This is a genomic window from Bacillus sp. D7-8, from assembly GCF_052055895.1.
GTDB lineage: Bacteria > Bacillota > Bacilli > Bacillales > Bacillaceae > Bacillus > Bacillus velezensis.
In genome coordinates this window covers 172,501-230,171 of sequence record NZ_CP179922.1, presented here as the reverse complement: position 1 = coordinate 230,171, position 57,671 = coordinate 172,501, and the positions used below count along the sequence as shown (strand labels likewise).

Annotated in this window: 54 protein-coding genes, 5 tRNA genes and 2 pseudogenes (1 of these 61 running past the window's edge); 20 read left to right on the top strand and 41 right to left on the bottom strand. The window is 44.3% G+C overall.

The window, feature by feature from the left end:
• The first annotated feature begins 251 nt into the window (after positions 1-251).
• A complete protein-coding gene (gene glpT, locus ACKTRM_RS01305; protein WP_003156725.1) occupies positions 252-1,586 on the top strand; it encodes a glycerol-3-phosphate transporter in 1,335 nt (444 codons plus the stop codon).
• 95 nt (positions 1,587-1,681) lie between these two features.
• Positions 1,682-2,569 carry a glycerophosphodiester phosphodiesterase gene (locus ACKTRM_RS01300; protein ID WP_007408993.1) on the top strand — a complete coding sequence of 296 codons (888 nt, stop codon included), beginning with the start codon at positions 1,682-1,684 and terminating at the stop codon, positions 2,567-2,569.
• A gap of 181 nt (positions 2,570-2,750) precedes the next feature.
• Here ACKTRM_RS01300 and ACKTRM_RS01295 read toward each other — a convergent pair whose 3' ends face one another.
• The 3 genes from ACKTRM_RS01295 to ACKTRM_RS01285 form a co-directional block, all read right to left on the bottom strand.
• The gene (locus ACKTRM_RS01295; protein ID WP_041482172.1) at positions 2,751-2,999 is read right to left on the bottom strand and encodes a DUF2651 family protein; all 249 of its coding nucleotides are present in this window, start codon (positions 2,997-2,999) and stop codon (positions 2,751-2,753) included.
• Between the two features lie 74 nt (positions 3,000-3,073).
• Positions 3,074-4,276 carry a hypothetical protein gene (locus ACKTRM_RS01290; RefSeq protein WP_011996247.1) on the bottom strand — a complete coding sequence of 401 codons (1,203 nt, stop codon included), beginning with the start codon at positions 4,274-4,276 and terminating at the stop codon, positions 3,074-3,076.
• A 531-nt stretch (positions 4,277-4,807) separates the two neighbouring features.
• On the bottom strand, positions 4,808-6,427 hold the full coding sequence (locus tag ACKTRM_RS01285) for an APC family permease (RefSeq protein ID WP_015239073.1): 1,620 nt from the start codon (positions 6,425-6,427) through the stop codon (positions 4,808-4,810).
• 185 nt (positions 6,428-6,612) lie between these two features.
• On the opposite strand from ACKTRM_RS01285, the gene ACKTRM_RS01280 reads away from it, so the two are divergent.
• A complete protein-coding gene (locus ACKTRM_RS01280; RefSeq protein ID WP_003156732.1) occupies positions 6,613-6,873 on the top strand; it encodes a hypothetical protein in 261 nt (86 codons plus the stop codon).
• Between the two features lie 45 nt (positions 6,874-6,918).
• Here ACKTRM_RS01280 and ACKTRM_RS01275 read toward each other — a convergent pair whose 3' ends face one another.
• From ACKTRM_RS01275 to ACKTRM_RS01220, 12 genes are all read right to left on the bottom strand, one after another.
• Positions 6,919-7,623, bottom strand: a complete 705-nt coding sequence (locus ACKTRM_RS01275) for a YqeB family protein (protein ID WP_440898458.1) — start codon at positions 7,621-7,623, stop codon at positions 6,919-6,921.
• A 109-nt stretch (positions 7,624-7,732) separates the two neighbouring features.
• On the bottom strand, positions 7,733-7,981 hold the full coding sequence (locus ACKTRM_RS01270) for a sigma-G-dependent sporulation-specific acid-soluble spore protein CsgA (RefSeq protein ID WP_038460644.1): 249 nt from the start codon (positions 7,979-7,981) through the stop codon (positions 7,733-7,735).
• Between the two features lie 80 nt (positions 7,982-8,061).
• On the bottom strand, positions 8,062-8,538 hold the full coding sequence (locus ACKTRM_RS01265) for a DUF4879 domain-containing protein (protein ID WP_011996243.1): 477 nt from the start codon (positions 8,536-8,538) through the stop codon (positions 8,062-8,064).
• Positions 8,539-8,641: 103 nt separating this feature from the next.
• Entirely contained in the window at positions 8,642-8,821 is a 180-nt protein-coding gene (locus ACKTRM_RS01260; protein ID WP_011996242.1) for a hypothetical protein, read from the bottom strand.
• 13 nt (positions 8,822-8,834) lie between these two features.
• Positions 8,835-9,977 carry an ABC transporter permease gene (locus ACKTRM_RS01255; RefSeq protein WP_011996241.1) on the bottom strand — a complete coding sequence of 381 codons (1,143 nt, stop codon included), beginning with the start codon at positions 9,975-9,977 and terminating at the stop codon, positions 8,835-8,837.
• Entirely contained in the window at positions 9,974-11,161 is a 1,188-nt protein-coding gene (locus ACKTRM_RS01250) for an ABC transporter permease (protein ID WP_011996240.1), read from the bottom strand. Before ACKTRM_RS01250 ends, ACKTRM_RS01255 begins: the two co-directional genes overlap by 4 nt.
• 8 nt (positions 11,162-11,169) lie before the next feature.
• Entirely contained in the window at positions 11,170-12,105 is a 936-nt protein-coding gene (locus ACKTRM_RS01245) for an ABC transporter ATP-binding protein (protein WP_011996239.1), read from the bottom strand.
• A gap of 140 nt (positions 12,106-12,245) precedes the next feature.
• Complete coding sequence (locus ACKTRM_RS01240; RefSeq protein ID WP_011996238.1) at positions 12,246-12,890, bottom strand: response regulator; 645 nt, start codon at positions 12,888-12,890, stop codon at positions 12,246-12,248.
• A gap of 4 nt (positions 12,891-12,894) precedes the next feature.
• Positions 12,895-14,025, bottom strand: a complete 1,131-nt coding sequence (locus ACKTRM_RS01235; RefSeq protein ID WP_011996237.1) for a sensor histidine kinase — start codon at positions 14,023-14,025, stop codon at positions 12,895-12,897.
• Positions 14,026-14,035: 10 nt separating this feature from the next.
• Positions 14,036-14,749, bottom strand: a complete 714-nt coding sequence (locus ACKTRM_RS01230) for a YjjG family noncanonical pyrimidine nucleotidase (RefSeq protein ID WP_023356678.1) — start codon at positions 14,747-14,749, stop codon at positions 14,036-14,038.
• Between the two features lie 92 nt (positions 14,750-14,841).
• Positions 14,842-16,227: an amino acid permease gene (locus tag ACKTRM_RS01225; RefSeq protein WP_003156747.1), complete on the bottom strand. Its 1,386-nt coding sequence runs from the start codon at positions 16,225-16,227 to the stop codon at positions 14,842-14,844.
• Positions 16,228-16,651: 424 nt separating this feature from the next.
• Positions 16,652-17,083 carry a MarR family winged helix-turn-helix transcriptional regulator gene (locus ACKTRM_RS01220; protein ID WP_011996235.1) on the bottom strand — a complete coding sequence of 144 codons (432 nt, stop codon included), beginning with the start codon at positions 17,081-17,083 and terminating at the stop codon, positions 16,652-16,654.
• Between the two features lie 196 nt (positions 17,084-17,279).
• Between ACKTRM_RS01220 and ACKTRM_RS01215 the strand changes: the two genes are divergently transcribed.
• The 3 genes from ACKTRM_RS01215 to ACKTRM_RS01205 all read left to right on the top strand — a co-directional run bounded on the left by ACKTRM_RS01215 (position 17,280) and on the right by ACKTRM_RS01205 (position 19,302).
• The gene (locus ACKTRM_RS01215; protein WP_003156751.1) at positions 17,280-17,684 is read left to right on the top strand and encodes a CidA/LrgA family holin-like protein; all 405 of its coding nucleotides are present in this window, start codon (positions 17,280-17,282) and stop codon (positions 17,682-17,684) included.
• Entirely contained in the window at positions 17,654-18,346 is a 693-nt protein-coding gene (locus tag ACKTRM_RS01210; RefSeq protein WP_007408978.1) for an LrgB family protein, read from the top strand. Before ACKTRM_RS01215 ends, ACKTRM_RS01210 begins: the two co-directional genes overlap by 31 nt.
• Before the next feature lie 110 nt (positions 18,347-18,456).
• Positions 18,457-19,302: an aldo/keto reductase gene (locus ACKTRM_RS01205; protein WP_011996234.1), complete on the top strand. Its 846-nt coding sequence runs from the start codon at positions 18,457-18,459 to the stop codon at positions 19,300-19,302.
• 52 nt (positions 19,303-19,354) lie between these two features.
• Here ACKTRM_RS01205 and ACKTRM_RS01200 read toward each other — a convergent pair.
• The 8 genes and pseudogenes from ACKTRM_RS01200 to ACKTRM_RS01165 form a co-directional block, all read right to left on the bottom strand.
• Positions 19,355-19,603 (bottom strand): annotated as a pseudogene (locus ACKTRM_RS01200) (DUF4885 family protein); the annotation flags it as partial.
• Positions 19,604-19,689: 86 nt separating this feature from the next.
• Positions 19,690-19,974, bottom strand: coding sequence for a hypothetical protein (locus tag ACKTRM_RS01195; RefSeq protein ID WP_032872656.1), 285 nt, complete (start codon positions 19,972-19,974; stop codon positions 19,690-19,692).
• 51 nt (positions 19,975-20,025) lie between these two features.
• Positions 20,026-21,954 (bottom strand): FtsX-like permease family protein, encoded by a 1,929-nt coding sequence (locus ACKTRM_RS01190; RefSeq protein ID WP_011996232.1) that lies wholly within the window; start codon positions 21,952-21,954, stop codon positions 20,026-20,028.
• A complete protein-coding gene (locus ACKTRM_RS01185) occupies positions 21,941-22,705 on the bottom strand; it encodes an ABC transporter ATP-binding protein (protein WP_011996231.1) in 765 nt (254 codons plus the stop codon). The genes ACKTRM_RS01190 and ACKTRM_RS01185 overlap by 14 nt, the downstream gene beginning before the upstream one ends.
• Before the next feature lie 752 nt (positions 22,706-23,457).
• Positions 23,458-23,709 carry a thioesterase domain-containing protein gene (locus ACKTRM_RS01180; RefSeq protein ID WP_041482171.1) on the bottom strand — a complete coding sequence of 84 codons (252 nt, stop codon included), beginning with the start codon at positions 23,707-23,709 and terminating at the stop codon, positions 23,458-23,460.
• A 186-nt stretch (positions 23,710-23,895) separates the two neighbouring features.
• Positions 23,896-24,918 (bottom strand): ATP-binding protein, encoded by a 1,023-nt coding sequence (locus tag ACKTRM_RS01175; RefSeq protein WP_011996230.1) that lies wholly within the window; start codon positions 24,916-24,918, stop codon positions 23,896-23,898.
• A complete protein-coding gene (locus ACKTRM_RS01170) occupies positions 24,915-25,598 on the bottom strand; it encodes a response regulator transcription factor (protein WP_011996229.1) in 684 nt (227 codons plus the stop codon). The genes ACKTRM_RS01175 and ACKTRM_RS01170 overlap by 4 nt, the downstream gene beginning before the upstream one ends.
• A gap of 99 nt (positions 25,599-25,697) precedes the next feature.
• A complete protein-coding gene (locus ACKTRM_RS01165; protein ID WP_023356676.1) occupies positions 25,698-25,976 on the bottom strand; it encodes a hypothetical protein in 279 nt (92 codons plus the stop codon).
• 139 nt (positions 25,977-26,115) lie between these two features.
• On the opposite strand from ACKTRM_RS01165, the pseudogene ACKTRM_RS01160 reads away from it, so the two are divergent.
• A pseudogene (locus ACKTRM_RS01160) lies at positions 26,116-26,514 on the top strand (hypothetical protein); the annotation flags it as partial.
• 102 nt (positions 26,515-26,616) lie between these two features.
• Here ACKTRM_RS01160 and ACKTRM_RS01155 read toward each other — a convergent pair.
• From ACKTRM_RS01155 to ACKTRM_RS01095, 13 genes are all read right to left on the bottom strand, one after another.
• On the bottom strand, positions 26,617-27,270 hold the full coding sequence (locus tag ACKTRM_RS01155; RefSeq protein ID WP_011996225.1) for an ABC-2 transporter permease: 654 nt from the start codon (positions 27,268-27,270) through the stop codon (positions 26,617-26,619).
• Complete coding sequence (locus ACKTRM_RS01150) at positions 27,248-28,120, bottom strand: ABC transporter ATP-binding protein (protein WP_011996224.1); 873 nt, start codon at positions 28,118-28,120, stop codon at positions 27,248-27,250. Before ACKTRM_RS01150 ends, ACKTRM_RS01155 begins: the two co-directional genes overlap by 23 nt.
• A gap of 644 nt (positions 28,121-28,764) precedes the next feature.
• Positions 28,765-30,567 (bottom strand): glutamine--fructose-6-phosphate transaminase (isomerizing), encoded by a 1,803-nt coding sequence (gene glmS, locus ACKTRM_RS01145; RefSeq protein ID WP_011996223.1) that lies wholly within the window; start codon positions 30,565-30,567, stop codon positions 28,765-28,767.
• A gap of 431 nt (positions 30,568-30,998) precedes the next feature.
• On the bottom strand, positions 30,999-32,345 hold the full coding sequence (gene glmM / locus ACKTRM_RS01140) for a phosphoglucosamine mutase (RefSeq protein WP_007408011.1): 1,347 nt from the start codon (positions 32,343-32,345) through the stop codon (positions 30,999-31,001).
• Between the two features lie 17 nt (positions 32,346-32,362).
• Positions 32,363-33,802: a CdaR family protein gene (locus ACKTRM_RS01135; protein ID WP_011996221.1), complete on the bottom strand. Its 1,440-nt coding sequence runs from the start codon at positions 33,800-33,802 to the stop codon at positions 32,363-32,365.
• A complete protein-coding gene (cdaA, locus tag ACKTRM_RS01130) occupies positions 33,795-34,616 on the bottom strand; it encodes a diadenylate cyclase CdaA (protein ID WP_003156763.1) in 822 nt (273 codons plus the stop codon). The genes ACKTRM_RS01135 and cdaA overlap by 8 nt, the downstream gene beginning before the upstream one ends.
• A gap of 165 nt (positions 34,617-34,781) precedes the next feature.
• A complete protein-coding gene (gene rsiW / locus ACKTRM_RS01125) occupies positions 34,782-35,408 on the bottom strand; it encodes an anti-sigma-W factor RsiW (protein ID WP_011996220.1) in 627 nt (208 codons plus the stop codon).
• A gap of 13 nt (positions 35,409-35,421) precedes the next feature.
• Positions 35,422-35,985, bottom strand: coding sequence for an RNA polymerase sigma factor SigW (gene sigW, locus ACKTRM_RS01120; protein ID WP_003156766.1), 564 nt, complete (start codon positions 35,983-35,985; stop codon positions 35,422-35,424).
• A gap of 230 nt (positions 35,986-36,215) precedes the next feature.
• Positions 36,216-36,287, bottom strand: a tRNA-Gln gene (locus ACKTRM_RS01115).
• 4 nt (positions 36,288-36,291) lie between these two features.
• Positions 36,292-36,376 (bottom strand) — tRNA-Tyr (locus ACKTRM_RS01110).
• A 19-nt stretch (positions 36,377-36,395) separates the two neighbouring features.
• Positions 36,396-36,468, bottom strand: a tRNA-Thr gene (locus tag ACKTRM_RS01105).
• 5 nt (positions 36,469-36,473) lie between these two features.
• Positions 36,474-36,549, bottom strand: a tRNA-Val gene (locus ACKTRM_RS01100).
• Positions 36,550-36,552: 3 nt separating this feature from the next.
• A tRNA-Glu gene (locus ACKTRM_RS01095) sits at positions 36,553-36,624 on the bottom strand.
• A gap of 180 nt (positions 36,625-36,804) precedes the next feature.
• On the opposite strand from ACKTRM_RS01095, the gene ACKTRM_RS01090 reads away from it, so the two are divergent.
• The 12 genes from ACKTRM_RS01090 to ACKTRM_RS01035 all read left to right on the top strand — a co-directional run bounded on the left by ACKTRM_RS01090 (position 36,805) and on the right by ACKTRM_RS01035 (position 50,364).
• Complete coding sequence (locus ACKTRM_RS01090; protein WP_007408014.1) at positions 36,805-37,257, top strand: DUF523 domain-containing protein; 453 nt, start codon at positions 36,805-36,807, stop codon at positions 37,255-37,257.
• Between the two features lie 18 nt (positions 37,258-37,275).
• Positions 37,276-37,752 (top strand): GNAT family N-acetyltransferase, encoded by a 477-nt coding sequence (locus ACKTRM_RS01085; RefSeq protein ID WP_011996219.1) that lies wholly within the window; start codon positions 37,276-37,278, stop codon positions 37,750-37,752.
• A gap of 99 nt (positions 37,753-37,851) precedes the next feature.
• Positions 37,852-38,781, top strand: a complete 930-nt coding sequence (gene murQ / locus ACKTRM_RS01080) for an N-acetylmuramic acid 6-phosphate etherase (RefSeq protein ID WP_011996218.1) — start codon at positions 37,852-37,854, stop codon at positions 38,779-38,781.
• A 128-nt stretch (positions 38,782-38,909) separates the two neighbouring features.
• A complete protein-coding gene (locus ACKTRM_RS01075) occupies positions 38,910-40,277 on the top strand; it encodes a PTS transporter subunit EIIC (RefSeq protein WP_011996217.1) in 1,368 nt (455 codons plus the stop codon).
• 18 nt (positions 40,278-40,295) lie between these two features.
• The gene (gene pbp4b, locus ACKTRM_RS01070) at positions 40,296-41,579 is read left to right on the top strand and encodes a penicillin binding protein PBP4B (RefSeq protein ID WP_011996216.1); all 1,284 of its coding nucleotides are present in this window, start codon (positions 40,296-40,298) and stop codon (positions 41,577-41,579) included.
• A 46-nt stretch (positions 41,580-41,625) separates the two neighbouring features.
• Complete coding sequence (locus ACKTRM_RS01065; RefSeq protein WP_011996215.1) at positions 41,626-43,539, top strand: glycoside hydrolase family 3 protein; 1,914 nt, start codon at positions 41,626-41,628, stop codon at positions 43,537-43,539.
• A gap of 15 nt (positions 43,540-43,554) precedes the next feature.
• Positions 43,555-44,799, top strand: a complete 1,245-nt coding sequence (locus ACKTRM_RS01060) for an exo-beta-N-acetylmuramidase NamZ family protein (protein ID WP_011996214.1) — start codon at positions 43,555-43,557, stop codon at positions 44,797-44,799.
• Positions 44,800-44,936: 137 nt separating this feature from the next.
• Complete coding sequence (gene btr / locus ACKTRM_RS01055; protein WP_011996213.1) at positions 44,937-46,532, top strand: bacillibactin transport transcriptional regulator Btr; 1,596 nt, start codon at positions 44,937-44,939, stop codon at positions 46,530-46,532.
• A gap of 87 nt (positions 46,533-46,619) precedes the next feature.
• Entirely contained in the window at positions 46,620-47,576 is a 957-nt protein-coding gene (locus ACKTRM_RS01050) for an ABC transporter substrate-binding protein (protein WP_003156778.1), read from the top strand.
• 19 nt (positions 47,577-47,595) lie between these two features.
• Positions 47,596-48,603, top strand: a complete 1,008-nt coding sequence (locus ACKTRM_RS01045; protein ID WP_007408022.1) for a FecCD family ABC transporter permease — start codon at positions 47,596-47,598, stop codon at positions 48,601-48,603.
• Position 48,604: 1 nt separating this feature from the next.
• On the top strand, positions 48,605-49,615 hold the full coding sequence (gene feuC, locus ACKTRM_RS01040; RefSeq protein WP_041482236.1) for an iron ABC transporter permease FeuC: 1,011 nt from the start codon (positions 48,605-48,607) through the stop codon (positions 49,613-49,615).
• Complete coding sequence (locus tag ACKTRM_RS01035) at positions 49,612-50,364, top strand: alpha/beta hydrolase (protein ID WP_041482170.1); 753 nt, start codon at positions 49,612-49,614, stop codon at positions 50,362-50,364. The genes feuC and ACKTRM_RS01035 overlap by 4 nt, the downstream gene beginning before the upstream one ends.
• Here the strand turns inward: ACKTRM_RS01035 and ACKTRM_RS01030 are convergent.
• The 5 genes from ACKTRM_RS01030 to ACKTRM_RS01010 all read right to left on the bottom strand — a co-directional run bounded on the left by ACKTRM_RS01030 (position 50,353) and on the right by ACKTRM_RS01010 (position 56,346).
• Positions 50,353-51,294: a bile acid:sodium symporter family protein gene (locus ACKTRM_RS01030; RefSeq protein ID WP_099567254.1), complete on the bottom strand. Its 942-nt coding sequence runs from the start codon at positions 51,292-51,294 to the stop codon at positions 50,353-50,355. The genes ACKTRM_RS01035 and ACKTRM_RS01030 overlap by 12 nt on opposite strands.
• A gap of 150 nt (positions 51,295-51,444) precedes the next feature.
• Complete coding sequence (locus tag ACKTRM_RS01025) at positions 51,445-52,878, bottom strand: SulP family inorganic anion transporter (protein ID WP_023356673.1); 1,434 nt, start codon at positions 52,876-52,878, stop codon at positions 51,445-51,447.
• 231 nt (positions 52,879-53,109) lie between these two features.
• Positions 53,110-54,156: a zinc-dependent alcohol dehydrogenase gene (locus tag ACKTRM_RS01020; RefSeq protein WP_011996208.1), complete on the bottom strand. Its 1,047-nt coding sequence runs from the start codon at positions 54,154-54,156 to the stop codon at positions 53,110-53,112.
• Positions 54,131-55,081, bottom strand: a complete 951-nt coding sequence (locus tag ACKTRM_RS01015; protein WP_011996207.1) for an inositol monophosphatase family protein — start codon at positions 55,079-55,081, stop codon at positions 54,131-54,133. The genes ACKTRM_RS01020 and ACKTRM_RS01015 overlap by 26 nt, the downstream gene beginning before the upstream one ends.
• Complete coding sequence (locus ACKTRM_RS01010; RefSeq protein WP_007408029.1) at positions 55,078-56,346, bottom strand: aspartate aminotransferase family protein; 1,269 nt, start codon at positions 56,344-56,346, stop codon at positions 55,078-55,080. The genes ACKTRM_RS01015 and ACKTRM_RS01010 overlap by 4 nt, the downstream gene beginning before the upstream one ends.
• A gap of 228 nt (positions 56,347-56,574) precedes the next feature.
• On the opposite strand from ACKTRM_RS01010, the gene ACKTRM_RS01005 reads away from it, so the two are divergent.
• On the top strand, positions 56,575-57,671 hold the 5' portion of the coding sequence (locus tag ACKTRM_RS01005) for an MFS transporter (RefSeq protein WP_173602744.1). The gene runs 115 nt beyond the window's last position; only the first 1,097 of its 1,212 coding nucleotides appear in the window; its start codon is at positions 56,575-56,577; the stop codon falls past the right edge of the window.

Sequence of the window (57,671 nt, the reverse complement as noted above, 5' to 3'; positions counted from 1 at the left end):
GCTCCGGCTGATTTTCCCTCCGGTTATTTATTCAAAAAAATGAAAACTTTCCTTAAAGCGTTTACATTCACGTCAGACTGTGATAATTTAAGAAAGCGCTATCATACACAAGTTAATGATTTTTGGATGGAGATGAGGAGAACCAGGAAACCCCGCCCTTTCACAAGGGTGATTTCTGGTTCTTTTTGTCATTTTCAAGGAAAGGAGTCATACATACATCATGATAGACGTTCAGCAAAGGGGAGGATATGATGTTTCAATTGTTTAAGCCGGCTCCGCATATTGAGAGATTGGATGATTCAAAGACGGATGCGGCCTATAAACGGCTCAGGCTGCAAGTATTTTTGGGGATTTTCATCGGGTATGCCGGGTATTATTTGCTTCGCAAAAACTTTGCCTTCGCTATCCCTTATTTTCAGGAACAAGGTTTTTCAAAAGGGGAACTTGGCTTGGTGCTTGCGGCCGTATCAATCGCTTACGGCTTCAGTAAATTTATTATGGGGATGGTGTCTGACCGCTGCAACCCGAGGTATTTCCTTGCGACGGGTCTGTTTTTGTCAGGTGTCGTAAACATTTTATTTGTTTCCATGCCGTGGGTCACGTCAAGCGTGACGATTATGTTTATTTTTATGTTTATTAACGGATGGTTTCAAGGAATGGGCTGGCCGCCTTGCGGACGGACGATGGCTCATTGGTTTTCCATCAGTGAACGCGGTACGAAAATGTCGATATGGAATGTCGCCCATAACATAGGCGGAGGTATTCTCGCCCCGCTCGTGACTCTCGGCATCGCCATGTTTGTTACTTGGAAAAGCGTGTTTTTCTTTCCGGCGATTATCGCCATCGTCATTTCATTTGTGATTGTTCTTCTCGTACGGGACACGCCGCAATCCTGCGGGCTTCCGCCGATTGAAGAATACCGGAATGACTATCCGAAACATGCGTTCAAAGACCAGGAAAAAGAGATGACGACCAAAGAAATTCTTTTCAAATACGTGCTGAATAATAAGTTTCTGTGGTATATCGCATTTGCCAATGTGTTTGTTTATTTTGTGCGGTACGGTGTCGTTGACTGGGCGCCGACTTATTTGACGGAAGCGAAAGGGTTCTCTCCTGAAGATTCCAGATGGTCTTATTTCCTTTATGAATATGCGGGAATTCCGGGAACGATTTTGTGCGGCTGGATCAGCGACCGGTTTTTCAAAAGCCGCCGCGCGCCGGCAGGCGTACTGTTCATGGCCGGCGTATTTATCGCTGTATTGGTCTACTGGCTTAACCCTGCCGGTCATCCGCTCATCGATAATATCGCGCTGATCAGCATCGGCTTCTTAATCTATGGACCTGTCATGCTGATCGGGCTTCAGGCCATTGACCTTGCGCCTAAAAAAGCGGCGGGAACGGCAGCCGGCTTAACCGGGTTTTTCGGCTACATCGGAGGCTCTGCTTTCGCCAACGCCATCATGGGTTATGTCGTAGACCGCTTTGACTGGAACGGCGGCTTTATCATGCTTATCTCCTCATGCGTGCTGTCCATCGTCTTCTTGGCTATGACGTGGAATACGGGCAAGCGGGCGGAGCATGTGTAAGAAAACAACATAAAAGATTAATATTTTTGCAGTACAGCATTTACAACGATTTTCTACACTAGAGACAGATATTGATTTTTAAGGGGGAAGAAAACATGCGGAAACATAAATTGTTTGCTTTGGTATTGCTTTCATTCGGTTTATTGTCATTCATCGTCACGCCTGTATCGGCAGCGGGAAAAGGAAACCTCTTGTCTCCTGACAGAATTTTGACCATTGCCCATCGCGGTGCTTCGGGGTATGTCCCGGAGCACACGATCCTTTCTTATGAAACTGCGCAAAAAATGAAGGCTGACTATATTGAGCTGGATTTACAAATGACAAAAGACGGCAAGCTGATCGTCATGCATGATGAAAAACTGGACCGCACCACAAACGGACAAGGCTGGGTGAAGGATCATACATTAGCCGAGATTCAAAAGCTCGACGCCGGCTCTTGGTTCAATAAGGCCTATCCGGAAAAAGCAAAACCGCAATACGCCGGACTTCGCGTTCCCACACTTGATGACGTGTTAAAACGGTTCGGCAGACATGCAAACTATTATATTGAAACAAAGGCGCCCGAAACATATCCGGGTATGGAAGAAAAACTGATCGCTTCACTGAAAAAATACAAATTGGCAGGTAAGCATGCGAAACTTGGACAAGTTATCATTCAGTCTTTCAGCAGGGACAGCCTTCTGAAAATCAAACAGCTCGATCCGAAACTTCCCGCCGTCCAATTGCTTGAAGCGGAACAGATGACGTCAATGACTGACGCAGATTTAACGGACATTAAAACATATGCCGTCGGAATCGGACCGGATTACAAAGCGCTGAACGCTCAAAATGTCCGAAACATTCGCAGCCACGGCCTTCTGCTTCATCCTTACACCGTAAACAGCGAGGCGGACATGCGCCGTCTGCTGAATTGGGGCGTAACCGGTGTGTTTACCAACTATGCGGATATATTCCAAAAGGTTAAAAAAGAATACAAATCATAAAGCCAGCATGGGTTCGGGGATGATGCCGAACCCATTTTTTTTGCCCAATAATGCAAACGCCATCATGGGTTATGTAGCGGGCGGAGCATATTATTAAAAGGCTGAGACTCACCTTAATTATAAAAAGGTATCACTGTAATGATGAATTACTTGTGATACCTTTTTAAACAAAGGAATATAATTATTTATTTCTATTATCTAGTTTCTTTCTTATACTATTTGTAATAGACGATAATACAAGTGATACTAAACCATAGACAACCACCCATCCCCAGAAGGATAGATTAAAAACAGTGAACATTAATATGACTGAAACAACTATACTGACAAGCGGCATTATATAGACTTTTTTGAAAATATAAGTGAATATAATCGATAAGACGATAATAGAAAGTGGTAAAATACCAAAAGCAAGATCTAGCTCATCCATTATTATTCTCCTTTGTGAATTTAATTTCCCTTTAAATATACTCACTCAGCTGTCTAGCGATTTAAAAAATGTATCTAATCACTCCAAACTTCTTTGTTTTTCTTAATCATAAAAAAGTCATATTCAGAAACATGGGTATTGTTAATAATTTTTTCAAGTCCTCTGATAGGAGTAGATTTTAATTTTTTTCCGTTTTTATAAGAGTAAGAATTAATCACATATTTCCCACCCTTGCTTATTTCTAACAAGAAAATTTTAGACTCGTCAAAATAAGTGAATTTTGCTTGGTTTTCAAATTTTGTCGACCTATTTAACGGGATTTTTTTTCCCGGCTTCATACTTTTCAGATCGAAAGTATAAAGTATTGAATTAGCTGCCAAATGATATAAAGTGTCATTTTTCACAAAAAAGTTATTAGTGGAAAGAGGAATTGCCAGTTGAGAAATTTCATCAGGGATATGATAACTGCCTAAAGGATATGCCCCTTTAAACTTTTTATGCTTTAAATCAATTTCTGCTACTTTGAATTGTACTTTGTTTGATTTATCCGTTTGGTTATATAGTATAAAAAAGGCTGAGCTTTTTTTAACTATTATTTGTGAATAAACACTCCAATTTTCTTCATTTAATATAGGAATTGTTGTTCCTTTCCCTACTGTAACTTTATCTTTATCTATTTTAACACCCTGAAAAGTCGGTGTTTTGATTGAAGAATCTTCATTTATCACGTAAATATATTCACCGTCATTACCAGTACTTGTATAGAAACCCGGAATAATCTTCTCATGAAATCCACTGCCGTTACCCCATCTAATTAAACTATTATAATGGTTTTCACCGACTCCTTGATTATTCAAAAAATAAAAGATATTTTCTTTTATTAAATGGCCTGATGATTGCCCATAACTTGTATGTACTTGATGTTGCATCGGGAATTTTTTAAAGTTATCGCCTATCATATAAACTTCTTTTTTGTCCTGTCTAACTATGTTTTTTTCATCTTGTGCAATGGTTCCAACCTCAATAGCATCTCCTTTTACAGCTGTTGCTGCTCCTTTTTCATCAATGTATACAGTATAACTCCCATCTTTAGGATAATCTATTGTAGCTGAATAATATATAGCTGCAATTTTATCATTCAAGAAATACTTTTCCTTTTCTTTTTCAGTTTGTTTAACATTAGAAACTGAATTAGTATATTTAAAAGTTCCAATACATATAAATATACCTATTAATACTATGACCGCAATTATAATAAGCCACTTAATCTTGTTCAAATATAATCTCTCTCCTTAAAATAATATGACTCCCTAAATAAACTTAGGGAGTGAAATAATTCATCTAAATGTTTTAATAGTTTTTGTATAATTGGAATCTCTGATGTCTCTTGGATAGACGCCCAGTCATAATTTTCGCGTTTTCATACTTATTACCTCCTGCTATTTATTTATTCTCCTATATTTTAATTTATTATACAATTATTGTAATCTCAACTTACGTACTGTATTTATTCTATGGTTAATTATTTGTTTTGTCTCTAAAACTTTGACTTTGGAGTACAGGAAAAAGATGAAGCATGAAGAAGAAGAAACATAAAAGATTAATAGTTGCCCAACATATCTTTTACATTCATTGTTTAATATGGAAGACAGTTATTGATAAGGCGGAGAAATCATGAGAAAAAAGAATACTGTCCTTGGTTGCCTGTCGTTAGGCTTTCTCATTCATCGTCACGTCTGTATCGAACCCATTTTTTTGCCCGATCAAAAAACCTTGCGGGAACGTTACCGCAAGGTTTTTATCAATCATTATTCTTTTCCGGCAGCGGCTTCCGCCTGTCCGCCTTTTAATTGATCATTGATTGCTTTGGCGTCTTTCAAATACTCAGTCTTGAATCCGCTCTTCAGCGCCCACGCATAGAAGGCAAGGGCAACGATTGCGATCAGCCCCATATCCCAGCCGTACGGAATGATGTTCAGACCGCCGAATTTTTCACTTCCGAGCCATGAAATGACCATCATGCTGAGCAGATAGACAACCATCCAGACGCCGCCTTTAAAGTTTCTGCGGAATCCTTTCCACTTCGCTTTCGCTTGGTAGTAGAAATAAATCGGAAGGCCGATCAAAATGATAAACAGCACCTGCCCTGTTAACGGCCAGCGCGCCCAATACAGCACGAGAGACGCGAACACGAAGCCGAGCGGTGCAACCACGCTGAGGCCTTTCAGACGGAGAGGCCGGTACAAATCCGCCGCCGTCCGCCGCAGCGTCATCACCGTCACGGGACCCGTGATATAAGAAATCAGCGTCGCAACGGAAATGATTTCAGCAAGCACGCCCCATCCTCTGAATAAAAACAGAAAGATAAACGATACGATCAGGTTGAAAATCATCGCTTGGCGCGGCACGCCGTACAGCGGATGAAGCTTTCCGAAAATGCTCGGCATATATTTATTTTTTTCCATGCCGTAAATCATGCGTGACGTCGTAGCGGTATAAGTGATACCCGTTCCCGACGGAGATACGAACGCATCCGCATAAAGAATAATGACAAGCCAGTTGATATTCAATGCGATCGCCAAATCGGCAAATGGAGAGTTGAAGTTCAGGTGACTCCAGCCGTGAACGATCATGGAAGGTTCAACCGCACCGATAAATGCGATTTGCAATAGGACGTAAATGACGGTTGCGACCAGCAGCGAACCGACAACCGCAATCGGAATCGATTTGCCGGGATTTTTTGCTTCTCCGGCCATGTTAATCGGGCTTTGAAACCCGTTAAACGCAAATACGATACCTGATGTGGCCACCGCCGTCAGCACGCTTGCCCAGCCGTTCGGCGCAATACTTGAACCGGATGTGAAGTTTCCGCCATGAAAACCGGTAAACAGCAGCGCTCCGATTGTCAGCCCCGGAATAATGATTTTAAAGATGGTAATCAATGAATTCGCTTTTGAAAATAAGTTAACTGTCCAATAATTCAGTAAAAAGTAAATAATCAGTAATACGGATGCGAAGCCGAGCCCCTCTCCCGTAAGAGTGCCGTTGTGAACGAGATTGCTTGTCCATTTTGCCCATTCCCACGGCCATGAGCTCATGTATTGAACAGACGCAACCGCTTCCACCGGAATAACGGAAACAATCGCAATCCAGTTTGCCCATCCTGCGATAAATCCAATAAATGATCCATGAGAATATTGAGTATATTTTACCATTCCCCCGGCTTCCGGGAACATTGAACCCAATTCACTGTAAGAAAGTGCGATAAACAAAATAACGATCATACCGATAATCCAGGAAATAATTGCGGCAGGTCCCGCAATCTGAGCCGCCCGCCACGCCCCGAATAACCAGCCGGAGCCAATCATCGACCCAAGTCCGACCATCATGAGTGCAAACGTTCCCATTCTGCGATGTAATTGATTCATAAAGTTAACACCTTTCAATTAAAATATGACTCCAGCGCTATCATATATTTATAATATTATTCTGAAAATAGTTTTGTCAATCTTTATCGCATTAAAGCGGAAAGCCAAAATTACCCTTCAGATGTTTAAACAGCCGTTAAGCGGGAATAACTACTGCAAGCCAGAAATAGAAAGGAGTTTTTATCGTGAAACAAAAACTGCTCATTTCAGGACTTGCCGTGTCGACTGTCGGAGTGACTTCCTACCTGCTCAAAGATAAATCAAACCGCCAAAAGGTGATGAACTTTATCCGCAATATGAAAACATCGCTCTCCGGGAAGCAGGATATTGAATCATTCCCCGTCAACAAAGCAGGCAACCCGCATCCCGAAGATATTGAAGATAATAAAATGGTATCCGAAGGCTCCATGTACCCGGTTCAATATTATGATGACAAGAAGAAATAATCTGTTCCCGGGCTGCCCGGCCGTATCAAACGGCGGCAGCTTTTTTTATGCAGACGGCGTTTGATAGATCCGCCAATATTGGCGCGATCCTTTCTCCCGCACGGTAATGCCCAGTTTGGATATTTCCGCTTTCAGCTCTTTCGCATCAGCCTTTTCCTCCTCTTTCAGCGCCTTTTCTCTCGCTTTTAAAAGAGCATTTGCCCCAGGCTCCAAATCCGGCGTGTCCGGCACCCACCGTTTGTATTCTTCTTTAAAAGGATCTTCCGTCCCCAGCCAGACATACCCATGCGCGCGAAACGCATCAGCCGCTTTTTCAACCGCGGGCTCAAGCTTCTCCCGAAAAAGCTCCTGCCCTTCAGTCCCCAATAAGACAAGATGCTTTTCATCCGTAAACACACCGGAAATGCTGTCTTTCGAAAACACGCTTTCTTCATTATATATGGTTAAGGACACCTCGCTGTCCGTCACGACTGCCACAAGAGTTTCTTTAAAAGCTGCCCGCGTCAGCCACACTCCCCCGATTAAGCCGATAACGGCGGTTGCAGCCGCAGCCTTCCATCCGTGAAAAGAAGCGATCATTTCCAGCGGCCCGATAACAGGCAGCCAATCCAATGTTACGGCCCATTTCGCAATGACCGGCAGAAACCATCCGATGACCAGCCCCAATATTGGCGGCACCAGAAAAACCAAAGCTTTTTCAACCGATGATAACTCAAGAACCGTCTGTTTTTTTATTTTTATTTCGTTCATGTTTCTCCTCCGTCTGTGTTTTTCACAACTATCCATTATACAAAGGGTTGGATGATTATGTAAACTGTTTCCGAAACAATAAAAAGCCTCCCGACCGCCGGGAGGCTTTTTAAAACAGGAGCTCATATACTTCATTCAATTCCATCGTGCGCTTCTCATCCTGCTCGTTCTCAGCATATTTGATTTCCTTTTCAAGCACCTGATTCAGCGCATCCATTTCCAAATCATTTAGATCTTTCACAAACTCGCCCTCATTTGCATAATGCTTCGCCTGAAGCTTTTTATAAATCCCTCGGCACACGTCATGCTCCAAGTGGTTCGAAAGCGACTCGCGCAAATATCCGAGTGTCCTGTCCATCATGTAAGCCCTCCCTTTTCTTTAGGAATAGCTTCCCGGAAAGAGAGAAAAACTATACATGAAAGCACCGGGCGGCTGTTTTAACTCTGTACCTGAATGGAGAAAAATCCGCTGCTTAACGGCGTGTACGGCCCGTTCAGCCCCGTTGCGGAGAAAGAGAACGTTCCTGAACTGACATAAGAAAGAGGAACACTGTAATATTTAATATAGCCTGTAACGATATTGCCGTTTTTCGTATATTCATCTTCCAGCGCTTTTGACGTAAGATTTGTAATATTCGTTCCGTTGTTAAACGCCTGGATCGTGTTATTGTTCGGATACCCCTGGAAATATACGGCTAAATAACCCGTTGTACCCTTCATCGGTTTTGATGCGCTGATTTGGTTCGGTCCGATATTTTCCCATTGGTAATTCTGACCGTCAGACGTCACACCGATAATACGGATTTGTGTTAAAGCAGGAGCCGGCGCCGCAGACGCAGACGGAACCCACAACCCGCTCACAAGCAACAAAACAGCGGCGGCCGCCGCGAATAGCATAACGAGTCTCTTTTTCATGTTTCTTCCCCCTCTTATTCTTTTCGTAGAATCCTATACTATTTTACATGATTTACAAGGAAAAAGATTACATTTTATAAAAGAGTCCGGAACACTTTGTGAACTAGATATGAAACGCTCTTGAAACACCGTTGATCATGAGAAAGATGCCGCAGATTCTTAACACGACTCTCGAACTTCTGTCATCTTTACCGAAAAAGGTTTTTCCGAGCCTCCCGATCCATACGTTCATTGCGGCTCCCGCGAGCAATTCTATGATTCCGATCATTTCTGCCATATACAAAGCAGCCACCCTTCTAACCGTTTTTTTTCATATGACGATTTATCATATAAAGTGATAAGACCAATGACGCTGCACCGGCAGCAAGAAACAGGCTCAGCGGCACTATCTGCATGCTGCCTCCGCCATTGTTTTGAAACGCGCCGATCGCCCATATTTCAGGAGTAAACAACGACAGCATCTGCATGTACTCTGGAGCCGCGTCTAATGTGAAGAAAGCCTCTCCCAATAAACCCGTGACAGCTATAAAAACCGAAGCAAGCGACGTGAATTGCTTTTGGCTCTTCATGAACGGTATCACGGCCATCGTTACAGCAGTCAGCGCAAACGAGCAGGCCGCAAGCACCGCTCCCGCAGCAAAAACATGATCAGCAAAACGGATATGCAGCATGAATGTTCCGGCAGCGAGGATCACGATAATATGGAGAAGACCGAAAAGATACGCCGCCGCAAACTTAGAGATTGCATATGCCGTATAGGAAACGGGCGTGCTCAGCAATCTGTCATATGTATGATTTTCTTGTTCATCTATAAATGATCGCAGGCTTTGGACTGCAACGAACCAGATAAACATCACTAAAAACCCGATAAGTCTGTCGGCTGCCTGTCCGCCTTCATAAACGTGATGGCGGTCAACATTGACGGCGGAATGACCCTGAATATCCTTCAAGAGATCAGCTGCCGCCTGCTTCCCGTCGGTGTGCAGCGTGCGGGATATCACTTTTGCATCGCGGACTATTTTTTTCAGCGCGCCCGCCTGCTGCGCAATCAGCTGCTCTGTCAAAACAGCATCACCCTTTTCTTCATTCTGAATAAATGAAACGTTCAATTCATCTCCGGAAAATAATGTCTCTTCAAAATGAGAGCCGATCAGCAATCCAAAGGATATATCCTGATGATGAACCTTTGTTTTTAATACGTCCTCCGTGACCTTCGTGACTTTTATATGGCCGGCTTTCTGAATCATTTTCATAAATTGCGCTGAATAGGCGCTCTGATCCTCATCAGCTACATATACTTCCTTCTGCTGACTGCCATCCGCAGAAAAGGAAAAGAAATATGTGAGAAGGAGCGGGGCGGAAATCGTCGCAAAGATGGCAGCCCGATTTTGCAGCATCAGTTTCAGCTGATGTCTGATCATGAATAACAGCTGCGTCATGAAACAGCCTCCTTCCGTTTAAACACCCAGATGGTCAAACATAAAAACACGGCGCCGATGGCGGCAAGCTCTGCCAAATCCGTCGAAATACCGCTCAGACCGGCATGCTGCGTGACACTGACATAGCTGTTGATCGCTTTGCCGTTCGGTATCAGTTCCTGGACAATTTTCAAACTGTCAGGCAAGCCGTCTTTTGCGATAAAGCTTCCGCCTAAAAAACTGAATCCGTATAAAATGGGAGCCGCCATGCTTGAGACGGTCTCGTGGTTTTTTGCAGTAAACCCCCAAAGAAGCACGATACTGCCGATCGCAAATGAATAAACAATCGTAACCAGTAATATTTCAAACAAATTGCCCCATTTTACCTGATACAAGATGCTGCTTGCGATGATGACGGCAGCCATTTGCATAAGGATGGCAAGCATGATTCCCAAAAGCTTACCCGCCACGTACTGGATACGTAAAACAGGCATTGATTTGATTCTGAATAACGTGTGCTGCTGTCTCTCTTCCACTATCCCGTGAATGAGCGCAAACGCGGTCATAATGGAGAACATGACGACCATTGCGATTGAATAATACTGCATCGCATCAATCGGGGCCGCGTGATTGCCGGCCGACTGTTTCGGAATGGTGACAGCCTGTTCACGTTCACCCGAAAGGCCGCTGATGATTTTGCTGGCATCTCCCTTTGACAGATGTCCCGACTGCTTCAGCACCGCTTTCTCTTCACTGATCTCCGCTTTTACTCTGGTGACAAACGAATCGGCCATCATTTCCACAATGTCTCCGTTTACAGAGCCTTGTTGGTCCGAGATGACTTTGATACTTGTTTTTTCATTGTGTTCTGCCGCTTTTGCAAAGCCTTTCGGCACGTATACAAAAACGGAGACTTTGCCGCTTTTGACAAGCTGTTTCCCTTCTTGGTAACTGCCTATGTCTTTTACACGGATGAGATCAGTTTGTTTCAGCACGTCATTCTTTAATACGTCGCCCAAAGAACTCTCCGCGTGATCCGCATTATAAAACGCGGTCTGAAATGGCTTTACTTTCGAATCGCCGTGAAAAACCGTTCCTAAAATAAAAATCATCAGTGCCGGAAACAGAATCAGTTTTATATAGAAAGACTTTGCTCCGGCCAATAACCGAAAATCTAATAAGATCAGCCTGAATAATATTTTCATGACGCCCCCTATGAATCCCGCAGCGTTTTGCCGGTAAGCCGGAGGAAAATGCTTTCCAGATTGGCTTCCTCGAAATGAATGCCTTTAATGGTGATACCGGTTTTCCTAATATCATCCGCAATATCAAGGATATTGCGATCTGCCGCAGAGACGAGCATCGTAATGGTCTGCTGGCTGACAGCAGCCTCGGCAACACCGGAAATGCGGCGGATTTTTTTAACGGCGTCATGATTCAGCCCCTCTGCATTCACGATCAGGGTATCAGAGGCTTTGGCTGACTGCTTCAATTCGTCTTTCGTCCCGCAGGCAATGATTGAGCCGTGATCCATGATCGCCGCTTTTTCACAGAGGTATTCGACCTCTTCCATGTAATGACTCGTATAGATGACGGTCATCCCTTTTTCTTGATTTAACGTCTTCACGGTTTCAAGAATATGGTGTCTGGATTGCGGATCAATTCCGACGGTCGGTTCATCTAAAATGAATAGTTTAGGTTCATTCATTAGCGCGGCCCCGATATTCACCCGTCTTTTCATGCCGCCTGAAAACTCAGATACCCTTTGATGTCGCTGTTCCTGTAATTCGATGATGTCCAGCACTTCATCAACCCGTTTACAAAGTTCCTTACCGGAAAGTCCGTACAGACCCCCGAAAAAAGCCAAATTATCCTTTGCGCTTAACGCTTGATATAAAGCGATTTCCTGCGGGACGACTCCCATCACTTTTTTTATGGCCGCAGGCTGCTCCTGTAATGAGGTTCCGTCAATGCAGATTGTTCCGCCCGTTGGCGGGAGCACGGTGCTGATCATCGACACCGTTGTTGATTTACCGGCGCCGTTTGGTCCCAGCAGACCGAATATCTCGCCTTTTTCGACGCGCAGTGATATATGATTGACAGCGGTAAAATCGCCGTACTTCTTTGTCAAATCCGTTAATTCGAGCATTCGTGCAGCACTCCTTGTGTCATGTCTGCACTTATTCTACTCTTGGCAATCCTTGTTTTCTATTCACTTTCGTACTCGATATGGGTATTACTTTCGTCATATGTTTAGTGATAAAAAGGGAGAGAGGAGGTGAAGCGGGGTTATAGCAATTTTTGCAAATATAAGGTAAGCTCAGTTCTGTTTGACACTTCTAGTTTATCGAGGATTCTGGATACATAGTTTTTCACAGTGCCTTCAGTCAGAAATAAGTCTGCGGCAATGCGTTTATTGCTTTTGCCTTCCATAATGTGTTTCGCCACATCAAGCTCTCTCGGCGTGAGAATCTCCTTCAGCTTTGTCCGCGGCTCTTTCTGCACCGCAGGGATCTCCATATTGTTCAGCGCTTTTACGACGGAAACCGTGATTTTGGGATTCAGCATCATCTTCCCTTCGTAAACGGCTTGAAGGGAGGCGATCATTTCATCTGAATCAGCATCCTTCAAGAGATAGCCGTCGGCTCCGCTTTTCAGCCCGGCAAAAATATAGTGATCATCCTCAAACGTTGTCAGAATGATGACTTTTACGGACGGATATCGCGCTTTAACCGCTTTTGTCGTTTCGATTCCGTCCATACCGGGCATTCTGATATCCATCAAAATCACATCGGTTTCGGTTTGAGAAAGCAGCCGGAGAACCTCTTCGCCGCAAGAAGCCTCTCCCGATATTTGAATTCCTTCGTGAAGACTCAGAATCATTTTCAGCCCCTCTCTCACAATGGACTGGTCGTCTGCAACCATGACATTCACTTGATTATTCCTCCTTGCATGGAATCCTTATTTTCACGTCAAAACCCGTTTCCTTCCCAGACGAGAAAACAGCCTCTCCGCCAAGTGCGGCTGCTCTTTTCTCAATTCCTTTCAGACCATTTGATTTTATGATCGTTCCGCAGGCTGAGCCGTTATTATGAATATGCGCCAATATCATGTTTCGGTTTTTTTGAATCCGGACAGAAACATATGAAGCATGTCCATGCTTTATCGCATTCGTAATCGTTTCCTGAACGGATTGATAAAGACAATGCTTCACATCCGGCTGTTCCGCTTCTATGGCCGCGTCCATCTCCAGCTCGAAGCGTATGCCTCCCGCCTCTTGAAAATGGCTGAAAATGTCACGGAGCTCTTGCTCAAATCCCCGCCCCGGCAAAGAGCCCTGCAGCAGCATAACGGCCTGGCGAAGCTTTAAAATGGATTCTTTCGTAAGATCATGCGCCTTATGAATGATCTGCTTCACTTTGTCCGGCTGATGCCCGGCTGTCTTCCCGGCAAATTCCAAATTCATTTTCAGAGCAGCCAGATAATGACCGAGAGAATCATGGAGCTCCTGCGCAATTCTAGTTCTTTCTTTCGTAACGGCCAGTTCCTCAATCCGGTCTGAATATTCCTTCAGTGTGTCATTAGCGATCTTCAGCTCTCGGTTCAGCAATTCAACCTTCGACTTCTCCTGCAGGTTTCTCCGATATAAATAAATCACCGCAAACATGATGAAGTATGGCGGCACGATATCACTGACACCCGCTCCGCCGGCGTATAAAGCTGCGGCAAATGCGGCGGCATTCATCGTTAACAAAACAGCCGAAATCTGCTTATCAGTAATAAGCACCTCCGCCAATAAAAGCACCATTACGGCCTGTGTCCCCACACTATAGACATTGTACAAAAGAACTCCCGCGATAACGTTGCTCAGGAGAAAAGAGACTTGATATACAGCCGGCCTTCTCTTCATATATAGCGGCCGCAGGCAGTCATTAGCCGTCAGCATCATCACGAGCACAGACAAAAAAACCTTCAGCTCCCCCCGGCCGGGAGGAAGCTGAAGAATCGCATGAAAGATTGATAGTAATGCAAAACCCCTGATCAGTAACTTCGTATGTGCAATCTTCATCGTATTCTCCTTACAAATGAGCGGCGGCTTTCCGCTCCACGTTCAGCACATCATACAGCTCATCAAGCGAATGAATTTCATACGTCGGGATGATTCCGGACTCATTTGCTTTCTTTCCGGGATTAAACCAGCACGTATCCATTCCCGCCATCTGACCGCCTTTTATGTCCGCGCTCAGTGAATCGCCGATAATAAGTCCGCCCTCGGCAGAAAAACCGGGAATTCTCGCAAACACGTAATCAAAGTATTCCTTCATCGGCTTTTGAAAACCCGTGTCCTCAGATACAAACACATCTTTAAAGAACGGATACAGACCGGAGTCGCCCAGCCGCTTATATTGTGATCTTGAGACGCCGTTCGTCACGATGTATAAATCAAATAAAGGACTCAGCCGTTCAATCAGCTCATAAGCTCCGTCTATCACCTGGTGCCCTTCTTCTAAGTATTGGCGGTACGCCTGATTCATCAGCACGCCGTCGGCTTCGAGGCCGTATTCTTTAAACAAAAGGGCAAACCGTGTATTCACCACTTCATCGCGGGTCATTTCCCCCTCTTCAAACGCCTTCCACAGCCCTTGATTTAACGCTTTATAACGGGCTTCCACCTCTGCCGTCAGCTCCAGCTTTGAACCTTGAAACAATTTTTGAAGAGCATCGGTTTCTGAAGCGGTAAAATCCAGCAGCGTATTGTCTATATCAAATAATAACGTACGGTAATGACTCATCGATGTTTCCCCCGGTTCTGCTTTTTTTAACCAGTATACCACTCGCGGACAAGCCGAAAAAGACACCCCTGTAAGAGAGGTGTCTTTTTGAATTATACAGCGTCTTCTATTTTCGATTTTTCACCAGGCATGCGCTTGCCGATACCGAACGCATAATAGCTGACCGTCACAATCGCCAGGAAAATCACCCCGACAACCAACGAAATCCGCGTATCTTTGTTAAACCACATGCCGATCAATACCATGAGTAAGAAAGCGATCGTCAAATAGTTTGTAAACGGCGCAAAAGGCATTTTAAACGGATGCTTATCAAGCTCAGCGCCCTTCGCTCTTCTGAAACCGAGATGGCTGATTAAAATGACGAACCACGGAATCATTCCCGGCAGCACACTCGCGCTGTACACATAGACAAAGATTTTCGGAGGCGCGATGTAGTTCAGCACGACACCGATCACAAGTCCGATTAATACCGCAAGCGTACCGAATATCGGCACACCGCTCGAAGAAACTTTCTTAAAGAATTTCGGGGCCTGTCCGTTCACGCCCAATGTGTAAAGCATGCGTCCCGCACTGAATATCCCGCTGTTGCATCCGGACATCGCAGCGGTAATCACAACAAAGTTAATCAAACCGGCCGCCGCCGTAATCCCGACTTTCGCAAATGTCGAAACAAACGGACTGCCGAGTGAGTGAAGCTCATTCCACGGATATACGGTAACGATTACGAAAATCGCACCGATGTAGAAAATTAAAATCCGCCAAATAATACTCTGAATCGCGCTTCGCAGCGTTTTTTGCGGATCCTTCGCTTCCCCTGCCGTAATCCCGATCAGCTCGACCCCTTGATAGGCCGCAACAACCAAAGACAAGGCAAAGAAAAATCCTGAAAAACCATTCGTAAAGAAACCGCCGTGCGACCATAAATTAGATAATCCGATCGCATGCCCTCCGTTACCGAAACCGAAGAAAATAATTCCGATTCCGGCCACAATCATCAGAATAATGGTGACAATTTTGATCATGGCAAACCAAAATTCAAACTCACCGAAAGATTTTACCGAAATTAAATTCGCCGCACCGAGAATGGCCATGGCGATAATGCCGGGAATCCATGCCGGCAGATCAGGAAACCAATATTTCATATACGAACCGACGGCGATAATTTCAGACATCCCGACGATCACCCATTGAAACCAGTTGCTCCACGCCGTCATATAGCCGGCTAACGGATGTATATACTTATGGCCGAATGTCGCAAACGACCCTGTACTCGGCTCTACATAGAGCATTTCGCCCATCGCACGCATGATAAAAAAGATAAAGATACCCGAGATCGCATAAGCCAGCAGGACAGACGGCCCGGTCCATCCGATCGTGCTGGATGACCCCATGAATAAACCGACACCGATCGTGCCGCCCAGCGCAATCATCTGTATATGACGCGCGCCTAAGCCTCTCTTTAATTCTTTGTTTGCCACTTCGCTTCCTCCTCTTAACAGCTCTGATATATGTGAAATAATGAAGCAGAAGGTGCACCTGTTGAACCTAACTCACTCTTCATTTCCCGCAATATTAGAAATATTCTATCTTTCTATTGTTATATAATCTCCAATTTCCTTATTCCATCATAATAAATTTCCGTGGAAAATACAATTGTTTTTTTCAGGTAAACACCTTGCACCCTAAACCAACAAACTAAAAATAAAGCGCTTTCATTTTTATTGAATTATGAATATTAAGATAATAAATGCTGCAGCCTCCGAGAAACAGGATGTCCCTGGAGAAACATGTTCCGCCCCCTATTCAATATTATTTTTGCTAAGCAGAATGGCGTAAAGTCTTACTCTCTTCCATTCTCCCTTGTATACGCCATAATCCTGCTTAACCGGCAAAAATCATGCATTAATCGATAAATGCCTCATTCAGCCGCAGCAAAAGCCGGCCGAACTTTTCTTTTTCATCGCCTGACCAATCGTCAAGCATATGTCGGTATCGATCAAGACGCATCTTTTTATCAGCTTTTAACCTCTGTTTGCCAAGCTTCGTAATCGCAAACAGACTGACCCGCCCGTCAGAAGGATCGGAAAAACGCTGGATCAGCTCTTTCGACTCCAAGGCCGCGGCCTGGCGTGACAATGTGGAAATATCCAGCTTAAAAGATTCGGCTAATTCCTTTACACGCGCCGGTCCGAATTCATCCAGCTGCCGTAATAACAAATACGCAGCCCTTTCCAGATGTCCGATTTTACGATCGGAGTTATCAAGATAAACAGCTCTCCTGATAAAAGTGGTGAGCTCATATTCAATTAATTCAATCGGATCTTGTTTTGACAAACAGCCTCACTCCTTACAATTGACAACAGCAATATTAGTTGTATAATACAAACATATGCACATTTACTCAGAAAACATATAGAAAGATTTTGCATACATATATTTGTATAGTACAAATATATGCGCAAAAAGTAAAGAAACATATCGAAGCATCAAGAAAGGGGGAAGCTGCTCTTCTCCAAAGAACAGCATTGTCGTGAAAGTCATACGCATCATCTTGCAAATCATTATTTTATTCGCATTTTCCTTTATCGGGGGAGCCGTTCAGCAGTTCTTTCACCTGCCCATTCCCGGAAGTATCATCGGTTTGATCCTGCTGATCATATGTTTATCGGTTAAGATCATTCCCGTCAAAATGATTGAAGACGGAGCCGGATTTTTGCTGTCTTTTCTTCCGCTGTTATTCATTCCGGCCATGACGGGCGTCATCAATTACCCGTCACTGTTTTCCGCCAGCGGGGCTGCTCTGTTTCTGATCATCGTGCTGAGCACCATCGTCACAATGATCGCCGCAGGGTACGCCAGCCAGCTGTTAGAGCACAAAGCCAATCAGAGAAAGGAGAAAAAGAAGTGCAGCAAGCATGTATCGCAATCCTTATAATTTTGTTCACGGCCGCCGCCTATCTGGCTATGGTGAAATTATATGTGCGCTTTCCATATCCCTTTCTCATACCGGTTTTGACGACTACGATTTTCATTATCGCCGTGCTGCTTGTTTTTCATATTTCGTATAAAGACTATATGATCGGCGGCCAATGGATCAATTCACTGCTCGGACCCGCCGTGGTGGCTTTGGCATACCCGCTTTATAAGCAGCGCCGGGTGTTAATCAAGTATATGTTTCCGATCATCGGCGGCGTGTTGGCCGGTTTATTCTCCGGAATGGTCAGCGGCCTGCTATTTGCAGAGCTGTTCGGCATCAGCCGGAGTTTGATTTTGTCAATTATCCCAAAATCAATTACGACGCCTGTCGCGATACAGATTGCGTCCGGTATCGGCGGTGTCCCTTCCATGACAGTCGTGTTCGTCATGATCGCAGGGTTTTCCGGCGTTATCTTAGGACCGCTGCTTCTCAAGTGGATCCGCATCCGCAGCTCACTCGGGAAAGGAATTGCATTCGGGAGCGCTTCCCATGCGCTCGGCACCTCAAAAGCAATGGAGTACGGAGAATTAACAGTCTCCATGAGTTCTGTTTCCATGACGCTCTGCGCCGTGTTAGGGTCGGTCTTCGGCCCCGTCGTAGCATGGATGTTTCAAATTTAAAGCTGACGGTTCTCCGTCAGCTTTTTTCATGTGCGGATCATCTCATTTCCTTCCATTATTATGTTTCATTTGTAAGAATAATGGTAAAGTAGAAAACAAGGAGGGATTTAATGATGACTGGAGCAATTCCGCAAAAGAAACTGCTGGATGGGACAAGCATTCCCGCGATCGGCTTCGGTACATACGCTCTTAACGGAAACAACGGCGTTCATGCCATTACCAGCGCCATTGATATCGGCTACCGTCTGATTGACACCGCTTATAACTATGAAAATGAAGGGACGGTCGGAGAAGCCATCAAGAGAAGCTCTGTTCCGAGAGAACAGCTATACGTGACGTCCAAGCTGCCCGGACGCTACCATGACTATGACAAAGCTGTACAAACCATACAAGAATCTTTATACCGCGCCGGTCTGGACTACTATGACCTGTATCTCGTCCATTGGCCGAACCCGAAACAAGACCGCTACACGGAAGCATGGCAGGCACTGATTGATGCGAAAAAATGGGGTCTGATCCGATCCATCGGCGTCTGCAATTTCCTGCCTGAGCATATCGAACGGCTCGAACGTGAAACCGGCGTAAAGCCAGGCATCAACCAAATTGAACTGCATCCCGCTTTTAATCAGCAGCAGCAGCGCCAATGGCACGAAGAACAGGGCATCGTGACAGAATCATGGAGTCCGTTATCCCGCGCCGGCGAAGTATTGAACGATCAAAAACTCGGACGGATTGCGGACAAATACGGCAAAACCATTTCCCAAGTCATTTTACGCTGGCATATCCAGCTGGGCGCCATCCCGATTCCAAAATCAGCATCGCCCGAGCGCCAGCTTGAAAACATCTCCGTTTTTGATTTCTCTCTTGATGAAAACGACATGAGCATTATCGACTCGCTTACCCGCCCCGACGGACGCATAAACGGCCAAGACCCGGCGGAGTATGAGGAGTTTTAAGTAAACGCATAAAGAAAAGCTGACGGCATCATTTGTCAGCTTTTTTCTCATTTTATATACGCACACCCAGCTCCCGTTTCCATTCAGAAAGCCAATCTGTATCCCCAAATCCGTATTGCCTGCTTTGGCCGACATCACGCAGAGATCCGTTTTTATACTCAATGGACAGAACCAAATCAGGAATTGCATCATAACCCGTTCTCGCAAGCTTCGTGAGCCCCTGTCCGTAATGGGCGGCCGCTTCTGCCGCCGTATGTCTCAACAAAGGATCTTGCTGCAGCGCTTCTTTATAGACGTCTAACTAAATAACCAGCCGCCGGTCATATCACCGACAGCTGACTTCGAAAAGTGTTCTGTTCCCTGTCCCAAAAACATCAATAAATTTATTTAAATTGTTATATCATCTTTCAATGTTTTTTCACGCCTTTGCATTTTTGATTTTTTAAAATTAAATATTTCATATACGCATGGTATCACTATTAAGGTAAGCATGGTTGCTACTGCCAAACCTCCAATCACAACAACTGCTAAGCTTTGTGAGACAAGATTGACCGACTCTGATTTCTTCACTAATATACGAAGATAACTGACTACTCCCCAGGCTATTATAATAATGGATGTTAACGTAATAGCAGCTTTATTAGCAAAGGACCATTTAGTTAACCATGACATATGAAATCTTCTCTCTCTTTATAAATTTACTGGACAATCCTTCTCATTTTTTTACTGCTCTTCATATACCAATTTGGTATAGTTTTTACAGAGTCCTATATAAAAAGCAACCATTATAAAAACAAATAATCCGATGCCGCATAGAATTGGAATGGTGAATTTTACATTCATAATCTGTTCCAGCATATTCATTGCTACAATGCTATGAAGGGCCCCCACAATCACAGGCAGTAAAAATGCAATTCCAACTTGCAGATAGACAGACCTCTGCACTTCCTTTTTACTCATACCAATTTTTTTCAACATTGAATATTGTTCCCTATCAGTGAATGCATCACTTAAAATTTTAAAGTAAATTGTACTAAAGGTCGCTAGTATGAATACTAGGGACATAATCAGGCCTAAAAAGAAAAATTGACCTAAAGCATAATACTCCCATGTAAAGCTTTGATTCTTTCCATTTACATTCGTATCTCCACCTGGTACAACTTCCTTGATTCTATTAACCACTTCCCTACTTTCTTTTTCATCTGTAATTCGCACACCATTTAATACAATCTCTTGGTTTTTCTTTCTTAATTCTTTATAATCATTGTCATTTAAAACATAAATGTTTTTGTCACCATATTTTTTAATTTTCCCTGTAAAAGGGAGCTGTGTATGTTTAGAAACTAGAAAATTATTATTATTAATGCTCACTTTATTACCATCAACATAAATAGGTGAAGCTATCGAATCAGCATTTAGAATAAAAGAAATTTCATGAATTTCTGGTTTAATTTGATTCAAAATACTTGATTTGTTACTATAATCCAAAAATATTAATGTTTTCTTTATTTGTGAGTAACTAGTGATAATACCTTTGTTATTCGGATCAATATTTTGCTTATTATCGTCGTATTGGACATTACCAATAAAAAAGTGAATCTTATTGATTCCGATTAAGTCATGCTTTGACTCTCGGATCACTTCTTTGACTTTATCTTTGACATCTTCAGAATTGCTTTCAAAACTTAAACTGTATGGGGAGGCTGTGATGTCATAATTTGCTTCAAACTGTTTGAACGAAATGCTTACATTGAATGCAGTTACGGTAGCTGCTGTTAAAATAGCCGTCATCGCTAAACTTCTATAATTAACTTTTTGTCTAAAGAATGTATTGCTTATACTGACTAACCTTACATCTTTATAAATAATTTTTTTTGAATTTGTTAACTTCCCTAAAATTATAGTCAGAGAACTTCCAAAAAACAGATAAGTCCCCGTGCTGACCAAGATCAAGATTCCCATCGCAGAAAGCAATAAATCCAAATCCCATTGCTTAAAGTTTAGTGCAACTATATAGCCTGCAGCAATTAATACTAAACCTGTAAAACCCTTTATATAATTATATTTTGGAGGTGAGGGCTTTGCTTTCGAAGCATTCAACATATTAATTAGTTGTGTTTTTTTCACAACTCTATAGTTTTTCATTCCCAGCATTACAAAGATGATCCCGAACACAATAATAAGCTGAATGATGGCTTGTGCAGATATACTAAAAGGAATTTCACCACCCAGTGTCATGGACTTACTTAATAACATTAAGAACAATTTCGAGAATAATATCCCGATCAATAAACCCATTAATAGAGACAAACTGCCTATTAGAATACTTTCAATTGCGAATACTCTTCCAATTTTAGACGTACTTATTCCCATTAGCATGTATAACCCGGTTTCTTTTTGACGTTGCTTTAAAAAGAATCCATTGGCATGCCACATAAAAAAGACCACTGTGCAAATTAGAACAAAGCCAGATGTTGCACTTGCCACTACAGCTGATTGAAATCTTTCAGTTAATTGGACAAACACTTCATTGTACTGTATAGCAGTAAAATTGTAGTAAGTTGCCACAGTTACAACTAAAACCACAAAATATAATCCATATATTTTTAAATTGTTCTTCAAAAGCTTAAACGCAATTTTAAAGGAGTTCATTTTCCGATCCTCCCATTACGGCAAGCATGTTTAACACTTTCTTAAATAATTCCTTTTTATCTCCGCTGCTGTCTAGTCTTCCGTGTAATTTACCGTCCTTTAAGAACATAACCCTATTACAATAACTTGCTGCGTTTGCATCATGGGTTACCATAATGATGGTTGTTCCTATGGTTTTGTTAATATTTTTAAAACATTCTAGAACCTCTGAGGATGACTTAGAGTCAAGGGCCCCTGTTGGTTCGTCTGCAAAAATAACCTTTGGAGAGGTAATTAACGCACGACAAATAGCTACTCTTTGCTTTTGACCGCCTGACAATTCATATGGATACTTATCTAACTGATTTGAAATTCCTAAGAGCTCAGTTAGTTCATCAATTTTTTTTAGGATGATTTTGTGTTTTACATTGTTTAGTGCAAGAGGCAGAGCAATGTTATCTCTAATTGTCATATTGTCTAATAAATTAAAAGCTTGGAAGACAAATCCGATTGTGTCTCTCCTGAATTTTGCAAGGTCCTCATCCTTGTAATCATCTATTCTTTTACCATCGATTAAAACTTCTCCTAAAGTAGCTTTGTCAATAGTGGACATAATATTTAACAATGTTGTCTTACCTGAGCCTGAAGGGCCCATTATCCCAACAAATTCACCTTTGTTGATATTTAAGCTTACCTCTTTAAGCGCTCGAAAGGTACTGCCAATTTCACCATACTCCTTTATTACATTTGATACCTCTACGATCTTATTCATCTATAAACCCCCATAAAATCTGATCATGTGTAGGACATTGATTCTTATAGTTGTATTATAATTTAGAGCAAAAAACGCTGCTATCGATTTAGGTTACATTTCTAAAAGTGAATGTGACATTCATGTTAGGTTGGGGTGATGGGTTAGAGGACTTTTGTACATAATCAGCATGTGAGGTTTTTAAGGAAATATAAGGAGCGGCACCGCTCCTTATATAACAAGGCGGATTTTTTTCACCTTGTATTACCAATCGAATTTACTTACTGAGTGATTAGTCTGTTTGTTCCTATTTTTCAAAATATACTGATAAAAATGCAGACAGAATTATACCCAACGAATTGACGACTTTAACCATTTCCAAAGTAAACATGAACTATGTTTCCAAGGTAAAATAAATTAGAGGAACCCATAGGTCATAAACCTTTCTTAATCAATTCATAATAACTAAACACTGTTACTTTCTGATTCATTATTTTTTAATGTATTTAACGTCTCATTCATTTTTTTACTACTTGTTCGGTATATTTATTTATAAGAAATATCATCTTATTAAGGCGAAAATTTAACATCTCTTTCGAGTTACTTTTCTCCAAAAAGATAATTCTTCAAAATCAACAGTCTTATCGTCTACTCCATAAAAAACAGAAAAATTGGAGTCCAGTAAATTGTTTTTAGGATTAAATTCATAGGTTTCTATTGACTTAAATTCAGTTCTCAAAATCGGCAAGAAAATATCTTCTAACTCCTTGTTCTTAAAATAAATTACCTGTACCATCTAATTTTAAAATATCAGAAATAAATTCATGTTTTAGGAAGATGTGTATTAGTCGTTTTCTTCCCTTTAATTGAGGAGCTTTTCTACGGAGACAAATATGCACGAGGGCAGGATTTCCTTCATTTTGAAATTTGTGACAAAGCTCATATGTAAGCAGTCCACCCATACTATGTTCGAAAATAGCAAAAGGTTCAGTTATATTATTCTTAATAATTATATATATCCTCAACCATTTCTTCCATATTGTCTATTGAGAGCCATTCAATCTTCTTCCCCTGCCAGCCAACTCTACTTCATTTACCTCCAAGTGGATCCATGAATTTTTTCCACTTAGAATAAACTATCGATGACCCACTGCAAATGGAATACAAAATATTTTAGCTTTTCTTCTCATTAGATTACCTCCTGTTTTTAACTAATTATTTATTGCCTCATTTTCCACTTTATAGTAATCGGATAGTTTATAAAATATAATGTGAAATTCAGTATATTCACCCTCTACGCTGTCTACCTCAATTCCTATACTTAGTTTATCAGCCATTTTTTTAGCATAATATAAACCCATCCCTGTAGATTTCGTTCCTATCTTACCATTTTTACCTGTAAAGCCTTTATTGAATATCCTAGATAAATCCTCTTTTGAAATGCCAATTCCATTATCTTTAATCATTATATAATAGGCTTGTTTCTCTTCTTTAGTTGTAATAGTCAGCGTTCCCCCCTCAGGTGTATATTTACTGCTATTATTAAGAATTTGACCAAAAATATAATAGATCCAACGTTCATCACTGATAACACTAAATGGTTTTAAATTAGTCTCAATCTCAATGTTTTTATTAATAAAAAAAAGAGCATTTTCTTTTATTGCACTTCTTAAAATATGACATACATCTACTACTCCCGCTAAAATGTCTTGATCGTAGTGATTAGCTCTTGTCACATGTAAAATGTGATTAATCCTAAATTTAATTTGTTCAATTTGATTACGCAGCTCTCTGCTGCTTTCTGAGTTGATCTCATCCAGTAGCAGTTCACACACAGCTATATTAACTTTTATGTCATGAACCCATTGAGTAGTATAGTCTTGAATTTCGTTAATACCGTTTTTATAATCTTCTTCTGCTTTCAAAAATTTATTTTGTTGCTTTTTGGAGACTTTTATAAGCATATCTATAAAATAATCATTTCTAACTTTGTTTTTTTCTAAAGTTTCGATAGAACTATTAAACACAACTTCGTATTTCTTTTTTGCCTTGACGAATCCATAGAAAATGTTGATCAGTAGAATAAAGACAATCAACAAATCCATATAAAAAATGTCTATATAACTTTGATGTATAGAGGTACTCGCAAACAAAATCCCATTGATTACAACCAGAATAAGTGCACTGCATAAAATCCATAATATATGGTTTTTCACATAATCAATTAATTTCATTGAATTATATATCCCATTCCTTTTTTTGTTAAAATGAAGTCATCAACATTAATCCCCTCTAATCTATTCCTTAATCTATTTATATTTACTGTCAACGTATTTTCATTTACGTAAATATCATCATTCCAAAGCTGTCTCATTAAATTATCCCGTGAAACAACTTTTCCCTTGTTTTCCATTAACGTTTTTAGAATTTTAAATTCATTCTTTGTAAGCTCTAAACTCTGGTCTTGGAAATATATTTTTGCATCGTTAAGGTTTAATATCACATTATTAGATTCGATTAGATGAGATTCTGCTGTTATGTACTCATAAGTTCTTCTTATAATTGCTTGTAATTTCGCCACCAATACATGGCTGTCAAATGGTTTTTGAATATAATCATCCCCGCCATTGTTAATAGCCATGACAATATCCATATTACTGTTTCTAGAAGAGCAAAAAATAATTGGGGCACTTGAAACTTCTCTTATTTTCTTACACCAATAAAAACCATCAAATGAAGGAATATTAATGTCCAATAATATGATGTGAGGCTCTTCTTTTTCATATATTGACAAAATATTATCAAAATCTCCGCATATAACGGTCTCAAAATTCCATTTAACAAGTAAATTTTGTAACGCCTTAGCCATATCCTTATCGTCTTCTATAATCAGCAATTTATATATATTATCCATTTTCTCACCTTCTTATAAAAATAGCTCACCATTCTCTCAAGGATTATTTAAAAATAAAACAGGAAGGAAGAAAAAATCAATTCCCTCCTGTGTTAAATGTTACATTCCTTTATAAGGTAATGAATGTTCTTCTGTTTTTTTTAATATATCAGTAATTAATGCCGTATTTCCTGATAAATAACCCTTTGAAAGCATTTCACCATGTTCCCCGAATCCATTATAATAATGCACTGCTCTCTCAGTAAAGTCTTCCCAATTATATAAAAGGAATTGATCATTATCTTTTTTCTCTTTATTTCCTGCTGCCTTAATAAGATGAAGATTTGCAGCAATTTTGTGTTTATGTGTAATGCTGTTTAAAAATCGAGTATCGATCAATTACTTTTTCTCTAAAGTACTCAGTTTCAAGATAGGCTTGGAACATTGGTTCCTTTTTTGCTCCTTCGACTATATTTTTATACAAATTGTCTGAATAAGTTGACTGACTCTGTTTATTTTCAACCTTATAACTATCTAATCCGGCAGTGAGACCTTCTCATTCAGCGGTACAGCTGAAAATAAAGGGAACACAAGCCTCAGTCCGAATGGATCAGATTCAACTGTTCTTAGACTCGACTTAACCAAACAGACAAGCATTCCAAGAGACGCCACAGTGAAAAGAATCAGCACCACCGCAACCCAAACACCAAGCCAAGGAAATACAAGCCACTACATCATGTCGGAAGAAAATAAAGTGTGGCACCGTGCACTTGCAAACAGCTCCACTCAAGGGAATTACGGTATTACACTGGATGATAACCTCTCAGCGGCAAGCATCTGGAATTTTAAATACAACACACTTGCAACAGCTAAATCGACTATGAAAAATGTAAAATTGAAGATTGATTATGAGTACGATGTGACAACGCAGTTTTAATTAGAAGAACAGCCGCCCATTGGGCGGGCGGCTGTCTGCTTGGAGTTAAAGTGAATTTATGAGCCCGTGCCATGTCTTATCCTGTTATAACTTGATCAGTTGCTAAAATTCTTTTTTATGATATATAGCTGCGGCAATGAAAAATGAAATGATATATAAGATAACGCCTATCATGAGATATATAATCGGAACATATAAAGAAGGGTTTATGTGCAAAAATGACAGCGGTACTTGTTCTGCTACATACCCAACGACACTTTGCAATCCAAAGGTAGCAAAAAGCCCCCCCATTGCACCTCCAATCACGATAGCATCGGATTTTTCCGGGCCTACCATGTAGAGAAGAGGATAAACGATTGCACCGGCAAAGAGAACGATGAACGTTCCAAAAGAGACAATATTAAATATGCTGTCAATCGGTTCATCTGATCCCAGGCTGTATACAAAGAAAACACCATAAGATAGTACAGCTCCGATCACAACAACCAAAAGATAGAAGACATAGTGGCTTTGAACAATATTTGTTCTGCTGACCGGTAAAGTCAGGACATACCTGTCATAGCCAGACTTGCTCTCATACTTTATAACCTCAAGTGCGGGCATGACGACAAACAAAATAATCAGCATAGCAACAAAACGATGCATTGAAGCATCCCCAAAATAAAAAATGACTGCTGATACCAATATGGCCAACCCCGTGTATGTAAAGAAACTTCGATAAACCAAGTAATAGTTAGTCAGTAACAGACCTCTCAATGTCTTCACTCCTCGTTAAAAAGACGCTGATTTCTTCTATGGAAATGGTGTTGGCCGTTACGCCATTCGGCAATTTCTGTTGATCCGATACAAGCACACTCCAATAAACTCCATGTTTCCTTTTTGCTAGAACGATATCTTCGTCAAGCTCAGCCAATTGGCCTTCATCAACGTCTATAACAGTATAGCTTTCAAGAACCTTATCTTTCTCTTCATTTAATAAAATTTCGCCATCTTTCATAATAATGATATGGCTGGCTATCTTCTCGACATCAGTCATAATGTGCGATGAAAGTAAAATACCGCCGTTGCTTTTACTCACAAAGCTTTTTAATTCATTTAACAGGTCATCTCTTGAAGAGGGATCAAGCCCTCCCGTTGCTTCATCCAAGAGTAATAATTTTGCATTATGCGACAAAGCAACAGCTACGGATAACTTCATTGACATGCCTCGCGAGAATGTATTCACTTTTTTGTCCATAGGTAAAGAGAAAGAATGAACCAACCGGTAAAAATGATCTTGGTCCCAAGCGTCGAATAGTTTCTTAAATACATGATTCAGCTGCTTTATCGTAAGGTGCGCAGGAAGATTCATCGCATCAAATACGACCCCAATATCTTCTTTGAACTTTATATGTTTATCCAGATTCTCTTTACCAAAAATTTTCACTTTACCTCTATCCTGAGAGATTAATCCTAATATCGTTTTAAATGTTGTTGACTTGCCTGCGCCGTTATCACCGATAAAACCGACAATTGATCCGGCAGGCACATTGAATGTAACATCCTTTAAAACAGCTTTATGGCCAAAAGATTTGCTGATGTTTCTGATTTCTAAAAGGTTTGACATCATTCCACTCCTATCATTGTTGTCAGGACTTTTTTTGAGAATTGAACCGGATTATTGCAAAAATGTTGTTATTTTCATATCTAGTCGAGGTATTCATAATGGATCAGGAGTCGGCAAATACAAAAGGGATTTTAAGGTCCTAAGCATAATGTGGATGTGTAATCGATTGATTACGTTTATATAATGGAATATTCATGATGAAAATTGCTGGAGGGGACTTACTTGTTGGAAAAGAAAATGTGCATTCTATAAAGTATATATGTATTCATGAGATAACAGATTTAATCATGACTGTCTAATTGTCTAATTGAGGAGCCCCTTCAAGAATGAAGTATGCCCTATAAAAGAATGAGCAATGGGAATAAAACACCAAACAAATACTTATTCAAAAATCAATAATTGATCGCTACCGTTCTTTACTAATGGTTACATTTATGGGTTTAAAATGGAATATATTTATATTATAAAATAGGTGTTACTTCTTTTCAATATATATACGGAGATTTCTTTATAAATATAAAAATCTCCAGTTAATCAATAGGCGAACACTTCTTATTTTTATACTAAAAACCCCTCTGGTTTATCTAGAACCAGAGGGGTCAAACTTTCCGACTATATTTAAGTTTACCGTGAATTATTTATTCCTATTCCACAGTCACACTCTTCGCAAGGTTGCGCGGTTTATCAACGTCACAGCCGCGGTGCAGTGCAGCGTAGTAAGCGATCAGCTGCAATGGCACAACAGATACCAGCGGAGCAAGCGCAGGGTTGACTTCCGGCAGGATGAATCTGTCGTCTGCGTCTTCTAAGCCTTTCAGCGAGATGATGCAAGTGTTGGCGCCGCGGGCTGCGACTTCCTTCACGTTTCCGCGGATGCTCAGGTTGACGTGTTCTTGTGTCGCCAGCGCAAAGACCGGTGTTCCTTCTTCAATCAGAGCGATTGTTCCATGCTTCAGCTCGCCGCCGGCGAAGCCTTCCGCCTGGATGTAAGAAATCTCTTTCAGCTTCAGGGCGCCTTCGACACATACGAAGTAGTCAAGGCCGCGGCCGATGAAGAAAGCGTTTCTTGAAACAGTCAGGTACTCACGCGCGATCATTTCCATTTCGTCCTTCTGGTCGCAGAGGGCTTCCATGGCGTTTGCCGCAATACCTAATTCTTTGACTAAATCAAAACCGATATCAACGCCGTTGCGTTCTGCTGCAACGGACGCAAGGATCGCGAGGACGGCAATCTGAGCCGTATACGCTTTTGTTGATGCAACAGCGATCTCAGGGCCTGCGTGCAGAAGCAATGTGTAATCCGCTTCACGGGAAAGCGTTGATCCCGGAACGTTTGTAATTGTCAGCGCTTTGTGACCCAGCGCTTTGACTTGAACAAGCACGGCGCGGCTGTCCGCTGTTTCTCCGCTTTGAGAAAGGAAGATAAAGAGCGGCTTCTTAGACAGAAGCGGCATGTTGTAAGAGAATTCACTCGCTACATGCACTTCAACCGGTACGTTTGCCCACATTTCAATATATTGTTTCCCGACAAGACCAGCGTGGTAGCTCGTTCCGCAAGCCACGATATAAATGCGGTCCGCTTCCGCCACGGCGTCAGCGACATCGCCGGCCACGGCCAGTCTGCCGTTTTCGTCCTGATACGTTTGGATGATTTTGCGCATAACAAGCGGCTGCTCATCCGTTTCTTTTAACATGTAGTGAGGGTATGTGCCTTTTTCGATATCACTGGCGTCAAGCTCAGCGATATAAGACGCACGTGTCATGACTTCACCGTCAAGGTTTTTAATCACGGCTTCGTCTTTTGTCACGATCACCATTTCTTTGTCCAAAAGCTCAACGTATTCATTCGTTACTTGAAGCATAGCCATCGCGTCAGACGCCACGACGTTAAACGTATCTCCAAGGCCGATTAACAGAGGGCTTTTGTTTTTTGCAACGTAAATGGTGTCTGTGTTTTCACCGTCAAATAATGCAATTGCGTAAGAGCCTTTTAACAGAGTCAGTGTTTTGCGGAACGCTTCTTCTGTGCTAAGACCTCCCGCCACAAATTGCTCGATCATTTGAACGACTACTTCAGTGTCCGTATCGCTTTTCAGTTCAACGTTTTCAAGATATTCGCGCTTCAGCTGAACATAGTTCTCGATCACACCGTTGTGAACAAGTGTAAAGCGGCCGAGTGCGCTTTGATGCGGGTGAGCGTTCAGGAAGCTTGGTTCGCCGTGAGTCGCCCAGCGTGTATGGCCGATTCCCGCTTGAGATTCAACCGAGTGATCCACCACTTCACGAAGGTCGGCGATGCGGCCTTTTTCTTTGTACACATGCACGCCCTGCTCATTCGCCACAGCGATACCTGCAGAGTCATAGCCGCGGTACTCAAGCTTCTCTAATCCTTTTAACAAAATCTCTTTCGCATCAAGCTGACCGATATAACCTACAATTCCACACATTTTTTCTTCCTCCTAAAGGTGCAAAAGGAGACGAAGAAAGTCAAATTACAAGGGGACTTTCAATCGTCCCCTCCCACATGTTTTTTTGGAAGATCATGTGATTTCTCTTTGTTCGGAGAGTCGCCCCTCCGGTTTGAAGAAATCCTTACGGCTGTGATCTAAATGAATCAGCCGGGAGGCATCCGCCGAAAATTCGATAACCTCCATCCTCGTCAACTAAGCCGTTTTTCGGGCGCTTAGTTCGGGCGCTGTAATTATAAAAGATGCAAACAATCCCGCCTTTCCTGCAAGTGAAAAACAAAGGCTGAACAAGCTTGATTTTACAGCATGTGCCAAGGACGGTCAATTATTTTTTGCCGCCCCGGCATCATGTTTACTATCATATTATGCTGATCGCACTTGTCTTGTTCGCTCTCTGCTTATAAACTTCGCTACTCCGCTCCCATTTCTGTCCGCACGACATCCACGATTTTTGTGACATATTCGTCACAAAGCTCTTTTGTTCTCGCTTCGGCCATCACGCGGACGAGCGGTTCGGTGCCTGACGGACGCACTAAAATCCGGCCGTCTCCGTTCATTTCTTTTTCCACTTCAGAAATAACGGCCTTCACCTTAGCGTTTTCTTCTACCTTATATTTATCCGTCACTTTCACGTTCACTAAGAGCTGCGGGAATTTTTTCATTTCATCCGCAAGTTCTGAAAGGGTTTTGCCGGACGCCTTCAGCGTATTCACAAGCATGATCGCGGACAAAAGACCGTCGCCGGTAGTGTTGTAATCAAGGAAAATAAGGTGCCCTGACTGCTCGCCGCCGACATTATAGCCGTCTTTTTTCATCGCTTCTACGACATAGCGGTCGCCGACTGCCGTTTGAACGCTTTTGATTTCTTCTTTTTCAAGCGCTTTGTAGAAACCGAGGTTGCTCATCACAGTCGATACGACGGTATCATCCTTCAGACGACCCTCTGATTTCAAATACTTCGCGCATATGTACATAATCTGATCACCGTCGACGATGTTTCCTTTTTCATCAACAGCAATGAGGCGGTCGCCGTCTCCGTCAAACGCAAGGCCGATATCGGCGTTTTTTTCTTTGACGAAAGCACTCAGCGCTTCCGGGTGTGTAGACCCGACGCCATCATTAATGTTTAATCCGTTCGGAGACGTCCCCATTGTAGATACGTCAGCATCGAGATCGGCAAAAAGGTGCGTCGCAATGGATGATGTCGCACCATGGGCGCAGTCAAGCGCTACATGAATGCCTGTGAAATCTTCGTCCGCCGTCTGCTTTAAAAATTGCAGATACTTTTGAACGCCTTCAAAATAATCGTTTACAAGCCCGAGGTCCGCGCCTGTCGGTCTCGGCAGCTTATCTTCTGGTTCATCCATGAGACGTTCAATCTCGGCCTCCTGCTCATCAGAAAGCTTAAAGCCGTCCCCTCCGAAAAATTTAATTCCGTTATCCTGTACGGGGTTGTGAGAAGCGGAGATCATGACGCCCGCCTCAGCATCCATGGCTTTCGTTAAATAGGATACCCCCGGCGTAGAAATAACGCCGAGGCGCATCACTTCAGCTCCGATCGATAAAAGTCCGGCGACAAGGGCTCCCTCCAGCATATGTCCGGAGATACGTGTATCACGGCCGATCAGCACTTTCGGGCGCTGCTTATCTTTGGTCAGGACATAACCGCCAAAACGCCCAACTTTAAAGGCCAGCTCTGGCGTAAGCTCGCTGTTGGCAACACCTCTTACACCATCTGTTCCAAAATACTTGCCCATTTTGTATCGCTCCTTTTTCATTCTGTTGAAGAAGAATCAGCGCTTGATCCGTCTTCATCCTGGTCTTGATTTTGATCCTGGTTTTGACTTTTATTCTGATCGCTGTCAGTGTCGTCTTCCCGGTTCTTGTTCTTGTCTTTGTCTGCGTCTCCGCTTGTGCCGTTCTTATTGCCGGAATCAGCGGAGCCGCCGTCATTTTTATTTGAACTTGTGTTTTTCTTAGAAGTCAGCTTGATCTTAACCGTGTCTTTTGACAGGGCCCATGTGACGTTTTGCGGGCCGTTTACTTCAAGCTTTACAGAGTGCTCTCCGTCATCCAAGTCCGAGACATTGGCATACAGTTCAATGTCCGACTTTTTCAGCGCCTTAATGTTGGCGGGGGAGCCTTTGGCCGTAATATTTATCGCCTGCGATTCAGGATCGAGAAACTCAATCTGCTGTGAGCCTCCCAGTCCGACCGTCTTGATTCCGACATTGTCAAAATCCTTTTTGTCTTCACTGTCCACTTTAACATGAAGCGTGATTTTTTCCGGTGATACCTTGGTGACACCCTTAGGAAGCGGGATATCGGCATTGATATCGGTATCTTTATCAATTTTGCCTAAATCAAGAGATACGCCGTCAATAAATTCAAGTGAATCCAGCACATCCTGCGGGCCGTAAACCGTCACCTCACTCGGATTCGAGTCAATGCTCGCAACGCTCACCCCGTCCGGAAGACTTCCCTTCCTTTCGATTTTGAAAGGAAGCTTTTTGCTCGGACTGGCTACGGGAACCGTCACTTTAATGACTGACGGTTCAACATCAACAGGAAGTGCGTTGCCGTCTTTGTCATAGACGGTCACCTTCACTTCCTTTTCAATGGTCTCATTTGCATTTTCTAGGTTCACGGATGCTTTGACAAGTGAAATGTTATCAATCACATTTTTCGAACCTGTAATCTGCACGTTTTTCGGGCTGATAATCGGCTGCTGAGGGGTGTATCCCTTTTTCATTTTGCTTTTATTGTAGTATTCAACTTCCACGGGAAAACTCTCAGCCGTTTTTTCCTGAATCGTAACCGTCGTGACTGACGGGTTAATGGAGATTGTCAGTCCGTCCGATACGTTTTTCGCCTTCAATTCGACCTTATGAGTCCCGGTCTTCAGCTTATTCATATCGGCGTATATCTCAAAATTCTTCGTCTGTCTCGCCTTTTTCACCGCGCTTGTCGAGCCTTTAATCGTGACATTTACGGTCTGGGGCACGCCGGTGACAACATAGTTCGCTTCATCATAGTATGCTTTTACAGGAATATCAGTAAGCGTAGCCTCGTCAGTCGTTGATGTCGGAAAAAAGGATTCCCCCGGCTTTTTCGGAGTCGGCGCCTGGTTGTTGTTAACCGCAACGTAAAGCAGCAGCGCAAAGAGCAATGCAATGATCTTTACAGCCCAGCGGTTGTTTAAGAATTTATCCATTTTTCTTGCCCCTCCAGTACCAGCGGTTAGAAGAAGTATCTCTGGCGTTTTTCTTAAACTCAGCTTCAAGCATTTCTTTCAGTGCTTCTTCCGTCAATTCTCTGTGAAGGTCTCCGTTTTTGGCCACGCTGATGGCGCCCGTCTCTTCAGATACGATAATGGTTAAGCTGTCCGTCACTTCACTGATGCCGACAGCCGCTCTGTGCCGCGTCCCCAGCTCCTTTGAAATAAACGGGCTTTCAGAAAGCGGCAGATAACAGGCAGCCGCCGCAATCTCGTTATTTTTCATAATGACCGCTCCATCATGCAGCGGTGTATTCGGGATGAAGATATTAATCAAAAGCTCCGAGCTGACCTGCGCATTAAGCGGGATGCCCGTCTCAATATAATCGCCCATTCCCGTATCGCGCTCAATCGCGATGAGTGCGCCGATGCGGCGTTTCGCCATGTAGCTGATCGATTTTGTAATCGCTTCAATTGTCTTATGCTGCGCTTCCTCCACGGGGGTTCCGCTCCTGGAAAAGAACCGGCCCCGTCCGAGCTGTTCAAGCGCCCGTCTCAGCTCAGGCTGGAATATAATGATGATCGCTAAAAATCCCCATGTTATCGCTTGGTCCATCAGCCACTGAAGCGTGCTGAGTCCCAAATATGAACTGGCCATCCGAACCAATACGATGACGACGATTCCTTTTAAAAGCTGAACCGCCTTCGTCCCGCGTATGACCATAATTAATTTATATATCACATACCAAACAAGGAGAATATCAACGGCATTGCCGAGGTATTGCAAAAATGGGATGTCCTCAAAAGCCATTTCCTCGTCCTCCAAGAATTCAGTCATTTCGTTTTTCTGTTATGAATTGTGCTGCATGAGCAATATGTACATCATATAGCGTGCTCATTATACCACATTTTGATTTCTCAAGTGAAATGAGCCAGAACGGCGATGCACAAAAAAAGAGTAAAGCGATTATACGCTTTACTCATCTTCACTCGGGTCCAAAGCGCTCACGACGCCCTGGCCCGCCGATTTCAGTTCGTACCAGACCCAGTCAAACAATTGGTTAATCTCTTCAATCTGCCCGGTGACTTGTCCGGCTGAGGCCATGTATTTTTCTCCGTTGACGACGGTCACATTGCCGTCGACTTTTCCTTCAATGAACAGCTTGCCGTTTTTTACTGTGACATCGCCCTTTACGGTCTCGCCTTCTGGGACGGTGACCGTGTGATTCTGCACGACAAGGTTCGGCTGTTTGGACACACTGAAATTGTGGTCATTATGCCAGCTGTTGAAAAAACCGCCGCCCATTAAAATCACAAAAACCGCTGCGGCTGCAATCATCGGATGAGTTTTGATCCATCGTTTTACAGAAGCGCGTTTTTTCTCTTTTGGAAGATTCGCCATAACTTTGGCAGTAAAATCAGCAGGGGCCGTGACATGCGATGTGCTTCGGACGAGTGCTACGGATTTCTCCATTTCATGAAAATGCCGTTTGCAATTCCCGCATGACTGCAAATGTTGTTTTAATACGTTTTCATCTTCAGGAAGGATATCTCCATCAAGATGCTTATGCATAAGCTGCACGATCTGTTCAGGACAGCTCATTTCATCACCCCACTTAAAGATCCCTCAATTGTTTTCTAAGAGCCTCTCTGCCTCTGTGTATCCTTGTCTTGACGGTGCCGACAGGGATATTCAGAATCTCCCCGATTTCAATTAAAGAGAGTTCGTCAATATACTTTAATACAATAACCGTTCTGTACTTGTCAGGCAGCTTTAAAATCTTTTTCTGAATTGTGTCCGACAGCTCCAATGACAATACGGCGTCTTCAGGGAGAACCCCGTCCGCGGCGATCTGCGAATACATCGTCAGCCCTTCTGCTCCCGCTACTTCTGCGTCCAGATAGTAATCAGGCTTTTTCTTGCGGATGCGGTCAATGGTCAGGTTGGTCGCAATTCTGTAAAGCCACGTTGAAAACTTTCTGTTGATATCGAAACTGTCGATATTGACATACGCTCTGATAAAAGCTTCCTGCGCAATATCTTCCGCTTCGTGAACATTGCCGAGCATGCGGTAGCAAAGCTGGTAAATCTTATCTTTATAAAGGTCAACGATTTCTGCAAACGCATTTTGATCGCCTTTTTTGACTTGCTTGATTCTTTTTTTAATCAGGTTTTCCATGTTTTATCTTACCTCTGCCCTTCACCGGTCTGTATCTATACGTTGATTGTTTTAAAAGGTTTCATTTTTTTATTACATTTATTTTACCAAATTTCAGGCAGGGTGTAGATGGAAAATACAGAATATACTGCCTTAACAGCAGCTTAAAAATAGTATATCTGATGAACAATCAGAAATCGAAACAAAATGCTGATAAAAAAAAGACACCTTTATGCAAAAGGTGTCTGAGACTGGGCTAGCTGGATTCGAACCAACGCATGACGGAGTCAAAGTCCGTTGCCTTACCGCTTGGCTATAGCCCAAAAATGGTGGAGGGGGGCAGATTCGAACTGCCGAACCCTGAGGGAGCGGATTTACAGTCCGCCGCGTTTAGCCACTTCGCTACCCCTCCGTATTTTTTTGAAAAACAGTGCCGGCCAGAGGACTTGAACCCCCAACCTACTGATTACAAGTCAGTTGCTCTACCAATTGAGCTAGGCCGGCAAATATGGTGGAGGATGACGGGCTCGAACCGCCGACCCTCTGCTTGTAAGGCAGATGCTCTCCCAGCTGAGCTAATCCTCCATATGACCCGTACGGGATTCGAACCCGTGTTACCGCCGTGAAAGGGCGGTGTCTTAACCGCTTGACCAACGGGCCTTTGTGTCCGCGTCGAGCTGACAAAAGTTATTATATACAGGTTGTACCCCATTTGTAAAGAGAAAAATTATTTTTTTTATTTTCAAACTTTTTTACCCGTTTTTTAACTGAAAAACTCATCCCTCCTCTCTTATTTCATTTATGATGAAAGTATCAAAATATTGAAGGGAATGGACACAGATGATCTTAGTCAGCTCTTGTCTCGGCGGTATCGAATGCAGGTATAACGGCTCTCACGCCGCTTCGGAAAAAATCCGCAGACTCGTAGAAGAAAAGAAAGCTGTTATGGTCTGCCCCGAACTTTTGGGCGGCTTCACCACTCCCCGCGAACCGGCGGAAATCATCGGCGGCACGGGCGAAGACGTGCTGAACGGAACGGCAAGAATCGTAACGGCATCCGGCGAAGACGTTACGGCTTTATATATGGACGGCGCGGAAAAAACGTTAGCATACGCAAAAGAAATAGGCGCCGCAACGGTCATCCTTAAAGAAAACAGTCCGTCCTGCGGCAGCAGCTTTATCTATGACGGCACTTTCTCAGGAAAAAAAATAATCGGAGACGGCATCACTTCCGCTCTTTTAAAACGGGCAGGCTGCCGTGTTCTATCAGAAGATGAATTGGATCAATTATAAAAAAGGAGAGTAGATATCATGGATGTAGCCCTGTCCTTTTATAAACCGGAGCATGCAGACGGGCTGAACGGGTTTGTGCTGAGTGAAGAAGATAAAAAGTTCACAGCTCTCCCGAAGGATGTACTGCCGCAGGCTCTTGTCATCCGGGATCGCTACCCGACAGTCATTTTAAAAGAAGACCGCCCCGTCGGTTTTTTTATTTTACATACCTCAAAAGAAACCATTGCCCCATATTCGAACAATGTGTCTGCCATTTTGCTGAGTGCGCTGTCCTTACATGCGCCATATCAGGGAAAAGGTTATGCCAAACAAGCGATGCTGCAGCTCCCCGCTTTTGTCGCAAATTACTTTCCTTGGTGTGATGAAATCGTGCTTGCTGTAAACCATCGCAATCATCGTGCAAAGAACCTGTACCGGTCTTCCGGTTTTATTGATAAAGGTCGTCGCAGGATCGGCCCCATCGGCGAACAGCACATTCTGCATCATTTTTTGTGAAAGCGCTTGATTATTCATCTCATCCCTGCCGATTTTTCTTGAAACATCTATTCAGAAGCCCATATACTTCAAGTATTAACGACTTGGGAGGGTACAATCATGACAGACCGGCTTAACATTCACAGATTGACCACAGAAACCAGAAATCCGCAGACCGCTTCAATCCATCAAGCAGACACGATGGAAATTCTCCGCATCATTAACCAAGAGGATTTCAAAGTGGCTGAAGCCGTTCAGCAGGTGCTGCCCGATATTCAGATTGCCGTTCAATTCGCCCATCAGTCCTTACGGCGAAACGGCAGGCTGATTTATGCGGGAGCGGGCACAAGCGGCAGACTCGGTGTACTGGATGCGGTTGAATGCCCGCCTACATACAGCGTAAGTCCCGACACTGTCATCGGTCTGATGGCCGGAGGAGCAGACGCCTTTTTGCAAGCGGCTGAAGGTATTGAAGACAGCGAGGAAACCGGCGCTCTCGATCTCAAAACGATCGGGCTTACCGCAGAAGACACCGTGATCGCCATCGCGGCAAGCGGGCGCACGCCGTATGCGGCCGGTGCGCTGAAATACGCAAAAACAATCGGCGCCAAAACTGTCGCGCTCACATGCAATAAACACTCATTGATCAGCACTTATGCCGATCACAGCATTGAAGTCGTCGTCGGCCCCGAAGTGATTACAGGGTCAACACGAATGAAAGCGGCGACGGCACATAAAATGATTCTGAACATGATTTCCACGGCCGTGATGATCAAAAGCGGCAAAGTGTACGAAAATTTAATGGTGGACGTTCATGTGAGCAACGAAAAATTGAAAGAACGCGCAATCGGCATTATCCAAAGCATCACGGGCGTTCCGTACGACAAGGCAAAAGAAACGCTTGAGGCCGCAGGCAGCCATGTCAAAACGGCAATCGTCATGCTGAAGACGAATTCAGACGAAACACACGCGAAGGCACTGCTCAAAGAAGCGGAAGGCTTCATTGACAAAGCCATTGAACAGCACGTTTCAAAAGAAAAAGAACGCTGATCGTTCTTTGGTGAAAAATAATGTGCTTTTACGAGCCCGCGCCGTTTTCATGATCGGCGCAGGCGCTTTTAGGACGCGTTTCAGGCACAGCTCCCCGGGAAAAATCGTACGGACAAAGGAGGATCTCCATGAGCAAAGAGGCATTTTATCAGTCACTGGCCAAAGATATCCTGGACAATTGCGGCGGTTCATCGAATATTTCAGGCTTTACCCACTGTATGACACGCCTGAGGATTACACCTTTAGATCAGGACAAAACGGATATTGAAGCGCTGAAACGGCTTGACGGGGTAATAGGCGTCGTCGAAGCCGAAACACTGCAGATCATTCTCGGCACGGGTGTCGTCAATCATGTCGCCGACGCTTTCGCAAAACTTATGCCATCCGGAAAAAACATTGATTTAAAAGAAGCCGCCTCACGGAAAAAAGCCGATCTCAACAGAAAAAACACCACACCCATCAGACTGTTTCTGAGAAAAATATCAAGCATCTTCATTCCCCTTATTCCCGCACTCATTGCATCAGGTTTAATCACCGGTATTACGAAAGCCGTCATTCAGGCCGGCTGGCTCCCGAAAGAATCCCAAATCGCACTTATTTTAACGGTTATCGGTTCAGGCTTATTCGCTTACCTCGGCGTCCTTGTCGGCATCAATGCGGCGAAGGAATTCGGCGGGACACCCGCGATGGGCGGCCTTGCGGGCATATTGATCCTTAACCCTGAGATCGCCAATATCAGTTTGTTCGGAGAGAATCTGCTCCCTGGCAGGGGAGGATTAATCGGCGTTCTTTTCGCTGCGGTTTTTATCGCTTATACCGAACGGTTTATCAGAAAGTACGTCCATCAATCCATCGACATTATCGTCACGCCTACATTGTCTTTACTTATCACCGGGCTGGTGACATATGTCGTTTTTATCCCTGCGGGCGGTTTTATTTCTGATCTGATTACATCAGGTTTATTGTCGCTGCTGAATGTCGGGGGAGTGCTCTCAGGGTTTGTACTGGGAGCCGCCTTCCTGCCGCTTGTCGTCACCGGCCTGCATCAGGGCTTGACTCCCGTACATTTGGAATTAATCCGATCAATCGGAGATGACCCGCTCCTTCCGATTCTCGCGATGGGAGGCGCGGGTCAGGTAGGGGCGGCCTTCGCCATCTTTATGAAAACAAAAAAAGCCTCATTGAAAAGAGCAATCGGCGGCGGACTTCCATCCGGTCTGCTCGGAATCGGAGAGCCGCTCATCTTCGGCGTCACGCTCCCGCTCGGCCGGCCGTTTTTGACGGCGTGTTTAGGGGCGGGAATCGGCGGCGCCTTTCAAGCCCATTTTCAGGTGGCTACTTTTTCAATCGGTGTCTCCGGCCTTCCGCTCTCGTTTCTCGTACAGCCTGCTCAAATCGTTTTGTATATCATCGGTCTCTTCATCTCTTACGCGGCGGGCTTTGTCTTCACTTATGCGTTCGGATTTAAGGATGACATGGCTGCTGAATTTGAATAAACCGGGAGGGATCAGAATATGAAAACACTGACAGCCGCCATACTCACAATGGTCATCAGCCTCTCTTTTCTGCCGCAGCACAAAGCCGAAGCCCAATCCAAATTATACGACGCAGCAAAGCTCAGAAAGGTTGATCAAATGATTGAAAAAGACATCGCAGCAGGATTCCCCGGAGCCGTCCTCGTCGTCGTAAAGGACGGACGGGTGATCAAAAAGAAAGCATACGGCTACAGCAAAAAATATGACGGGAACACCCTTTTATCCCGTCCGAAAAAAATGAAAACATCAACCATGTTTGATCTAGCTTCCAATACAAAAATGTACGCGGCGAATTTTGCATTACAGCGACTCGTCAGCCAGGGAAAGCTTGATGTGTATCAAAAAGTCTCGGCTTACCTTCCTGATTTCAAAGACAGAAAAAGCGATCCGATTCAAGAAAAAGACCGCATTCGCGTCATCGATGTGCTCCAGCATCAATCCGGTCTGCCGGCAAGCTTTTATTTCTATCAGCCGGACACCGCAGGCCCTTTGTATTCACAAGAACGGGATAAAACGATCCGTTTTCTCACTCAAATCCCGCTTGCATACAAACCGGGAACAAAACACGTATACAGCGATATCGGTTACATGCTTCTCGGCTGCATCATTGAAAACATAACCGGAAAAACCCTTGATGCCTATGCGGAACAAGAACTGTACAAACCGCTGAAACTGACGCACACACTGTTCAATCCGCTGCAAAAAGGTTTTAAAGAAAAAGCATTCGCAGCTACTGAACGTTTAGGCAACACACGTGACGGAGTCATCCATTTTCCTCACATCAGGACGTATACGCTGCAGGGGGAAGTTCACGATGAAAAAGCATTTTACTCAATGGGAGGGGTGTCCGGTCACGCCGGGCTGTTTTCCAGAGCTGATGACATGGCCGTCCTTCTTCAAGTCATGCTGAACGGAGGCAGTTATAAACACGTTTCTCTCTTCAATAAAAGGACGGCCGATTTGTTCACAACGGCGGCATCCTCTGATCCGACTTTCGCTCTCGGCTGGCGGAAAAACGGCAGCCCGGATATGGAGTGGATGTTCGGCCCTTATGCAAGCTGGCAGGCATATGGCCATACAGGATGGACCGGCACCATCACGATTATTGATCCCGCTTATAAGCTGGGGATCGCACTTTTGACCAATAAAAAGCATTCCCCCGTCGTCAGTCCCGGTGAAAACCCGAATGTTTTTGAAGGGGATCTTTTTCCGACCGGAAGCTACGGCCGCGTCATAAAAACGATTTATGAAGCCATTGAATGACAACCCATGTCTTTTGTCCAAACTATGACGGCAGGAGGGCACCATCATGAAACTTGTCATCTCAGCTGTATTACTGTTGTTCATTGTTTTCGGCACGCATCATGTATCGACAAAACCGGACATTCCGTCACAGGCGGAACAAGCGGTATCCCGTATGACATTAGATGAAAAATTAGGGCAGATGCTCATGCCTGATTTTCGCAATTGGCAAAAAAAGGGGCAGTCATCACCTGAGGCTCTTACCCAAATGAATAAAGAAGTCGCAGGGCTTATTCAAAAGTACCGGTTCGGCGGCGTTATCTTATTTGCAGAAAATGTAAAAAACACTGAGCAAACGGTACGCCTGACAGATGCCTTTCAAAAGGCGAGCCCTGACATTCCGCTATTATTAAGCATTGATCAGGAGGGCGGCATCGTAACTAGACTTGGTGAGGGCACTCATTTCCCAGGCAATATGGCGCTCGGAGCCGCTAGAAAAACAGCCTACGCGTCCCAGACCGGCGCCATTATCGGGAAAGAACTGAAAGCACTCGGCATTAATACGAACTTCGCTCCCGTTCTCGATATCAATAATAATCCCGGAAACCCTGTCATCGGCGTCAGGTCGTTCAGTTCAGACCGAGATCTGACAGCTTCACTCGGTCTTGCCTCAATGAAGGCTCAGCAAAAGCAGGATGTCGCTGCCGCCGTCAAACATTTCCCGGGACACGGCGACACGGATGTCGACAGCCACTACGGTCTTCCGCTTGTCACCCACAATCAAGAAAGGCTGCGTCAGATTGAACTTTATCCGTTCCGGAAGGCCATTCAGGCCGGAGCTGATATGATCATGACAGCCCATGTGCAATTTCCCGCGTTTGACGATACAACCTATAAAAGCAAGCTGGACGGTTCAGACATCCTCGTACCCGCCACACTCTCGAAAAAAGTGATGACTCATCTTCTCCGTGGAGAAATGGGATTTAACGGCGTCATCGTTACGGATGCATTAAATATGAAAGCCATTGCCGATCATTTCGGCCAGGAAGAGGCGGTCGTCATGGCCGTAAAAGCAGGAGTCGATATTGCCCTGATGCCGGCCCAAGTGACATCGCTGCAAACGGAAAACCGCTTTGCCCGGGTTCATTCCGCTTTAAAAAAGGCGGTACAAAAAGGGGAAATTCCGCTGCAGCAAATTAACAAATCAGCGGAACGCATCATTTCCCTGAAAATAAAACGAGGGATATATCCCGCCCCGAAAAAGACAAATCTGAAAAAGAAGATTGCAAAAGCAAAGAAAACCGTCGGCAGCAAAAATCATCTGAAAGCTGAAAAACAAATCGCGGAAAGGTCCGTCACCGTCTTACAAAACAAAAACCGCACGCTCCCATTCAAACCGAAAAAGAACAGCCGCGTTCTCATTGCCGCTCCATATGAAGATCAAACAGCGTCAATGGAACAAACCATTCGGCAGCTCATCAAGAAGAAAAAAATCCGGCCGGTAACCATCAGTAAAATGAACTTCGCCGAGCGCACATTTCATGATGAACACAAAAAGCAGATATCTGACGCTGATTACGTGATTACAGGCTCATATGTTGTGAAAAATGATCCTGTCGTAAACGACGGCGTGATTGACGATTCCGTCACAGATCCCGGCAAGTGGACGACTGCATTTCCGCGGGCCGTCATGAAAGCCGCACAATCGAACCAAAAACCCTTTGTGCTGATGAGCCTGCGTAATCCATATGACGCTGCGAACTTTGAAGAAGCTGAAGCCCTTATCGCAGTCTACGGCTTTAAAGGATATACAGACGGACAATTTCTCCAGCCAAACATTCCGGCAGGCGTTGAAGCGATATTCGGACAGACAAAACCGCAAGGCAGGCTGCCCGCTGACATTCCTTCCGTCACGCATCCGGGAACGACACTGTATCCTTATGGTTTCGGTATCAATCTGAAGACCGGAAAACCGCTTTAAACAGGAGGACTGATCATGAAAACACAAACGGCTGCGCTTCTTGCCGGATTAGTCGTCATCAGTGCTATGACGGCAGTCTCGGCTGCTTCTGACAGAAACCTTCATACCGCCAAGAAACCAAGCATCCAAACAGGCATCGACCGCCTGCTGAAAGATTATAAACAGGAACTGAAGGGAAAAAGGGTCGGGCTGATCACCAACCCGACCGGTGTGAACAATTCATTGAAAAGCAGCGTTGACGTGCTGTATGAGGCACCAGACATCCACTTGACGGCATTATTCGGACCGGAGCACGGTGTCCGCGGCGATGCTCAGGCCGGAGACAAAGTCACATCCTATATAGACGAAAAAACAGGGCTTCCCGTCTACAGCCTGTACGGGGAAACGAGGAAACCGACGCCTGACATGCTGAAAGATACAGATGTACTGATTTTCGATATTCAGGATGTCGGAACGCGATACTACACCTACATTTATACAATGGCCTATGCCATGGAAGCGGCAAAAGAAAAAGGCATTCCTTTTTATGTATTGGACCGGCCGAATCCGCAAGGCGGACGAAATCCAGACGGCCCGGTTCTTGAACCGGATTACGCTTCATTTGTCGGACTGTATCCGATCCCGCTGAAGCACGGCATGACGATCGGTGAGCTTGCTCTTTTATTCAATAAAGAGTTTCATATTGGCGCCGACCTCACCGTCGTAAAAATGAAGCGCTGGAAGCGGACGATGACGATTGAAGATACCGGTCTGCCGTTCGTCCTCCCTTCGCCTAATATCCCGACCCCGGACAGCATATTCGCATATTCGGCGACAGGACTAATCGAAGGCACAAACGTATCCGAAGGAAGGGGCACGACAAAGCCGTTTGAACTGATCGGCGCGCCTTATATGAAAAGCACCGAGCTCGAAGAACGCCTGAACAGTCTCAAGCTTCCGGGCGTCACCTTCAGAGCCGCATCATTTATCCCCAGCTTCTCCAAGCACCAGAGCAAGCTGTGCCACGGCGTACAAGTCTACGTAACAAACAGAAACACATTTGAAGCGGCAAAAACAGGGCTCTCCATTCTGAAAACCATGCATGACTTATATCCGAATGACTTTTTATTCTTGCCGACAGGCTCTTTTGACAAGCTGATCGGTAACGGCTGGGTACGCAAAAAAATAGAAAAAGGCGCTTCCATTGAAGACATCACCGGCACATATCAACGCCGGCTGGACCAATTCAAAACTCTAAGAAAACAATACCTCATATACTGACAACATTCGTGTTACACGTGTAACATTTTGACGCATTTCACATTTCCGCTTTTTATAGGAAAACATTCATTTATTTGGTACAATTTAAATGATAACAGTTATCATTTAAATGAATGTTTCCTAAAAGGTGGTTTCTCATGAAAAACACATTATTCTTTCAGCCCATTGATATCATCTCCGTAAAAAAAACAGCCGACCTTCTGTCAGAGCATCAGCTCACTGATTCCCCCGTATTGATCTTTCATGTGAAAGGCGAGGGACAAATTGATATCGGAACAGACAGCTTTCCGCTGCAGAAGGAAACGCTCTACATCTGTCCTTGTGATGAGACATTCAATATTGCCCCTATACCGTCAGGCGGCATCCATTTGTATATCGTCAGACTCCGTGTTTTCTCCTATTCATCAGATAATGAAGCGATGCTTCCGGATAATGGGGAAGACATCTTCCACGGACTTCAGCAAATGAATTTACAAACGGTTGATCATTTGACAAGCCGGCTTCAGTCACTTTCTGAAAACGTGCGATCGGCGGATGCATTGCAGAAAATGAAATATACAGCCGACTTTCAGCAGCTGATGTACGATCTTTATGCCGCAAAAGTATGCCATCAAAATAATACGAAAGCGGCGATCGAACAGACAAAACAATTCATACATACTCAGTCCGACACAAAAATCACGCTCACCCAGCTCGCTCATATGGCGGGAATCAGTCCCAAGCATTACAGTGAAACCTTTAAAAAACTATATGGGCAGAGCGTAACTGAATATATCACAGACATCCGCATAACCAATGCGAAAAAACTGATGGCCAAGGCAAACTGCAAACTGCGGGAAATCGCTCATCAAATCGGCTACCAAGACGAATTTTATTTCAGCCGCATCTTTAAAAAACATACCGGCAGCTCACCTACAAGCTATATGAAAAAAAGGCGCACAAAAATGGCCGCGTACGGAAAAGAAACGATGGGGCATCTGATTCCTCTGCATCACGTGCCTTACGCTGCGGCGCTGCACCCGAAATGGACGGCCTATTATTACAAACAATTCTCTTCCGATATTCCGGTTCACCTGAGTGCTTACCGCTATAATGCAAATTGGGAAGAGAACCTGCACACGCTGTCCCAAGCTGCCCCGGACATCATTTTCAGTCTTGATTCTGTCAGTGAAGAAGAAAAACAGCGCCTGAATGACATCACTGACGTTTTTTACCTTCCGGCTCAAGAGAATTGGAGAGACCAGTTTCTTCGCACAGCCGCATATTTGAATGAAGAGCAGGAAGCTCGGCACTGGCTTAAAGCTTATCAAAGTCTCGCCCATTCAGCGAAAGATGCTCTTAAACACGTGCGGCATCAGCGGTTCTTATTTGTCCGTGTATATAAAGAAAATATGTACATCGCCCATAACAACAGTATTGAGGATGTCTTCTTCGGTGATTTAGGCTTTGCCTCCGCAAAACCGGAATCTTTTGCTCCTGACGAAAAGATTTCCTTGGACATGCTGGCGGATTGCCAGGCTGACTGCATCATGCTTTTCACTTGTAAAGAACCGGAAACGCTTCGTTATTTTCAGCGGATTCAGCAGACCGGGATATGGCAGAACCTTAGAGCCGTCAGCAATAAACGCGTGTTTCCCATATCATCTGACCCGTGGATTGAATATTCTCCAAGCGGACATCAGCGGATGATCGAGCAAAGCATTTCCATTTTATCCGAAGATCGTCCATGGTAATGCCGGAAATTATCCATGGTCTTATCCCTGTTCATTCTCTATAATTCCAATTGATAATAGTTATCAATTGAACAGGAGGAACAATAGATGAAGAAATTGGCATTCGCTTTCATGATTTTGCTTTTGGCTTTCACGGCCGCGGCTTGCGGAAGCTCAGAAACATCTGATACAGCAAGTAAAGGAAAGGACGCTTCTTCAGATAAAAAGAAAATCGAATATCTCGGAAAAACATATGAAGTCAAAGCGCCGACTGACAAAATCGCCATTACAGGCAGCGTAGAATCAATGGAAGACGCCAAATTGCTTGACGTTCATCCGGCAGGAGCAATTTCTTTCTCCGGCAAATTCCCGGAACTGTTTAAAGATATTACAGATAAATCCGTATCTACGGGAGAAAAAATGCAGCCGAATATGGAAAAAATTCTTGAGCTGCAGCCGGACGTCATTCTGGCATCAACCAAATTCCCGGAAAAAACGTTGAAAAAATTGAGCGGCACCGCTGAAACGATCCCTGTCTCTCATATCTCATCAAACTGGAAAGAAAACATGATGCTGCTCGCCCAGCTTACAGATAAAGAGAAAAAAGCGAAAAAAATCATCGCAGATTACGAACAGGACCTGAAAAAGACAAAAACAAAGATCAACAGCAAAGCGAAACAGTCAAACGCGCTGGTCATCAGAATCAGACAAGGCAATATTTATATTTATCCTGAACAAGTATATTTCAACTCCACGCTTTACGGTGATTTAGGCCTGAAGGCGCCGGACGAAGTCAAAGCGGCGAAAGCGCAGGAACTGATTTCTCTTGAAAAATTAAGCGAAATGAACCCTGACCATATCTTCGTACAATTCTCTGATGACGAAAACGCAGATAAGCCGGACGCTTTGAAAGACTTAGAGAAAAATCCGATCTGGAAGAGCCTGAAGGCAGTCAAAAAAGACCATGTATACGTCAATACGATTGATCCATTAGCCCAAGGCGGAACCGCGTGGAGTAAAATCAGCTTCTTACAGGTTGCGGCTGACAAATTGACTCAAGACTAATAAAGAGTAGGTTTTTCACATGTATGCAAAACGGCGGACACACATGATTATCATTGCTTCACCGATTGCCATTGTTCTGTCACTGCTGCTTTCCGTTTTATACGGCGCAAAGCAGCTTGACATCCATACCGTGTTCTCCGCATTGCTGCACTTTAATCCGGAGAATACCGACCATCAGATCATATGGCATTCAAGAATCCCGAGGGCTGCCGGCGCTATGTTTATCGGCGCCGCCCTTGCTGTTTCCGGAGCGCTCATGCAGGGAATCACACGGAACTATCTGGCCTCGCCTTCAATCATGGGTGTGTCGGACGGCTCCGCTTTTATCATCACCCTTTGCATGGTATTGCTCCCTCAATCGACATCCATTGAAATGATCATATACTCGTTTATCGGTTCCGCATTCGGCGCCGCTCTTGTTTTCGGGCTGGCCTCCATTCTTCCCGGCGGTTTTACCCCGGTGCAGCTTGCCATTATCGGAACGGTGACCAGTATGCTTCTCAGCAGTCTGTCGGCTGCGCTTTCGATTTATTTTCAAATTTCGCAGGATCTCAGTTTTTGGTACAGTGCGAGACTGCATCAAATGAACCCTGATTTTTTGAAACTGGCCGTCCCGTTTTTTGCAATCGGAATCATCACGGCCATGATTCTCAGCAAAAAGGTCACTGCCGTATCATTAGGAGACGACATTTCAAAAAGTCTGGGACAGCAGAAAAGAACCATCAAACTCATGGCGATGGCGGCCGTTGTCATATTGACAGGAAGCTCGGTGGCACTCGCCGGAAAAATTGCCTTTGTCGGTTTGGTCGTTCCGCACATCACACGTTTTCTCGTCGGATCGGACTACAGCAGGCTGATCCCATGCGCGTGCATCATCGGCGGCGTCTTCCTGACCCTTTGCGACCTTGCCAGCCGATTCATCAATTATCCGTTTGAGACGCCTATTGAAGTTGTCACTTCTATCATCGGTGTTCCTTTCTTTCTTTATTTGATTAAAAGAAAAGGAGGGGATCAGCGTGGTGCGTAAAATGGCCGGAATTTATATCATTCTGATTGCTCTCATATTGCTCGTAAGCTATTTCAGCATGACAAGCGGTTCTTTTTCCGCAAAGCCGGGTGAACTGCTCAGTACCCTTTTCCGCATCCATCCGAATCCGCAATATGACATTTTGCTGTTTCAGCTGAGGCTGCCGCGCATTGTCATGGCTGCTGCCATCGGGCTCGGATTGGGGATATCCGGAGCCGTTATTCAGGCCATTACCAAAAACGGTCTTGCCGATCCCGGTATTTTGGGCATTAATGCAGGAGCCGGAGCCGGAATCGTCACGTTTATGCTTCTGTTTCAGGGACAATCTGAAGCGACGGCACTTGCCTCTGCGATGGGTATGCCTGTCTTCGGCCTCATCGGAGGATTGATGGCGGCCGTGCTGATCTATATTTTCGCCTGGCACCGGGGGCATCTGGAATCGGGCAGAATTATTCTCGTCGGGATCGCCATGAATTCCGGATTCAGCGCGCTGTCTTTATTTCTTTCATTAAAAATGGACCCGCAGGATTATGAGATGGCGATGGTTTGGAAAAACGGCAGCATCTGGTCGGCAAACTGGATGACCATTACGGCGATCCTTCCGTGGCTGATCTTGTTCATTCCTCTGCTTATGGCGAAAACGTCATTGCTGGATACCATTCGTTTCGATGAGGACACGGTGAAAAGCCTCGGTGTTTCAACCAATAAAGAAAAAACGATTTTACTCATTGCCTGCATCGCTTTGATCAGCGCATGTGTAACCGCAGCGGGCAGCATGGCATTTGTCGGACTGATCGCGCCCCATATTTCCCGCAGGCTCGCCGGGATTGAGCACAGATACTCATTACCGGTCAGCGGATTGGTCGGTATGCTCCTCGTCATATCCGCCGACTTTGCGGGCAAATTGTTCTTTCAGCCTTCAGAAGTGCCGGCGGGAATTATTCTTGCGATTCTCGGCGTTCCTTATTTCTTTTTTCTTCTGTTTAAGCAAAAGAAGGGGCTGGATGCATGAGAGGCACCCTTACAGAACATCGGATAAACGGAAAGGAATGCACTGTGTATCTTCCTCCCTCCTATTCGGTTCAAACAGGGGCTTTACCCTGTGTGTATGTACTGGACGGGGGTTCTTTGTTTTTAGAACAGATGGATAAGCTTGAATCCCAATTTGCGAACGGAACACTTCCCGAATTGATTTTCATCGGCATCAAACCGGCTGACAGGCTCGATGAGTACACGCCGTGGCCCGCGCCCTCCCTGAGCCCTGCGTTTCATGATTTCGGCGGCAAAGGGAGGCTCTTTCTCGAGGAGCTGACAAATGTCATCATTCCAACTGTAGAAGATATGCATCACATTTCTGCACATCCGGAAACGAGAGGACTGATCGGCGCGTCATTAGGCGGACTGTTTTCGATATACGCGATGCTACAAAAGCCTGAAATATTCGGCAGAATCGGTTGTATTTCCGGTTCCTTCTGGTATGAAAAATCAGCAGATTATGTCCGCTCCGCATCTTTGCGTCCGGCACGGCGGCGTATCTATATGTCTGTCGGCAGCCGCGAAGCTGAGCATAAAAACAACATCCAAAACAACATGATCCGACTAAATAAAGACGTGTACGAAAGCCTGAGGGAAAAAGGCTTTTCTCAATCTCAGCTCTCTTTCACGATCGAAGAGGGCGCCGTGCACCATCAAGAAGCGTTCAAACGACAATTCAATGCAGCACTAAGCTGGCTGTACGGAAAAAACCGCTCACGTAGCTGAGCGGTTTTTTTCATACTTCATCACGACCGGCTTAAGTTCAAAGCGTCTCAGCAAATAGCCGAATAAAGCTGCAAGGATTTGCTGAAAAAGCATCCCGATGACGACCGGAACCGCCACTTGAGACGGAAAAAAAGACACGGCGAGAACGGCTCCGGCGCTGATATTGCGCATGCCCCCTGTATAAATCAGAGACACGATTTCATCCTGGCTCCGCTTCATCAGTCTTCCGATCAGCCAAGCCACGGCATAACCCGTCATGGCAATAAAAAATACCATGCCTGCGATGCCCGCAAATTTGATATCCACGTGCGTGACATACGGCGCGATTTCCGAACTGTTAATGGCAATGACAATCATCAGACAGATTTTTGAAAAAGGAGACAGCGAACGGCTTATTGCCTGAGTCCTTACCGGCGGGGAAAACTGGTTGACTATCATCCCTGCGATGGATGGAATTACCACCATCTCCGCCAGCCCTTTCATCATTCCCCACACATCCATCTGAACATTCGCCCCCGCCAGGACAGACAGGCTTAACGGTACGATAAAAGGAGAAAGCACGGTATCAACCAGGATAATAGACAGCGTCAATCCGACATTCCCCTTATACATCGCAGCCCAAATCAAACTCGTAATTCCGGTCGGAATCACCACACCCATAATCAGCCCCGTCACAGTTAAAGGGTCACCGCTGAAAATCAGATGGCCGCTTCCCCATGCAAAAACAGGCATGAAAATATGCAGAACAAACAATGCCATGATCATCGGGAGCGGCTTCTCGATACTGCGCTTCAGCGATTGAAAATTGGCACTCAGACTGCCCGTAAATGTAATAAATGCAAATATCCACGGCACAGCGCCGGCCATCCAGCTGATATGCTGAGATAACAGCACACCCGCCGCCACACTTGACGGAGTCAAAAGCGGCATGATTCTCCCCAACACTTGGTTCAACTTCTGAAGCCACATCATATGCAAGTCTCCTATATACGGTTTTCAAGTCTCATTCATTATAACAATGCACCCCGGCAAATTTAACCGAAAAAAAGCCCGGATATATTCATCCGGACTTCACAAATTCTATGCCATTTGTTTCATTAAATCTCGGCTTTTCTGATTTAATCCCTTTAATTCAGCCTCAATTCCGTATTCTTTACATTTGGCGACAATTTTCTCAAGAGCCGCCGCTCCCGAATCATCCCACACGTGGGCATCGGTCAAATCAATGACAATCCGTTTCACGTCTTCATCATAAACGATGGCATTCATGAGCTCAGACACGGAAGCAAAAAAGATCTGTCCCGTTACCTTATAAGTTCTGACATCTTTCTGTTCGGAATGTGACTCAATCTTCAGCTTAGAAATTTTCGCCGTAAAAAAGATCGCGCTTAGCAGCACACCCGCGAAGACACCCTTTGATAAATCATTTGTCAGGACGACCGTCACAACGGTAATAACCATAACGATCGAATCAGTAAGGGGCGCTTTCCGCAAACCTTTAATCGATGACCAGTCGAACGTGCCGATGGACACCATAACCATCACGGCCACCAGCGCAGCCATCGGAATTTTCACGACGATACCGCTTAATACGGCAATTAAAAACATTAAAAACGCGCCGGCCGTAAAAGCCGATAATCGGCCGCGTCCGCCGGCTTTCGTATTAATGACAGACTGGCCGATCATGGCGCATCCGGCCATGCCTCCGAAAAATCCGTTCACAATATTGGCGATGCCTTGTCCGCGGCTTTCTTTGTTCTTATCACTATCCGTATCCGTCATTTCATCAATGATCTGGGCTGTCAGCAATGACTCGAGTAATCCGACGAAAGCAAGCGCCAGAGAATACGGGAAAATAACCCGCAATGTCTCAAACGTCCACGGAACATCCGGTATCAAGAAATGCGGAAGTGAACTTGTGATCCCGCCCATATCACCGACCGTGCGGACATCCGCATGGAAGACCACCGCAATGATCGTCATGACAATAATCGCCACCAGCGGAGACGGCACAGCCGTCGTAACCTTCGGCAATAGATATATGATAGCCAGTGATCCGGCAAGCATGGCATACATGACCCATGAAGCTCCTTTGAACTGCGGCAGCTGCGCAGAAAAAATCAAGATCGCCAAAGCATTCACAAATCCGATCATGACCGAACGCGGAATAAATTTCATCAATTTCGCTATTTTACTGACACCAAGAATAAATTGAATAATACCTGTCAAAATGGTTGCCGCAAACAAATACTGCAGCCCGTAATCAGCCACCAATGTCACCATGACAACCGCCATTGAACCCGTAGCGGCTGAAATCATTCCCGGTCTGCCGCCGAAGATAGAAATAATAATCGCGATACAAAATGATGCATAAAGGCCGACCATCGGATCGACACCTGCAATAATTGAAAATCCGATCGCCTCAGGGATCAGAGCGAGGGCAACCAGAATACCGGCCAGAATGTCTTTACGGACATTCCCGAACCATTGCTGCTGTAACGTATAATCTTTCAAATGATAACGACTCCTTTTCACTATAAAAATCCGCACCCTATCAGTTGGAAACATTGATTTTCATCTGGGGAATATGAGGCAAGCTTTACGGGGAAAAAGAGGACACGCTCAGAGTATAATGCCGTTGAGGAAAGGAATTGTTAACAAAGAGTATCATATTAAACTTTAAAGAAATGTGCAAGCCGTATAAATAAGAAAAGAAAACGGCTCTCACTGGAGCCGTTTCCGCTTTTATAAAAGTTTCGGATCAGACACAAGAATCGTTTTTATTGCGCTGATATCCTTTCTTTCTTTTGTCACCGGGTCGATGCCCATGAGATGATCAATGGCTTCTTCATAATTCTTCAGTTCCGTCTTTTCCGTAATAAAATCATAGAGCTGCGGAAGGTCGGACGCGCATGCTAACGCGGCTTCCATGATCTGGCGGGCTTCACCTGTGCCCACAATCGTTACGCCGTTTGACAGCAGCTGGTACGGCCTGACCGTCATCTCATACGTATCATCAAAGCCCATCGGCACGATTCTGCCTCCCTTTTCAATAAAAGGATAAGCCCAATCAAGCTGATTGCCGATTGCGTCAAAAATCACATCAAATTTTCTTCCTTGATTAATCCGTTTCACTTCATCCACGGTTAATGCTTCAGGATGGTAGACATAATCAGATATCCGGCTTGCTGCCTCGCTTCGGAAACTGCCTATTTCAGTCGCAACCGTCAATCGCGCCAGTTTTTTCACCATCATTTGCACAAGCAGTCCGATCGGTCCCGACCCCAAAACCAAGACCGAGTCCTCCGGCTGAATCGAAGCCTTGTCCACAACATTCAGCACACAGGAGAGAGGCTCAACCAATGTGGCCCGCTCCCATTCCATTGAATCCGGAATTCTGTACATGAACCTGTCTTCCCCCACGTAATATTCCGCAAACGTTCCGTGCGCCCCGATTCCGAGCTGCCAATCCTCGAAGGTTTCGCAATAACACGTCAGCCCTCTCCGGCAATAATGACATTTCCCGCAAAACTGCGTAGGATCTATCACGACGCGGTCTCCGACTTTTACATTTGTCACGTCCGGTCCGATTTCCACGACCGCTCCCACCGATTCATGCCCCATAATCATATGATGGGTTGCATTCATTTTTCCTTTCAGCACATTTAAGTCCGTTCCGCAGATACCGGTGCCGAAAATTTTCACTTTCACATCATTGGATTTCCGAATTTGAGGCTCGTCCACCTCTTGGTATTCAAGCTTATCATTAGGAGTCCAGACCAACGCCTTCATATTTCTCTTCCTTTCTGCCCCAGCGGATTTGGTCTAACAATGTTTGATGAAGCTCTTTCGTTGATGCCGCAATACATGATTGCTGATTCTGATAACTTAAATCTGTCAAAAGCGTTTCGTCCAAAGACCGGCCGTATGCATCCGTAATGACCACTCCCGCCTTCTTCGCCAAAAAGACGCTTGCGGCAATATCATAAGGAAACAAATGCAGCACCTGCCCGTTCCCGACCTGCTGAAAATCTGAAAGCAGCTTCGGATCATCTTTCAGCAGACGATTGCCGATATCCACATAAGCATCCATCTGCCCCGTGATAATTCGTGAAATCGAATAAGAAGCGCTGTTGAAAACAAAAACCCCGCCATTATTGGCCGACTGGTCAATCAGATGGCCGTATGCGTCCGTCATCAGCTGCGCCGGATGCCCGTTAAATTCAAGGCTCCAAAACATATTTTTAATATCCCGCACTCCGCTCAAATTCGGCAATTCTCCATGATACCCTTCAAAATGAATGGCATCGCTGTATATATCACCATACATATAAGCGCCTGATTTCAATTCAAGTAAAAAAGCAAATTCGATATCCTTAATCTTTGCGTTTGGCTTATACGAAGCAAGCGCAATCGAAATACACGACATTTCAAGTCCCGCGGCGGCCGGGCGCGTTCCGTCTATCGGATCTACAATTAAAATATATTGCGGATCTTCTCCAATCAGCTTCAGGCCGCCATCCTCCGTGTAAAAAGCAACCGGATGGCCCTTTTCTTGAATATAATCCAGCACCGCCTCCTCAGCAGCGGCGTCTATGTTAAATTGGGCGTCGCCTCCCGGAGAATAGCCGTTTACGAGCCGGTTTTTCAGCGTGCCTTTTTGATTTTTCACCTTTTGATAAACAAATTGTCCAAGCTCAATGATATAGTCTCTCACTTGATTTCCTCCAATAGCTTGCGAAGTCTGTAGCAGAGCACTTCGGCTTCACTAAGTGTTATGGTTAAAGGCGGACGGATTTTAAAGACATTTCCGAATCCGTAACGGGATGTCCGGAGAATCAGCCCGTAATCCATTGCCCGTTTTGCAATATAATTGGTCAGCTCCACATCCGGTTCATTGTTCTCTTTAACAATCTCCACACCGATCATAAGACCGACGCCTCTTACCTCAGAAATAAAAGCGAAATCCTCTTTCATCGTTTCTAAGCGATCCATAATATAATGACCGACCGTCGTTACATTTTCCAAAAATCCCGGTCGCTGCATGATATCTATGGTTTTACAAGCGGCAGCGGCGGCCATCACATTTGAGCCGTATGTGAAGGAGTGCGTATACCCCGGAAGCCCGGTATACTTGTCCTCCGTCAGAGTGGCGGCGACTTGGAAGCCTGTGCCCCCGAGCCCCTTTGCTACCGTCATCATATTAGGTTTCACATCGAAGTGGTCCGCGGCAAACATTTTGCCCGTCCGTCCGAATCCGGTCTGAATTTCATCAAAAATCAGAGCGATATCATGTTCATCACAAAGCTTTCTCAGCTGTTTAAAATACTCTTTAGGCGGAACGACATTTCCACCGTTTCCAGATATCGGTTCAATAATCATGGCGGCAATTTTCCCATTGCTCGCATACTCAATAAAATCATTAATTCTTTCTACGCACAGCATACCGCATGAATCAGGTTTCTGATTATAAAAACAGCGGCTGCAATAGGGATCGGGGACTTGCAGGCCAAAAGAAATTTGCGGCGGGAAAGGTTCTTTTCTGAATGAGTTGCCGGACAAAGCGGAAGTCATATACGTTTGTCCGAGGTGGCTTCGAAATAAGGAGATGACATCGGTTTTTCCGGAGTAATACTGAGCCATTTTAATAGCTCCTTCATTTGCACCGGAACCGCTGCTGACTTTAGGGTGTACTTTTGTGAGATTATCGGGGGCAATTTCTACTAGTTTTTCTGCCAGTTTATTTACGGCGTCTGTTTGAAAAGATGATGTTACATGGATCAGCTTATCGGCTTGTTCTTTAACCGTATCAATGACCTCTTTGTTACCGTATCCTAAATTCAAGTTAAACGTGGCAGAAGCGCAATCAATGTACTCATTTCCCTCTTGATCGTACAGGTAAATCCCTTCTCCGCGCTCCATTACTACATCGTCAACACTGTAATACAAGCTGTCTGGATTCGTGATTTCCTTCGTTCCCACAAATACCACCCCTATGAAATTATTAGAATTTCGCTTTTTATCGTATAAATTATTGAAAATAATGTCAACGATCTTTCTTGTAAAAAATGTTAACAATTTGTTAACGTTACCATAATGGATGTACGAGAAAAAGTTATGTGATATAGTAACAATACTTGGATTTTTTGTAAAAATATCATGTCATACGAGTAGAGAGAAATATGATTTTACCAATAAGGAGATAAAATGATGAAAACTCGTCTGCTGTGGATAAGCTGTTTTTCTTATGGATCGATTGCTTTTACACTTGTTATTCTGGGAGCCGTACTGCCTGAGTTACTCACACATTATTCACAAAGCTACAGTAATGGCGGTGTATTGGTATTCTCTCAGTTCATGGGCTTTCTCATCGGAGTTATTGGCATGCCATACATGGTGAAAAAACTTGGGCGCAAAAACGTCGTTATCTTTGGCCTGGCACTCATCAGCTGTGAAATGTTCATCACCTTCCTGCCGCCCTGGCCGCTGCTCTTTCTTCTCGTCAGCATCGCAGGGCTTGGCGCCGGATTGGTGGAATCCTGTGTAGGCACGATCATCCTCACCGCTATTAAAGAAAGACAGGCTGTGGCCATGAGCAAGATGGAAGTGGCCTACGGATTAGGTGCGCTGTTCATGCCTCTGCTCTCAGGCTTCCTTATCAACAACCACATGTGGACAATTGCTTTTTTAGTATTAGGGTTATCCAGTTTTGCACTCTTAATCGCATGGAAGCAGATGAGTTTCGGCAGTATTGATCAGCTTCTCATCCGCAAAGAGGTCTCTTCCGATGACACTAAAAAAGAAAGCACCGGTTATCGGTCACACGGATTGCTGTTTATTGCCTTGGCGGGTGCTTACTTCTTCTTTTACGGCGGCAGTGAAGTTTCCATTGTACATTTTATCCCCTCCATCTTCGCTGAGAAATGGGATATCCCCAACTCTTTGGCAACGATAACAGTTACAGTGTATTGGACGGGGATGATCATCGGTAGGTTATTAACAGGCCCGGTATCAGAAAAGCTGACATATCACCGTTATCTCCGTCTCATAAGCATTGGCGGTCTGGCAGCACTTACCGTATTAGCATTAAGCAAAAACGTATGGTTCGGTTTTGCCCTTTGCTTCTTTTTAGGGCTGTTCATGGCAGGCATGTTTGCAATAGCCCTAATCATCACGAATCATTTTTATCCCGGAAAGACAGAAACAACTACCAGTATTCTGCTCGCTTCAAATGGATTAGGAGGTTCACTCCTTCCGATCGCCGTCGGTTGGAGCTTAGATGAATATCCCGCACAAACTGCGTTCTG

What these genes read in the sequence shown, in the direction of transcription:
- glpT (WP_003156725.1), top strand. Translation starts at nt 252, where the DNA reads ATGTTTCAATTGTTTAAGCCGGCTCCGCATATTGAGAGATTGGATGAT.
- ACKTRM_RS01300 (WP_007408993.1), top strand. Translation starts at nt 1,682, where the DNA reads ATGCGGAAACATAAATTGTTTGCTTTGGTATTGCTTTCATTCGGTTTA.
- ACKTRM_RS01295 (WP_041482172.1), bottom strand. Translation starts at nt 2,999, where the DNA reads ATGGATGAGCTAGATCTTGCTTTTGGTATTTTACCACTTTCTATTATC.
- ACKTRM_RS01285 (WP_015239073.1), bottom strand. Translation starts at nt 6,427, where the DNA reads ATGAATCAATTACATCGCAGAATGGGAACGTTTGCACTCATGATGGTC.
- ACKTRM_RS01275 (WP_440898458.1), bottom strand. Translation starts at nt 7,623, where the DNA reads ATGAACGAAATAAAAATAAAAAAACAGACGGTTCTTGAGTTATCATCG.
- ACKTRM_RS01270 (WP_038460644.1), bottom strand. Translation starts at nt 7,981, where the DNA reads ATGGACAGGACACTCGGATATTTGCGCGAGTCGCTTTCGAACCACTTG.
- ACKTRM_RS01265 (WP_011996243.1), bottom strand. Translation starts at nt 8,538, where the DNA reads ATGAAAAAGAGACTCGTTATGCTATTCGCGGCGGCCGCCGCTGTTTTG.
- ACKTRM_RS01255 (WP_011996241.1), bottom strand. Translation starts at nt 9,977, where the DNA reads ATGACGCAGCTGTTATTCATGATCAGACATCAGCTGAAACTGATGCTG.
- ACKTRM_RS01250 (WP_011996240.1), bottom strand. Translation starts at nt 11,161, where the DNA reads ATGAAAATATTATTCAGGCTGATCTTATTAGATTTTCGGTTATTGGCC.
- ACKTRM_RS01245 (WP_011996239.1), bottom strand. Translation starts at nt 12,105, where the DNA reads ATGCTCGAATTAACGGATTTGACAAAGAAGTACGGCGATTTTACCGCT.
- ACKTRM_RS01235 (WP_011996237.1), bottom strand. Translation starts at nt 14,025, where the DNA reads ATGAAGATTGCACATACGAAGTTACTGATCAGGGGTTTTGCATTACTA.
- ACKTRM_RS01230 (WP_023356678.1), bottom strand. Translation starts at nt 14,749, where the DNA reads ATGAGTCATTACCGTACGTTATTATTTGATATAGACAATACGCTGCTG.
- ACKTRM_RS01205 (WP_011996234.1), top strand. Translation starts at nt 18,457, where the DNA reads ATGATGACTGGAGCAATTCCGCAAAAGAAACTGCTGGATGGGACAAGC.
- ACKTRM_RS01195 (WP_032872656.1), bottom strand. Translation starts at nt 19,974, where the DNA reads ATGTCATGGTTAACTAAATGGTCCTTTGCTAATAAAGCTGCTATTACG.
- ACKTRM_RS01190 (WP_011996232.1), bottom strand. Translation starts at nt 21,954, where the DNA reads ATGAACTCCTTTAAAATTGCGTTTAAGCTTTTGAAGAACAATTTAAAA.
- ACKTRM_RS01185 (WP_011996231.1), bottom strand. Translation starts at nt 22,705, where the DNA reads ATGAATAAGATCGTAGAGGTATCAAATGTAATAAAGGAGTATGGTGAA.
- ACKTRM_RS01175 (WP_011996230.1), bottom strand. Translation starts at nt 24,918, where the DNA reads ATGAAATTAATTGATTATGTGAAAAACCATATATTATGGATTTTATGC.
- ACKTRM_RS01170 (WP_011996229.1), bottom strand. Translation starts at nt 25,598, where the DNA reads ATGGATAATATATATAAATTGCTGATTATAGAAGACGATAAGGATATG.
- ACKTRM_RS01150 (WP_011996224.1), bottom strand. Translation starts at nt 28,120, where the DNA reads ATGTCAAACCTTTTAGAAATCAGAAACATCAGCAAATCTTTTGGCCAT.
- glmS (WP_011996223.1), bottom strand. Translation starts at nt 30,567, where the DNA reads ATGTGTGGAATTGTAGGTTATATCGGTCAGCTTGATGCGAAAGAGATT.
- glmM (WP_007408011.1), bottom strand. Translation starts at nt 32,345, where the DNA reads ATGGGCAAGTATTTTGGAACAGATGGTGTAAGAGGTGTTGCCAACAGC.
- ACKTRM_RS01135 (WP_011996221.1), bottom strand. Translation starts at nt 33,802, where the DNA reads ATGGATAAATTCTTAAACAACCGCTGGGCTGTAAAGATCATTGCATTG.
- cdaA (WP_003156763.1), bottom strand. Translation starts at nt 34,616, where the DNA reads ATGGCTTTTGAGGACATCCCATTTTTGCAATACCTCGGCAATGCCGTT.
- rsiW (WP_011996220.1), bottom strand. Translation starts at nt 35,408, where the DNA reads ATGAGCTGTCCTGAACAGATCGTGCAGCTTATGCATAAGCATCTTGAT.
- sigW (WP_003156766.1), bottom strand. Translation starts at nt 35,985, where the DNA reads ATGGAAAACCTGATTAAAAAAAGAATCAAGCAAGTCAAAAAAGGCGAT.
- ACKTRM_RS01090 (WP_007408014.1), top strand. Translation starts at nt 36,805, where the DNA reads ATGATCTTAGTCAGCTCTTGTCTCGGCGGTATCGAATGCAGGTATAAC.
- ACKTRM_RS01085 (WP_011996219.1), top strand. Translation starts at nt 37,276, where the DNA reads ATGGATGTAGCCCTGTCCTTTTATAAACCGGAGCATGCAGACGGGCTG.
- murQ (WP_011996218.1), top strand. Translation starts at nt 37,852, where the DNA reads ATGACAGACCGGCTTAACATTCACAGATTGACCACAGAAACCAGAAAT.
- ACKTRM_RS01075 (WP_011996217.1), top strand. Translation starts at nt 38,910, where the DNA reads ATGAGCAAAGAGGCATTTTATCAGTCACTGGCCAAAGATATCCTGGAC.
- pbp4b (WP_011996216.1), top strand. Translation starts at nt 40,296, where the DNA reads ATGAAAACACTGACAGCCGCCATACTCACAATGGTCATCAGCCTCTCT.
- ACKTRM_RS01065 (WP_011996215.1), top strand. Translation starts at nt 41,626, where the DNA reads ATGAAACTTGTCATCTCAGCTGTATTACTGTTGTTCATTGTTTTCGGC.
- ACKTRM_RS01060 (WP_011996214.1), top strand. Translation starts at nt 43,555, where the DNA reads ATGAAAACACAAACGGCTGCGCTTCTTGCCGGATTAGTCGTCATCAGT.
- btr (WP_011996213.1), top strand. Translation starts at nt 44,937, where the DNA reads ATGAAAAACACATTATTCTTTCAGCCCATTGATATCATCTCCGTAAAA.
- ACKTRM_RS01050 (WP_003156778.1), top strand. Translation starts at nt 46,620, where the DNA reads ATGAAGAAATTGGCATTCGCTTTCATGATTTTGCTTTTGGCTTTCACG.
- ACKTRM_RS01045 (WP_007408022.1), top strand. Translation starts at nt 47,596, where the DNA reads ATGTATGCAAAACGGCGGACACACATGATTATCATTGCTTCACCGATT.
- feuC (WP_041482236.1), top strand. Translation starts at nt 48,605, where the DNA reads ATGGCCGGAATTTATATCATTCTGATTGCTCTCATATTGCTCGTAAGC.
- ACKTRM_RS01035 (WP_041482170.1), top strand. Translation starts at nt 49,612, where the DNA reads ATGAGAGGCACCCTTACAGAACATCGGATAAACGGAAAGGAATGCACT.
- ACKTRM_RS01030 (WP_099567254.1), bottom strand. Translation starts at nt 51,294, where the DNA reads ATGCCGCTTTTGACTCCGTCAAGTGTGGCGGCGGGTGTGCTGTTATCT.
- ACKTRM_RS01020 (WP_011996208.1), bottom strand. Translation starts at nt 54,156, where the DNA reads ATGAAGGCGTTGGTCTGGACTCCTAATGATAAGCTTGAATACCAAGAG.